Origin of the sequence: Agriterribacter sp., from assembly GCF_035445465.1 — a bacterium.
Lineage (GTDB): Bacteria > Bacteroidota > Bacteroidia > Chitinophagales > Chitinophagaceae > Agriterribacter.
In genome coordinates this window covers 100,554-158,224 of record NZ_DAOMQT010000005.1, presented here as the reverse complement: position 1 = coordinate 158,224, position 57,671 = coordinate 100,554, and the positions used below count along the sequence as shown (strand labels likewise).

At 40.7% G+C, this 57,671-nt stretch carries 52 protein-coding genes, 1 tRNA gene and 1 riboswitch (2 of these 54 cut by a window edge); of the genes, 24 read left to right on the top strand and 29 right to left on the bottom strand.

Features of this window, described 5'->3' with window-relative positions; translation table 11 throughout:
• The 10 genes from PLE34_RS04695 to PLE34_RS04650 form a co-directional block, all read left to right on the top strand.
• On the top strand, positions 1-893 hold the 3' portion of the coding sequence (locus tag PLE34_RS04695; protein WP_324554623.1) for a tyrosine-type recombinase/integrase. Its footprint begins 415 nt before the window's first position; the window shows 893 of its 1,308 coding nt (coding positions 416-1,308); its start codon lies off the left edge, out of view; its stop codon occupies positions 891-893.
• A complete protein-coding gene (locus PLE34_RS04690) occupies positions 890-1,948 on the top strand; it encodes a hypothetical protein (protein ID WP_324554622.1) in 1,059 nt (352 codons plus the stop codon). Before PLE34_RS04695 ends, PLE34_RS04690 begins: the two co-directional genes overlap by 4 nt.
• A gap of 46 nt (positions 1,949-1,994) precedes the next feature.
• Entirely contained in the window at positions 1,995-2,369 is a 375-nt protein-coding gene (locus PLE34_RS04685; protein ID WP_324554621.1) for a helix-turn-helix domain-containing protein, read from the top strand.
• 25 nt (positions 2,370-2,394) lie between these two features.
• Entirely contained in the window at positions 2,395-4,947 is a 2,553-nt protein-coding gene (locus PLE34_RS04680) for a primase-helicase family protein (protein ID WP_324554620.1), read from the top strand.
• Between the two features lie 47 nt (positions 4,948-4,994).
• Positions 4,995-5,993, top strand: a complete 999-nt coding sequence (locus PLE34_RS04675) for a hypothetical protein (RefSeq protein WP_324554619.1) — start codon at positions 4,995-4,997, stop codon at positions 5,991-5,993.
• Between the two features lie 211 nt (positions 5,994-6,204).
• Positions 6,205-6,417 (top strand): hypothetical protein, encoded by a 213-nt coding sequence (locus PLE34_RS04670; RefSeq protein WP_324554618.1) that lies wholly within the window; start codon positions 6,205-6,207, stop codon positions 6,415-6,417.
• 110 nt (positions 6,418-6,527) lie between these two features.
• On the top strand, positions 6,528-6,998 hold the full coding sequence (locus PLE34_RS04665; protein WP_324554617.1) for a hypothetical protein: 471 nt from the start codon (positions 6,528-6,530) through the stop codon (positions 6,996-6,998).
• 5 nt (positions 6,999-7,003) lie between these two features.
• A complete protein-coding gene (locus tag PLE34_RS04660; protein ID WP_324554616.1) occupies positions 7,004-7,297 on the top strand; it encodes a hypothetical protein in 294 nt (97 codons plus the stop codon).
• Between the two features lie 878 nt (positions 7,298-8,175).
• On the top strand, positions 8,176-9,573 hold the full coding sequence (locus PLE34_RS04655; RefSeq protein WP_324554615.1) for a S49 family peptidase: 1,398 nt from the start codon (positions 8,176-8,178) through the stop codon (positions 9,571-9,573).
• 141 nt (positions 9,574-9,714) lie between these two features.
• Positions 9,715-9,921 (top strand): hypothetical protein, encoded by a 207-nt coding sequence (locus tag PLE34_RS04650; RefSeq protein ID WP_324554614.1) that lies wholly within the window; start codon positions 9,715-9,717, stop codon positions 9,919-9,921.
• Here the strand turns inward: PLE34_RS04650 and PLE34_RS04645 are convergent.
• The 7 genes from PLE34_RS04645 to PLE34_RS04615 form a co-directional block, all read right to left on the bottom strand.
• The gene (locus PLE34_RS04645; RefSeq protein WP_324554613.1) at positions 9,918-13,973 is read right to left on the bottom strand and encodes a phage tail tape measure protein; all 4,056 of its coding nucleotides are present in this window, start codon (positions 13,971-13,973) and stop codon (positions 9,918-9,920) included. The two genes, PLE34_RS04650 and PLE34_RS04645, sit on opposite strands and share 4 nt — an antisense overlap.
• A 555-nt stretch (positions 13,974-14,528) precedes the next feature.
• Positions 14,529-14,603, bottom strand: a tRNA-Val gene (locus tag PLE34_RS04640).
• Between the two features lie 127 nt (positions 14,604-14,730).
• Positions 14,731-16,149 (bottom strand): Glu/Leu/Phe/Val family dehydrogenase, encoded by a 1,419-nt coding sequence (locus PLE34_RS04635; protein WP_324554612.1) that lies wholly within the window; start codon positions 16,147-16,149, stop codon positions 14,731-14,733.
• A 63-nt stretch (positions 16,150-16,212) separates the two neighbouring features.
• A complete protein-coding gene (locus PLE34_RS04630) occupies positions 16,213-16,440 on the bottom strand; it encodes a CcmD family protein (protein WP_324554611.1) in 228 nt (75 codons plus the stop codon).
• The gene (gene ccsA, locus PLE34_RS04625; protein WP_324554610.1) at positions 16,433-17,101 is read right to left on the bottom strand and encodes a cytochrome c biogenesis protein CcsA; all 669 of its coding nucleotides are present in this window, start codon (positions 17,099-17,101) and stop codon (positions 16,433-16,435) included. Before ccsA ends, PLE34_RS04630 begins: the two co-directional genes overlap by 8 nt.
• Positions 17,102-17,161: 60 nt before the next feature.
• Positions 17,162-17,818, bottom strand: coding sequence for a heme exporter protein CcmB (locus PLE34_RS04620; protein WP_324554609.1), 657 nt, complete (start codon positions 17,816-17,818; stop codon positions 17,162-17,164).
• Between the two features lie 228 nt (positions 17,819-18,046).
• Positions 18,047-18,616: a thymidine kinase gene (locus PLE34_RS04615; protein ID WP_324554608.1), complete on the bottom strand. Its 570-nt coding sequence runs from the start codon at positions 18,614-18,616 to the stop codon at positions 18,047-18,049.
• 96 nt (positions 18,617-18,712) lie between these two features.
• Here PLE34_RS04615 and PLE34_RS04610 point away from each other — a divergent pair, with 96 nt between their 5' ends.
• Complete coding sequence (locus PLE34_RS04610) at positions 18,713-19,420, top strand: DUF8457 domain-containing protein (protein ID WP_324554607.1); 708 nt, start codon at positions 18,713-18,715, stop codon at positions 19,418-19,420.
• Here the strand turns inward: PLE34_RS04610 and PLE34_RS04605 are convergent.
• Entirely contained in the window at positions 19,393-20,670 is a 1,278-nt protein-coding gene (locus PLE34_RS04605; protein ID WP_324554606.1) for a 3-deoxy-D-manno-octulosonic acid transferase, read from the bottom strand. The genes PLE34_RS04610 and PLE34_RS04605 overlap by 28 nt on opposite strands.
• 97 nt (positions 20,671-20,767) lie before the next feature.
• On the opposite strand from PLE34_RS04605, the gene PLE34_RS04600 reads away from it, so the two are divergent.
• The 7 genes from PLE34_RS04600 to rfbD all read left to right on the top strand — a co-directional run bounded on the left by PLE34_RS04600 (position 20,768) and on the right by rfbD (position 28,123).
• On the top strand, positions 20,768-21,898 hold the full coding sequence (locus PLE34_RS04600; RefSeq protein ID WP_324554605.1) for a DegT/DnrJ/EryC1/StrS family aminotransferase: 1,131 nt from the start codon (positions 20,768-20,770) through the stop codon (positions 21,896-21,898).
• A 12-nt stretch (positions 21,899-21,910) separates the two neighbouring features.
• Positions 21,911-23,266 carry a UDP-glucose dehydrogenase family protein gene (locus PLE34_RS04595; RefSeq protein WP_324554604.1) on the top strand — a complete coding sequence of 452 codons (1,356 nt, stop codon included), beginning with the start codon at positions 21,911-21,913 and terminating at the stop codon, positions 23,264-23,266.
• A 12-nt stretch (positions 23,267-23,278) separates the two neighbouring features.
• A complete protein-coding gene (locus PLE34_RS04590; RefSeq protein ID WP_324554603.1) occupies positions 23,279-24,253 on the top strand; it encodes a UDP-glucuronic acid decarboxylase family protein in 975 nt (324 codons plus the stop codon).
• A 5-nt stretch (positions 24,254-24,258) separates the two neighbouring features.
• The gene (locus PLE34_RS04585; RefSeq protein ID WP_324554602.1) at positions 24,259-25,554 is read left to right on the top strand and encodes a nucleotide sugar dehydrogenase; all 1,296 of its coding nucleotides are present in this window, start codon (positions 24,259-24,261) and stop codon (positions 25,552-25,554) included.
• A complete protein-coding gene (gene rfbB, locus PLE34_RS04580; RefSeq protein ID WP_349770538.1) occupies positions 25,554-26,618 on the top strand; it encodes a dTDP-glucose 4,6-dehydratase in 1,065 nt (354 codons plus the stop codon). The genes PLE34_RS04585 and rfbB overlap by 1 nt, the downstream gene beginning before the upstream one ends.
• Positions 26,619-26,686: 68 nt before the next feature.
• Positions 26,687-27,247: a dTDP-4-dehydrorhamnose 3,5-epimerase gene (rfbC, locus tag PLE34_RS04575; protein ID WP_324554601.1), complete on the top strand. Its 561-nt coding sequence runs from the start codon at positions 26,687-26,689 to the stop codon at positions 27,245-27,247.
• 9 nt (positions 27,248-27,256) lie between these two features.
• Positions 27,257-28,123: a dTDP-4-dehydrorhamnose reductase gene (gene rfbD, locus PLE34_RS04570; RefSeq protein ID WP_324554600.1), complete on the top strand. Its 867-nt coding sequence runs from the start codon at positions 27,257-27,259 to the stop codon at positions 28,121-28,123.
• A 13-nt stretch (positions 28,124-28,136) separates the two neighbouring features.
• On the opposite strand, the gene PLE34_RS04565 is transcribed toward rfbD, so the two are convergent.
• Positions 28,137-29,249, bottom strand: coding sequence for a carboxylate-amine ligase (locus tag PLE34_RS04565; RefSeq protein ID WP_324554599.1), 1,113 nt, complete (start codon positions 29,247-29,249; stop codon positions 28,137-28,139).
• Between the two features lie 41 nt (positions 29,250-29,290).
• On the bottom strand, positions 29,291-30,244 hold the full coding sequence (locus PLE34_RS04560) for an ATP-grasp domain-containing protein (RefSeq protein WP_324554598.1): 954 nt from the start codon (positions 30,242-30,244) through the stop codon (positions 29,291-29,293).
• Positions 30,245-30,371: 127 nt separating this feature from the next.
• On the opposite strand from PLE34_RS04560, the gene PLE34_RS04555 reads away from it, so the two are divergent.
• Both PLE34_RS04555 and PLE34_RS04550 read left to right on the top strand, forming a co-directional pair.
• On the top strand, positions 30,372-31,181 hold the full coding sequence (locus PLE34_RS04555; protein ID WP_324554597.1) for an alpha/beta hydrolase: 810 nt from the start codon (positions 30,372-30,374) through the stop codon (positions 31,179-31,181).
• A gap of 205 nt (positions 31,182-31,386) precedes the next feature.
• A complete protein-coding gene (locus PLE34_RS04550) occupies positions 31,387-32,601 on the top strand; it encodes a bifunctional 3,4-dihydroxy-2-butanone-4-phosphate synthase/GTP cyclohydrolase II (RefSeq protein ID WP_324554596.1) in 1,215 nt (404 codons plus the stop codon).
• A 14-nt stretch (positions 32,602-32,615) separates the two neighbouring features.
• On the opposite strand, the gene PLE34_RS04545 is transcribed toward PLE34_RS04550, so the two are convergent.
• Genes PLE34_RS04545 through PLE34_RS04520 form a run of 6 tightly spaced genes read right to left on the bottom strand, consistent with a single transcriptional unit; the run spans position 32,616 to position 37,911 of the window.
• A complete protein-coding gene (locus tag PLE34_RS04545) occupies positions 32,616-33,068 on the bottom strand; it encodes an RES family NAD+ phosphorylase (protein ID WP_324554595.1) in 453 nt (150 codons plus the stop codon).
• A complete protein-coding gene (locus tag PLE34_RS04540; RefSeq protein WP_324554594.1) occupies positions 33,068-33,661 on the bottom strand; it encodes an Xre family toxin-antitoxin system antitoxin in 594 nt (197 codons plus the stop codon). Before PLE34_RS04540 ends, PLE34_RS04545 begins: the two co-directional genes overlap by 1 nt.
• Positions 33,662-33,664: 3 nt before the next feature.
• Positions 33,665-34,018 (bottom strand): CCC motif membrane protein, encoded by a 354-nt coding sequence (locus PLE34_RS04535; protein WP_324554593.1) that lies wholly within the window; start codon positions 34,016-34,018, stop codon positions 33,665-33,667.
• Positions 34,019-34,351, bottom strand: coding sequence for a DUF2752 domain-containing protein (locus tag PLE34_RS04530; RefSeq protein ID WP_324554592.1), 333 nt, complete (start codon positions 34,349-34,351; stop codon positions 34,019-34,021).
• 57 nt (positions 34,352-34,408) lie between these two features.
• Positions 34,409-35,146, bottom strand: a complete 738-nt coding sequence (locus PLE34_RS04525) for a GLPGLI family protein (RefSeq protein WP_324554591.1) — start codon at positions 35,144-35,146, stop codon at positions 34,409-34,411.
• Between the two features lie 2 nt (positions 35,147-35,148).
• On the bottom strand, positions 35,149-37,911 hold the full coding sequence (locus tag PLE34_RS04520; protein ID WP_324554590.1) for an outer membrane beta-barrel protein: 2,763 nt from the start codon (positions 37,909-37,911) through the stop codon (positions 35,149-35,151).
• A gap of 116 nt (positions 37,912-38,027) precedes the next feature.
• Between PLE34_RS04520 and glgB the strand changes: the two genes are divergently transcribed.
• Positions 38,028-40,115 carry a 1,4-alpha-glucan branching protein GlgB gene (gene glgB, locus PLE34_RS04515; protein ID WP_324554589.1) on the top strand — a complete coding sequence of 696 codons (2,088 nt, stop codon included), beginning with the start codon at positions 38,028-38,030 and terminating at the stop codon, positions 40,113-40,115.
• A gap of 63 nt (positions 40,116-40,178) precedes the next feature.
• Here glgB and PLE34_RS04510 read toward each other — a convergent pair whose 3' ends face one another.
• Positions 40,179-42,548: a TonB-dependent receptor gene (locus PLE34_RS04510; protein WP_324554588.1), complete on the bottom strand. Its 2,370-nt coding sequence runs from the start codon at positions 42,546-42,548 to the stop codon at positions 40,179-40,181.
• Positions 42,549-42,638: 90 nt separating this feature from the next.
• A riboswitch (TPP riboswitch) is annotated at positions 42,639-42,747 on the bottom strand.
• Positions 42,748-42,909: 162 nt separating this feature from the next.
• Between PLE34_RS04510 and PLE34_RS04505 the strand changes: the two genes are divergently transcribed.
• From PLE34_RS04505 to PLE34_RS04495, 3 genes are all read left to right on the top strand, one after another.
• Positions 42,910-43,635: a head GIN domain-containing protein gene (locus PLE34_RS04505; RefSeq protein ID WP_324554587.1), complete on the top strand. Its 726-nt coding sequence runs from the start codon at positions 42,910-42,912 to the stop codon at positions 43,633-43,635.
• 252 nt (positions 43,636-43,887) lie between these two features.
• Positions 43,888-44,577 (top strand): NAD-dependent epimerase/dehydratase family protein, encoded by a 690-nt coding sequence (locus PLE34_RS04500; RefSeq protein ID WP_324554586.1) that lies wholly within the window; start codon positions 43,888-43,890, stop codon positions 44,575-44,577.
• Positions 44,574-45,749: a glycosyltransferase family 4 protein gene (locus PLE34_RS04495; protein ID WP_324554585.1), complete on the top strand. Its 1,176-nt coding sequence runs from the start codon at positions 44,574-44,576 to the stop codon at positions 45,747-45,749. Before PLE34_RS04500 ends, PLE34_RS04495 begins: the two co-directional genes overlap by 4 nt.
• Here the strand turns inward: PLE34_RS04495 and PLE34_RS04490 are convergent.
• The 12 genes from PLE34_RS04490 to PLE34_RS04435 all read right to left on the bottom strand — a co-directional run.
• The gene (locus PLE34_RS04490) at positions 45,746-46,456 is read right to left on the bottom strand and encodes a class I SAM-dependent methyltransferase (protein WP_324554584.1); all 711 of its coding nucleotides are present in this window, start codon (positions 46,454-46,456) and stop codon (positions 45,746-45,748) included. The genes PLE34_RS04495 and PLE34_RS04490 overlap by 4 nt on opposite strands.
• Positions 46,453-47,457: a glycosyltransferase family 2 protein gene (locus PLE34_RS04485; RefSeq protein WP_324554583.1), complete on the bottom strand. Its 1,005-nt coding sequence runs from the start codon at positions 47,455-47,457 to the stop codon at positions 46,453-46,455. Before PLE34_RS04485 ends, PLE34_RS04490 begins: the two co-directional genes overlap by 4 nt.
• A 38-nt stretch (positions 47,458-47,495) precedes the next feature.
• On the bottom strand, positions 47,496-48,236 hold the full coding sequence (locus PLE34_RS04480) for a cephalosporin hydroxylase family protein (protein WP_324554582.1): 741 nt from the start codon (positions 48,234-48,236) through the stop codon (positions 47,496-47,498).
• Entirely contained in the window at positions 48,229-49,080 is an 852-nt protein-coding gene (locus PLE34_RS04475; RefSeq protein ID WP_324554640.1) for an NAD-dependent epimerase/dehydratase family protein, read from the bottom strand. The genes PLE34_RS04480 and PLE34_RS04475 overlap by 8 nt, the downstream gene beginning before the upstream one ends.
• Before the next feature lie 4 nt (positions 49,081-49,084).
• Entirely contained in the window at positions 49,085-50,308 is a 1,224-nt protein-coding gene (locus tag PLE34_RS04470; RefSeq protein WP_324554581.1) for a methyltransferase domain-containing protein, read from the bottom strand.
• Positions 50,309-50,313: 5 nt separating this feature from the next.
• Positions 50,314-50,859 carry a dTDP-4-dehydrorhamnose 3,5-epimerase gene (rfbC, locus tag PLE34_RS04465; RefSeq protein ID WP_324554580.1) on the bottom strand — a complete coding sequence of 182 codons (546 nt, stop codon included), beginning with the start codon at positions 50,857-50,859 and terminating at the stop codon, positions 50,314-50,316.
• The gene (rfbG, locus tag PLE34_RS04460) at positions 50,856-51,962 is read right to left on the bottom strand and encodes a CDP-glucose 4,6-dehydratase (protein ID WP_324554579.1); all 1,107 of its coding nucleotides are present in this window, start codon (positions 51,960-51,962) and stop codon (positions 50,856-50,858) included. Before rfbG ends, rfbC (PLE34_RS04465) begins: the two co-directional genes overlap by 4 nt.
• Complete coding sequence (gene rfbF / locus PLE34_RS04455) at positions 51,926-52,702, bottom strand: glucose-1-phosphate cytidylyltransferase (RefSeq protein ID WP_324554578.1); 777 nt, start codon at positions 52,700-52,702, stop codon at positions 51,926-51,928. Before rfbF ends, rfbG begins: the two co-directional genes overlap by 37 nt.
• 545 nt (positions 52,703-53,247) lie before the next feature.
• Entirely contained in the window at positions 53,248-54,198 is a 951-nt protein-coding gene (locus PLE34_RS04450) for a DNRLRE domain-containing protein (RefSeq protein ID WP_324554577.1), read from the bottom strand.
• Between the two features lie 161 nt (positions 54,199-54,359).
• Entirely contained in the window at positions 54,360-55,127 is a 768-nt protein-coding gene (locus tag PLE34_RS04445; protein ID WP_324554576.1) for a class I SAM-dependent methyltransferase, read from the bottom strand.
• Between the two features lie 44 nt (positions 55,128-55,171).
• Positions 55,172-56,299: a glycosyltransferase family 4 protein gene (locus PLE34_RS04440; protein WP_324554575.1), complete on the bottom strand. Its 1,128-nt coding sequence runs from the start codon at positions 56,297-56,299 to the stop codon at positions 55,172-55,174.
• Positions 56,300-56,315: 16 nt separating this feature from the next.
• Positions 56,316-57,671, bottom strand: partial view of a YfhO family protein gene (locus tag PLE34_RS04435; RefSeq protein ID WP_324554574.1) — the 3' portion only. It continues 1,128 nt past the right edge of the window; 1,356 of the gene's 2,484 nt are visible here — the last part of the coding sequence; the start codon falls outside the window, past its right edge — the gene reads right to left on this strand; it ends in the stop codon at positions 56,316-56,318.

Genomic DNA, 57,671 nt, shown 5'->3' with positions numbered 1-57,671 from the left:
AAATAGGTACAGCAGTTACATATGAATGTGCCCAGGCAAGTTTAAATAACTTTCTACCTGGTGCGAAATTCTCAGATATTACCCCGGATAAGCTGAACGAATATGAAAGGTTTATGCTCGAAAAAAATAATTCTAAAACTACCATCAGCATGTACCTCCGCTCACTTAGAGCCATTTTCAACATCGCTATTTCTAATAAAGACATATTGCCGGCATTGTACCCATTTCGCAGAAATGAAAATGAGAAAAATAAATATCAAATCCCGGAAGGCAGGAACATAAAGAAAGCATTGAAGATTTCTGCTATTGAAAAGGTGTTTGATTATAAAGCCTTGCCTGGAAGTAGCATGGAAATGGCAAAAGATTACTGGATTTTTTTATACCTGGGAAATGGCATGAATGTGAAGGATCTCTGTTTATTGAAGTATAAGGACATTGATAAAAGTATACTGAAATTCAAGAGAGCTAAAACTATAAGGCAAAAAAAAGAAAAAATAATTTATGCTGTGCTGCAGCCGGAAGCCAGAGCCATTATTAAGAAATGGGGTAACAAGAAAAAGGATGGTGATACTTTTATATTTCCGGTTTTAACAGGTAAGGAAACCCCAGAGCGGCAATACCAACTCATTCAACAACTCACACACGTTATTAATGATAACATGAGGGAAATATCTAAGGATCTGAAGATTACTCCCCCACTTACTACGTACACTGCCCGGCACAGTTTTGCAACAGTATTAAAACGCTCAGGCACCAGCATAGATTTAATTAGCGAAATGTTGGGGCATAGTAACCTAAGAACAACGCAGAACTATTTGGACAGTTTTGAAAATGAAACCCTGAGAACACAAGCTAAAGCCTTAACGGCATTTAAAAAAACAAAAGCTAAATGACAAAAAAGGAAATAGATACCCTTTTATTGGATAAAGACATTTGCCCGGCTAATAGCCATGCACCTGGCTTTAAAGATTATTTATTTGCCATTGACCATAAAATAAAAATAGATGAATATTTAATCAGCAGCCAGGTATTTGAAACTTTAAAGAAAATATATGAACGGTACAGAGATCAGATACTATATGGGGACTCCTGGGTACAATCGGACCATGAAGGTTTTGTAGATTCAGTTACGTACCAGTTAAATCATGTGGCAGCAGATCAGGAACACAGGAAAATTATACTTCGGAAATTGATTGATAACTGTTATATGGATCTGCAAGCAGCCTGCCAGGATATAGATCCCATATTTGGTAGTGCTCCTGGGTTTATAGAAAGTATTGAAAGCTATTGGATTTACCCATTAATGAACGATGGTGCCGAGTTGATCCGGTATATTAAATTCGATCTATTGAAAAAGGGAAGTTTTGAAAATTTTTTCTCCCTTTATGAAGAGAGAGAGTCAATCTCTAATTTTATTATTTTGGATAGTTATTTTTTGAGTGATAGTTTGAATCTGGTCTACAAAGCAATTTCGGTTAAAAAAAACATTGAGTATTTGCAAAAATTGATTGATGATCAGTATGCCCCTTCATCCAAGATTATTAATAAAGAAACAAGGTCAAGAAACCCTAAACCTCAACCGGGAGCTTTTGAGGATATCTTTTGTAAACCTGAGTACGCAGAATATGCTATTCAAGCTTTAAGAGCTATTTCGAGACCTATGCCGGTAATAGATATAGATAACAACTATATAGGAAAGGGTAAAGGTATTTTCCGTGTATGGATTGATGCCCTAAAACAATTCCCAGGTGCTCAAATTATAAATCAAGATCTATCTATAAAAGTTGTTGCAAAACTAATAAACACGAAAATAAAAGGTGCTGGATTAGATGGAAGTGAATTTACGCATACCTATAAGAAAATTGAACCTTATAAAAATTCGATTACAAAAAAAATATTAGAAACCTTTTCTCCTCTCCTTAATAATTTAGGAAGAAAAGGGAAATAGGGTTTAATATTTTTTATCCTTTTGCCATATCAAATACAGAATTGATATGGACCAAATTATTTTATCCTCTTTTCCGCTAAAGGACTTAGAAACAGTAATAATAGACTGTGTAAATAACTGCCTCAAAAATAGTAAGCATTATCAACCTACTCCCCCCGACTTACTGGCACCTGATCAGGACGAAATACTAAACATTAAGGAGGCGTCTGCCTACCTTAAACTGGCAGTGCCTACGCTTTATAAATTTTGTGGCGAAAAAACTATTCCCTACATAAAAAAAGGAGGTAAGCTACTTTTTTACAAAAAGGAATTGTTGAAATGGGCTGAAGAAGGTCGGCAAAAAACCAAACGAGAAATCCGGCTGGATGCCGAAACCTGGTTAGGAAAATTAGGACAGAAAAAAGCCATTAACAATAAATAATTCACTCATTAAATTATTAAAGTTAATGGCACACTTAACACTAGGTAACGAAAATAGTGAAAAAAAAGAAAGCCAGGAAAAAAGTTATTTCCAGCAAAGGATGGAAAAATATGGCATCACCAATGAACATAATTGTATTGATGTTTGGGCGAATGAAAATGTGAATGGTGAACACAAAGACAAGTTAATAAGTAAGCCGATTTTTATCCCTACCGAAGACGGATCCATCAAAATAATGGCGATTGATGCAGACCGAAATGAGATTAAGATCAACAAAAAAGGCAGCAGGTTTAAGGAAACGTATTATTCAACACGACATGCAGAACCCAAAAAAATGTCAGACGGCTCATTTGCTAAAATGACATTCCCCCCAGGAGCAACTCCCCCACCTGGTATTTTTAATAAAGTAATTAAAGCCCTTGAAGATAAAACCCACATCGAAGTGCTGTTTATCGTTGAAGGCGATTTTAAAGCCTTTAAGATTTGTATGGCAGGTGGGTATGCCATTGCTATTAAATCGGTAACACTTTACAACGATAAGGAAACCAAAAAAATTCACGGCGATATATTACGCGTCATTAAAACTTGTGAACCTAAAAGGGTGGAAATCCTTGTGGATGGAGACGCATTAAATATTTCATTAAAAGCATTGGAAGAAGGCAAAGACTTGGTTTCCCGCCCGAAGACCTTTTTTAACCTTGCAAATAACCTGAAAAACCAGCTTAAAGATGAAAATGTTGAGGTTACGTTTTCTTATCCAAAAAGCCACGCTCTGGCTGAAAAATTTGGAAAAAGCAAAGATGACTTAAAGGGACCGGATGATATACTGATTGCCTTGCCAGAAAAGCAAAAAGATATTTTAAAATGTTTGGCAAGCCCAAATTCTTCAGACTATTTCGAAAAAATAGATATAACATATGAAGCCAAAAAGCTTTGGCGCCATTTTCGGCTACACGATGTAAATGAATTCGTGCTTTTCCATGCGGAACAATACCCTGAGCTATTGCACAACCAATTTAAATGGCACGGTGGAACATATAAATGGGACGAAAAGGAAGAAAAATGTATCGAGGTTTCGCCTGCTGCAGCAGAAATGTTTATCAGGATTGGCGATGATTATTTCAAAATTATTTTGAAACCCAATAAGTATGGCCACCTTGAAAAAGTACTAATCCGCCTCAATAAAACAACCATTATAGACGACTACGGGAAAAAATTCTTAAAGTCAATTAAGAAATTCGATGCTCCTTGTATTGTGCCTGACAATAAAAACTTTAACCAGGTAATAGGTACTTGTTGGAACTTATATTCCCCTTTAGATTATTTACCGGCTGAACAAACATTCGACCTAATTGATTTGCCTGCAATAAACAAATTTTTGCGCCATATAGCAGCGGAAAGAAAAGCTTTTTATGTTGATCAAAAAACGAAAGCAAAAATTGAGGTTTCAGTTCTTGAGATGTTACTTGATTATTTGCAGATCCTTTATTTAAATCCAGAGCAAAAATTACCTGTTTTCTGTTTGGTGAGTGAAGAAAACAATACCGGAAAATCAACTTTTGCCTTTCTGTTGAGAAAAATTTTCGGCGCAAATGTGGCCATCGTCGGAAATGATGATTTGGCAGGAAATTTCAATTCGCATTGGATATCCAAACTTGTCGTAGTCTGCGACGAAACAATGATTGAGAAACGCATTGTTCTTGAAAAGATAAAGTCATTGAGCACTGCCACTAAAGTTTTCATGAATGCTAAAGGTAGGGACCAAGTAGAGCTGGATTGTTTTATGAAATTCGTTTTAATAACCAACAATGAGGAAAACTTTATCTATGCTTCAAAGGAAGATATACGCTACTGGATACTTAAAGTGCCTGTGCTTAAAGAAGTGGATATTGATATTCTTGCAAGGATGGAAGATGAAATTCCTGGATTCCTTTCCTTTCTAAATAACAGAAAGCTGGTTACAGAACGGAAAAACCGGATGCACTTCCATCCCGACCTGCTTAAAACAGATGCATTAAATCGGGTAATTGAATTCAGCCAGCCTGGTGTGGAAAAGGATATCCGGCATTTCCTGCGCGAAATGTTCCTGGATACCGGCCTTCAAACAATAGAAATGAGTCAAAAAGCAATCCACCAGGAAGCCCTGGGCGGAAAACAGAATGCCAACTATGTAGAAAAAATTCTTAAGAAAAATATGGGTCTCCTACCTTATCATGTATGGTTATTTGCAGGCCGAGAGTATGAAAGTAAGGAGGAGGCCTTTTTCTATGCCAAGGAAAAAAATCCGGGGCTGGCTGATACCGAAATCCTTTCCCTGGTTGAACAAAAATTCAAAACAAAACGGTACAGCTACCCCAAAAATATTGTGGACTATTCTACGGGCAGCGCAACAATGAAACGTATACAGGTTGAGGAAGTCGGCCGCCCATATATTTTCAAGAGATCCGATTTTGTAAAGGAAAATGATGAGGTTGAGCCATCCCCTGAAAATAAATTTTTATCGGAAATTTTCGAGGGAAACAATAGTACACCAACCTACAAAGCGGATGAAGTTCCATTCCCAATTCTGGGACATTAATTAAGTAGCAATCGAACACTTTTTATAAATACAAACACAAAACAATCATGAAAAAAATTACAGGAATTTTCGGCCCGCATGGCAGCGGTAAAACTGCCAGATCCAGACAGGTTATCCCTGCCACTCCCATAGGCAATGTTATTGAAATAGATGTTTGCCAGCATGAAATAAAAAATGCAAAGGATATAGGATGTACCGATGAAACGAAAACTCTTATTTTAAAAAACATTCCGGACCAGGAGGCTTTTGAGCGCTTAGCTGATATTGTTGCACCGTTTCTTTCAGAAGATTCCGGCATTAGTCACATCGTTTTTACGTCGGCTAATGTTAATCCATTTTCCTTGCCAGAAAAAATAAAGGATCAAATGGAAATCATTAAAATTGGTTTTGAAAATGAAAAACAACTGATCTATTCGGATGATGATCTATATAAAGATGAAATCGCCGTTTTGGAGCGCCTGGCAAAATACATCAATGAAATCATTAGGATTTTCGTGTCTTTTTCAGTTGGAACATTTATAAAGGAGGAACTACTTGATCTGATTTTCAATACCAAAAAATTCGTTTCTACAAAACAAATTAATAATGGCGAGGTTGTAGTTAACAATCTAAAATTAAATAAGGAAAAATTAATGGAGCTGGTAGAGCTGCCGGAAGATTTTGGTAAGCTGGAAAAAATAATCAACCTGGCACAAACCCAAATTCAGAATATAATGATTAGCCAGCGCATTGCTTTGCCCAGTGATGTATTCAAGCTTTACATTTTCGATCAGAATGACAATCTTGAGCTTAAAACAAGAGTGTACCAAAAAGTAAAGGAGGAAACTGAAGTTTACATAAACAGTGTCGAGGCAAAAAAAGCATACTTTTTTGCTAAGGAGTTTGTGGGCCTTCTTAAAAAATATAAAATAGAACCGTTTTATCATGAATCTGTGATTGGTGCTTACATTACTGCCGATAAAAAAGGGAAATACGTTGTGAACACGAAGGGCATCAAAAGCCGTGAAATTAATAACATGGGATTTCATAGCTTCTCAAAAAACTGAAAAAATTATTTGTATCTGCAATAAATTTTTATACTTTTGAAGTGCAAGAACTATTTAAAATATCAGTTGCATATGCAAATCCACCAAACTTTTATTAAGTCAACTTTTGGGAACGCCGTACCGGTGAAAGTCCGGCAGTCTTTTTATTGCTATGCAATATATAGTTCTTGCAGCGAGCGTTCCTATTTTTTAACCAATTCAATCTTTTACAATGCAAGAACTAAAAGACGACAAAGTAATTATCATCCAGACCCCAAAAGCCAATCCACATGGCAAAATGAAGTTACCTCCTGATGAGCAAAAATTAGTTTCGCTTATTGCGAAAATCATCGTGGATAAAACGCTCAACGAATCTACCATCCATCCAGGTGTAGATAGTTCACCAGATAAAGAATTTATGCCGGCAGCTCCATTTGCTCCATAGCAAACGGTTGAAATTTCATTTAGAATTATTCTGCATTTATCAGTAATGCATTGCTATAGCCTGCCATGCAGCGCTGTAGCCTATTTTTAAACCAATTCAATAAAACAATCATGAACACAATCCAGGAGTTAGTAAAAATATCAAGATTTATTTCAGATAATTTAAATCTTCTCAGTGTGGAAGAATTAGGACGGCTAATAAGGCAGCAAAGCTTATTAAGCTCAAAAGTCCATGAAGAAGTTGTTTCCCAGGGAACAACTGTACATGGAAAAGCAACACTAAAAAACTCAGTTTATCAAACAACAATATCAGAAGAAGATAACTTAACGGAAAATCAGGAGGAAGTGAGCCGATTACTTTATAACCTGGTTGAAAACTTTAATCACAACCAGAAAGAATACAATGAACTATTATTTGACCTGGTATTTGGTCTTATGGCTGCTGAAGAAACCTCAGACCGAGATGAATGGTATAGGATCCGCATAATGCTCCTTTATAAAGTGATGATGGATTTGGGGCAATGCCTTTTCCCTAATTCATATATTAATAAGCCGATACCGGCAAAACTCAAAGCAATATAATCATTATGGAAGACGAAGAAAATGCAACCAGAGGTAAAGACGGTAATCCGCTTACAGCTGTAAGCACTTTTAAAATGTATCGGAAACTGCTAAGAACAAGGCTTGATACTGATAATGAAATAAAACAGACTTTGTTATCAAACGCATATGTATGGATGGATGAAGTTTTACCTACTATATACAAACACATTAACCTGGCAACCGATACAATTTTTTACATTGACACTATTTTGAGTTTGTCAGACACAGACCAGGCCAAGGTGGTAGAAATTAAAAAACCCCCGGGTAAGAATAACTGAGCATTCCAGCTTATCCACATCGTTAAAGCTTTTCAATGGGCAATTTGCCCGCTGAAAAGCTTTTTTGGCTGCAGCAACTACCGTTTATGCAGCAGGTAGTTGCTGAATTTATTTCTGCAATAATCGGGAATCCCCATCCCCGCTTCAATCTATTCTTTAGGAGTTCTAAAAAGCCTGTTACAACTGTTACAAATTATTATATTTTCCTCTAAAAATAAGTATAGTAAAGGGTTTGAGCATGTAACAGCAATTTTACATAGTCCATTTACTGTTACAATTTGTTACAAGTCGTTACAACTATATATTACTTTGTAACAGTGTTGTAACAATGTGCTGTTACAAGGTTTTGGAGTATAGAAACCAATACCAGCAAGGGTTTTAAAATTTTGTAACAGTGTAACAGTAAAATGGGGAATTAGCAGCAACTTTCTGGTTCTGCACCTGTATTTTCCATCCAGATCATGATTTTAGAGAGGTGCACCTGCATTTTTTTGGGTGATTTCGCCGTTTTCGAGGTGCTTTTTTGCCTCTTTTTTTCATATTTTCATTGATAATCAATGATATAATTTTCAATTTTTCCCAAAACCAAAAAAAATGGCTTAAAAACCGCACCCGCCCTATCAGCCAGAGGTGCGCACTTATGGTCCCGAAAAGGGATATATGGTTGCAATTGCAACCATTTTTTTTAAAAATCCTTTATCCGGAACTAACAGGGCGGGCAGCAATTCAGCCCGGAATATATTTAGGCTAAAGACTTGATGATATAGGCGGTTTGATTTGTCCTGTAAGCTGATGAAAGGGTATCTGCAATTGTTTTCATTTGTCCTTTTCACAGCAATCTATTGTTTAGATTTTTGTAAGGAATAAAAATATTTTATATGCAAATAAATCACACAATTTCAGCCATCTTAAGGGGTAAATGGCTACTGGATAAACAATGGGCCCAAGCACATAGACCGCTGGCTATTCGCCTCATGCAAGGGGAGCCGGTTGATTTTGGCTTTGCCACTGCTGGTAAAAGAATAGATCCGGATGGAAGTTCCGATGCTGTTAAATCTCATCCAGCAGAAAGAATAGCAGCAGCACAGAATGTATTTTCAATAAGTAGACATACAGATTTAAGGGAATTACCCAATGGATCTATTGTCATGGTTGATATTTTCGGACCGCTTTTGAAGCATGGAGATATCTGTAGTTATGGCATGGCTGATTATACCCAACTCATTAACCAATTAGCCATAGCCAGTAACGTTAGCGGTATATTACTAAACATTGATAGCCCTGGTGGACAGGTTGATGGTACTTCTATGTTATCCCAGGCAATAAAGGAAGCAGGCCGTAAGAAACCGATAATAGCAATCATTGATGATGGTATGGCGGCCAGTGCTGCAATGTGGATAGCCAGCGCCGCAAAAGAAATATATGTTACCCAAAAGACGGACCAGGTAGGAAGTGTTGGAGTGTATGTCACTATCGCTGATTGGGATGCACATTACCAGGATTATTTCAAACTCAAAGTAAAGGAGATATATGCACCGCAAAGCACAGATAAGAACCGGGATTATATTGAAGCTTTAAAAGGTAATGAAGATCCATTGAAAGAAGATCTTTCAGTAATTGCTACCCATTTTATTAATACTGTTGCAACCAATAGAGCCGGTATTATTAAGGGGAATGACTGGAAAACGGGTAAGATGTTTTATGCTAAAGATGCAGTAGAAATAGGACTTATTGATGGTATCAAATCGGTAAGCCAGGTTGTAAAAAGAATGGAGTTGCTGATATCTACAAATAAGCAATCGGGTTCAAATACAGTGACTTCTAAAGGTTCCGTTAACGAAGCATCTAAAAGCTTGATCACCACGAAACCCAATGTGGTACAGAATCGAAGTGCAGTAGCTCCAGCAGCCACTATTACCAGTAATTCACCCAATAAATTGCAAAATGAAAAGCCGGGTAGTTTAAAGGATGATGGCAGTAAAGCTTTGGCGGATAAATATGTAAACAGAAAGCAAAATGCAAATCCAGGTGCTGAGCAAACCGGTAAACGTGGCATATACGTGGATGATGGCAGTAAAGCTTTGGCAGGCACTTACAAGCCTGTTGACCATAGCACTAAACCAAGCTGGCTTGTAGACGATGGCAGCAGAGCTTTGGTAGGCACATACAAACCAGTTAACCATAGCACTAAACCAAGCTGGTACCAGGATGATGGCAGTGAAGCCCTGGTTAAAGGAAAAACCAGTGAAAAAAAAGAAAGTGCTGTGCCTTGCTAATAAATAGGTTTCCAACTATAAAAATTAAAACCCGGATGATCTCCGGGTTTTTTTTGGCTGTTGCTATATTAATAAAAACACTGATAAATATACTCCGTTATTTTTGCACCCACAATGCCGTTATATAAATTCACCATATTATTGAGGGATCAGGCAAATCCTGTAAGTGGCGTTCGGGAAATTGCTTCACCTGATATTGATACCGTTTACCGTACTTACAAATTAAAAGCTGAAGCAAAATACTCTGAATATAAAATCAAATCATTTGAAGTAGTCATGATCAGTAAATTATCAGATGATGGTAAAAATTTCCTATCTAAAAAAAGAAAGCCAATTTCGGATTTCTAAAGTGCGCTGGCTCTCTTAGCATCATCATATAGTTTTTCTTGTTCCCGGTATTCTTTAATACTCACCCATGCTTTTGAATTTGTTTTCCAATTAGATACCGCTTCAAGTGTTTCCTGCTGCTTATTGGTTGAGCGTTGCTGTTCTGAAACAATTTGGCCCAAAAGCATTTCGATATTATTAGATCCCGCTGCTGTTGATCTTTGATCCAGAAAGCCGCCGCCTGCCATTATTTTGGGCATTTCTGGATTTATGTTTACCCTGGCACCGGTTGCCCAGCTTGCACCACCGTTTCGTGCATTCAGGAAGCTGGTTATCTGTGCGCCGGTACCGGTAACACTATAACGCTTTTGATCTCTCATAGCTGCAGCACTCATTACCGCCTCATCCCGCTCAATTAAAACCTTTGTGCCTTTACCTGGTTCATTGTGTTTTGGTCCCGATTTTAGCCAGTAACCAGTGCCTAATTCCGGCAAAGGTTCATTCGCAATTGCGGCCACTTGCAGGGCACCGGCTATACCGGTTGCAATTGCCAGGGCTAAACCAACAGGGCCACCATACGCCAAAGATGAAGCAATACCCGCTGCCACATTAATAACTGCGTTAAATAATTTCAACGCCTTCTCTCTTTTTGCCTGTTCACGCTGTATTTCCTTAACTTTTTTATCTAACTCAGCATCAGCTTGTTCTACCTTCCTGTCATACTGAGCTTTGCTTATCAGCTTATTGTCGAGTTGCTTTTTATATTCAATTTTCCTAACATCATTTCTCTGCTTTTCCTCAGCCAGTGCTTTATCTTCTTTGGCTTTTATAAAATCATTAATGGATCCCCAAACATTTTGAATAAGTTGTCCATAGTCTCTAATGTAAGCCGCAATGGTATCCCAGAAACTTGCATTAGCCCCTGCAATTTTCTTATTATAATCATCCATGATTTTTTGAAAAATGGGGCTTTGCTTCAATAATGCTTCCGTAGCCTCAATGCCGGCATCTTCCATTTCCTTTTTAAGTGCTGCAATCCTTTGATCCCTTTCATTCTTTGCCTGCTGGATCTGCTCTTTCCTTTTGCCGCCTGGTCCCTTTGCGTTAAATGTGCTTAATTGCAGTTCCTGCCTGGCTTCTTTTTCCAGTTCAGATAGTTTTTCACGGGCTTTTGCCTGGTTTAGTAATTCATCGGTTAATGATTTTTCAAGTGCAGTTTTATCCTTCACAAGTTCCGCACCTGCTTTATCAACAACATCTGCATACACCTGATGTATGGCTATACGTTTGGCAAGCTCTTTTCTTTCAATGTTGGTCAAAGCTTTAGCATAAGTATCGCCATCAATTAAACCTTGACTGTATTTTTCAAGCTGTGCTCTCCGCTCTTCTTCTGCTTCCCTTTCAATTCGCTCTATATTTTCAGCATACCTTTCTTCATTTATTTTTTTAGTACCTGCGTCCTCATACTTTTTATGGAGTTTTAGAATCTCCTTGTACTTATCTTCTTCTAATTTTATTTCTGTTTCATTAAGCGTTTTTTTACTTATCGCAGTCTTAATATAGAAATCCCGTGCACGCGACATTAGCTCTTCATACTTAGCTGTAACGGCTGCTATCTCTTTTGTTTCGGCATCTTCATCGGCAATTGAAGCCTGTGCACGCATCTTTTGTAAGTCGCGTTGAAATTTTTCAAAATCTTTCTTCAGGTTGTCGTATTCTCTATTAAATTTTTTGTCAGTAACAGTAGTGGTAACGTGCTGTGTATTTGTCCCTCCCTGTTCGACACCTCCATTACCTGCATCCGGTAAATTTTTTACAACCGAATCCTGTATTGATTTTTCAAGCGCTGAAATTTCATCGTTTAGTTTAGCCACATCTTTAAAAATTTGTGGGGCTAAACCAACACCACGGTTAAAGTTTACACTGGTTGTAATTTGATCTTCAGTAAAATTGCTGCGGGCACCTCCATCAATATTTCTTATATCTGCATATCCCTGTTGCCTGGCTTTTCGTTTTTCAACCAGTAAGCTGTATTTGGCTTCAGCTTCAGCACGGGCAGACAACTGCTCTATATATTTTTTAAGCAGGTTTGTACCTTCAGCAGTGTTGAGGTTTTCAAGTGTAAGTTTGCTCAGATATTCCGGAGCAATTGCAATCAATGCTTTCAATGCTTTCTTTCTGTTATCCAAACTTTCATTGTTATCGTTGGCAACCCTGGTAAGCAGCTCAATTTTTGTTTTAGTTTCTTCAGTTGCTTCGCCTACCCTCTTGGAAAGTTCGGCGCCCACGCGCTGAGCTGCTGTTAATTCCTTCGTCTTGCTTAATATTTTATCCAGCGCGAAGCCTACAGCAATTAAGGCTGTTGCAATAAGTCCGATGACATTGGCACTTATTGCACGGTTAAAAAGCGTCCATGCTGCTGCAGCCCTGGTTATATTACCTGTTAGTAAGTTATACCCCGCTGATAAAAGCAATATTGCAATCCTTCGGGCGGCTAAAACACCATCAGCAATCATGGCCGCCTTTTCCAGCGCCCATGCAGCAGCAGTTAATAGTATGTTTTTGGTTAATAAGGCGAAGGATACTGCAAGTGCAATAATGGTGAACTTATAGCGCTCAAAAAGCGCAGGTAAATCTTTTAAGGCCTGTATAAATCTTAAAGTCGCATTTGCTGCTGAAGTAAGCAGGTCTTTAAAAACATTGTTTTCTCTTAGTTTGTCGAACTCTTTTCCAATCTTTTCAAGTGTTGCTGCCAGATCATTGTTTTGTATACCAAATTCTTTTGTTATAGATGTTCCATCCTGGAATGCAGCATTTGACAATTGGATCTGATTGCGCAATATCTGAGTATTATTTGCCAGAGTACCCAAAACGCCAATTACCCGGCCGCCATCCAAACCAAGATCCCCCAAAGAAACAGCCAGTTCATTAATACCGTTTGAATTTTTCTTTACCCCTTCCAGCATCCGGATGAGAGCACTCATAAAATCCTTTTCTAACAATGCTTTGAAGTCGCCAACATTCATGCGGGCATATTTGGCAAACTGCGTTGAATCGGACGCCATTTTTATAAAGAGCTTGCTCAATGCGGTGGAAGAAACTTCAGCCGTTTGTCCAAATTGATCAAGGGTAGCACCCAAACCTAAAATTTGCTGAATATTAATGCCTGCCAATGGAGCAACACCGGCCATTCTTTTACTGAAATCAACCATATAATCAGCACCGGCATTGCTGGCTGCACTCAGTTCATTAATAGCACTCCCAATTTTCAAAAGCCCGTTTTCAGTACCAAATAATTCCTCTGTTTTAAATACCTGGCTTATTTTACCAAGGTTTTTCATTATCTCCTCTGTGCCACCGGAAAGATCATCTCCTAAAGCAACACTCATCTGATCCGCGGCCCGAACAAATTCAAGAATAGCCTGGGGGCCTTCCTTTCCTAATTTACCAGCAGCCACCGCCATTTCCCTGAGTTTTGAGGCGGATGTTCGGGTATCAATTTTCAGTAGTTCATCATTTAATCCCTTTACAGCTTCTTCTGATAAACCGGTAACCTTTCGGATATCCGAAAATTGTCCACTCAGTTTAGAAAGTCCGGATATAACGCTTTTGATCTGGCTGGTAATAAACTGAAATCCCAGGTAACCGACTACAACGGTACCAAAGGATTTAATTTCATCCTTCAGTTTACTGGTAAAAGTAGTGAAGCCCTGCATCCCGGTTTTTACACTATGTAACCGGGTTTCAACCTGTTTTATAGAGGCATCGAGTTTTTTATATTCGTCACTGAAAGGCGTTACGCTGCCCCGTAAGTTCTTTAGGGTGTTAAGTTCCCTTACAAGTTCCTTTTGACTTAATGCTGCCAACCCTATTTGTTTTTTGAGTGCATCCATTGCACCGGTAACCTGACCTAACTCAGCTTTTTTTGAAATATATTCTTTGGTTCCTTTTGTTAAGGCTTGCATCTCAAACTTAATGTCAGCAGCTTTTTTTCTCAGGTTATTGAGTTCGTTTTGTGCCTTATTGCCATTTACGTTAACACTAAGGTTAATGATATCGGTGCGTACACTCATTGTATAATTGTTTGAATGATGATTGCTATTTATTGCCCTTGCAACATGGCAATTGTCATAGCTAAAGTAGTTGAGTGTACAGGCGGGAAAAAGGACAAGTAAAGTTATTTGATAATGCTTTTTTGTAAGCATCCGTGTGCTGCAGCACACGGATGCTTAACCTGAAATAGTATCCCAGGATTAAAATGAACGGGCTATGGTTAATGTAAACGGATCCAGCAAAGGGAATGGTTGGGTAAATTCTACGCTCACAGCTTTCAATATGTTCTGTTAAAGATGATTACGGCTATATGGTCAATGGTCTATAGAGACCATAGTTGCTAAAGGAAGATAGCCAAGATAATTTTTAATGGAGATCTTAAATTTCGGACATAAAAAAACCGGACATACTTATGTATACCCGGCAGGCTCATCTAAATGTCTTCGCACTTCAAATATACGCTTATTATTCAGTCCACTTCATTTTGTATAAAAATGGATATGTATGTCAAATTGTATGCAAATACCAAAAACAAAAAAGGGTCTCATTTTCATGAAACCCTTATCTGTATTGTGTGGGAGCACACGGGTTCGAACCGCGGACCCTCTGCTTGTAAGGCAGATGCTCTGAACCAGCTGAGCTATGCTCCCAATATTTTTTTAGAACTTCTTTTTACCTCTTTTTGTAAAGGGAGTGCAAAGATAAGAGATCAATTGTTTTGACAAAATTTTTTTCCATTTTCGCAATAGTAAAAATAAAATAGTCTTAGCTTTCATTTTACGGAAATATCCCCAGCTCCGCGTAACTGGTTCCTACTTTATTGATGGCTACTACATAGGCTGCAGTACGCATATCCGGAATGTCGGGATTGCTTATCCAGGTTTCTACTATTTCTTTTGTTGCACCCATCATGGTTTCTTCCAAACCGCTATACACCAGGTCCGCTTCATTTGGGCCATGCATAATAATTTCTTTTTCCCTGTCGCTTACTGTTTTTCCTGTCAAACCCTCCATTTGGGCAAGTATGCTGCGGTTTTGATTTTCCGTAAAGCGCTTTTCCATTCTTCCATACCTTACGTGGCTCAGGTTTTTAAGCCATTCAAAATAACTTACGGTAACCCCCCCCGCGTTAAGGTACATGTCGGGCACTACCAGCACTCCTTTTTTTATGAAAATTTCGTCTGCTTCCGGGGTCAGCGGCCCGTTTGCCGCTTCTCCTATTATTTTGGCTTTTATTTGTGAAGCATTGTCGCCGTTAATTACATTTTCCAGGGCGGCGGGTATTAAAATATCGCATTCCAGCTCCAGCGCGTCAGATGAATGCAGGATATTGGTAGCGCCCGGGAAATTTAGGATAGTACCTTCTTTCTTCCGGTGCTCCCGCACTTCCTCTTCATTTAACCCTCCGGCATTAAAAATGGCGCCTTCGTATTCTGCCAGTGCAATTATTTTTGCTCCGCCTTCACGAAAGAATTTAGCGGCATGATAACCTACATTACCCAATCCCTGTACCACTACTTTTTTTCCTTCAATGCCCACAGGCAGTCCTGCTTTTTCCATCAGGCCGGGCATTGAGCATATTTCTCTGATACCGTAAAAAACACCCAAGCCCGTTGCTTCTCTTCTGCCCCGCACACCACCCTGCGAAACAGGCTTCCCGGTTACACAGCCCAAAGCATCAATTTCACCGGGTTTCATACTGGTATACGTATCTAATATCCACGACATTTCCCTTTCCCCGGTTCCATAATCCGGTGCGGGAACATCCGTTCCCGGTCCTATAAAATTTTTCTTGATCAGCTCATGCGTATAGCGGCGGGTGATCTTTTCCAGTTCATACGGCGTGTATTTTTTAGGATCAATATTAATACCGCCCTTCGCACCCCCGAATGGAACGTTTACAATAGCACATTTATAGGTCATTAAAGCGGCCAGGGCCATTACCTCATCGAGGTTTACGGTGGTGGCAAACCTTATGCCTCCTTTACAGGGTGTTTTATGATGGGAATGTTGTACGCGGTAAGCTTTTATTACTTCAATCTTATCACCTATTTTAACCGGGAAATGCATACGGTAAACCGAATTGCACAGCTTGATCTGTTCTAATATTCCGGGATCCCAGTTGGTGAATTTTGCTGCTTTATCAAAGCTTGCTAAAACAGCATCAAAGAAACTATACTCCTCGTGAGCAGTCATATCGCAATATTTTTAAAATACCAGTCGTGGGTGAATAATAACCAGGCTGAAAACTTATGGTTTTTATGGTTTCTGATTTTCCTTTTCCAGCCTGCTTACTTTCCGGTCTATGTTAATGAGGAAGATGAACAATCCTATGAAAATGATCGCAAGTACGGCTACCACTACGTAAATTTTACCGTTACTGCGTAATCCGTCTGCCATTTCCACTTTTTCCTGGGCGTAGATAAATGGTGCTGCAACAAATAATAATACAGCTAACAGGAGCTTTTTTACGGGTGAACTAAGCATGTAAGAGATTTTTATCTTCTATTTTACGAAAACGAATAATGATAGAACTGAGCCAGATACCCAAAAGAATAAAACCAGGTACAGCGCCAAACCAAAAGATGATCAGCATACGTGCATCCATGTCTCTCGGGTCTGCACCAGGATTGCCTGCGCCTCCGGGATGTAGGGATTCTACAAGCCGGGGCACTATCCAAAGTGCAGGAAAAAGCATAGCGAACGCGAAAATATTATATACGGCACCAACCCTTGCCCGCTTATCAATGTCAATCATGGAATTTCTCAACACAAAATAAGCGGCGTAAACAAGCAATGCCATAGCAGCGCCAAGTTGTTTAATATCATTGCTCCATGCTTTGCCCCAGGTGTAGTTTGCCCATATAGCACCGGTTACCAATCCTAATATGCCAAACAGCATACCTGTGCGGGCATAGGCCGTGGCGTATATGTCGTACAGCAGATCGGGCTTGCGCAAATACTTAACAGAGTAAACAACAGAGCAGGTAAATAATACCATCATACCAAACCACATGGGCACATGGAAATAAATGTTGCGGATGGTTTCGTTGAGGATTTTTTTATGAGGCACTTCTAATAACAATCCGCCAACGAGGGTATATAAAAGCAAAATAATACAGAGTATCTTCCACCAGGATTTTTTCATCCTTTGATTTATTATTTAATTAGAGCAAACGTACATCAATTTAATGAATGGACAATGAGTTTAGTCTTTCCACAAAAAGGGGAAGAGGATAACAGCCATAACCATAACCAGCGCGTCTAACCCCAGGAGCAGCCAAACCATATCCGACAGGGCGCCCGCCTGGAACGCCTCGCCCATTCCCGCTTTGGAAATGCGCATCAGCAACAGCAATTGCGGAATAATGATCGGGAAACCCATTATGGCCATCAGCGACGCCTGCTGCTGCGCTTTTGCGGCAATAGCGGCCAGCATGGTAAACACAAGGCTTAGGCTTACCGAACCAATGCATACAATACCGGTAAACTGCCAGAAGTGCAACAAAGGGTTGCCCAGCAGTACGCGAAAAAGCAGGAGGCTGATCAGGCTCATCAGCAGCATAATAAAAGTATTATACAATAACTTGGCAATGATAAATTGCTGGGGCCCAGCAATCACATAAAAATAGAGCATCCGCCCTTTCGTTTCCTGCAAAAAGCTTTTAGCTACAGCGTTTACGCAAATAAACAACTGGATCATCCAGAACAGGCCGTTCCAAACGGTGCTTTCGGGCTGTTGTATGGCTAAGTATAATACAAATATGGAAGAGGCAACATACAGCAACACACCGTAAAACGTATATTGTTGCCTGAGTTCCAGCAGCAGGTCTTTTTTTAAAAGCGTTATGATGTGTCTGTACATGCGGCAAAGTTAGGGGATAGAGCGGAATGCGGAAGGGGTGGGGTTGTTACAGGTTACAGGTTTCAGGGAGAGAGACGGAGACGGGAAACGATAAACGGGAAAGGTGAAAGATTTATTCTCTCACTTCTCACGTTTTACTTCTCACCATAAGTTTGCAGGTTGCACAGTACATTTTTTGCTATCAACCCCCGAATCAGAAATCAAAAAATCAGCAATCATAAACCCCAATTATTCTTTCAGGTTATAGCAATAGCGGCACCTGGGCTCATAAATATCGCTTTGGCCTATTACTACCTGTGCATCATTAGGTGTTTTGCGGTAAGAATAATTAGCGATGTTGCCACAGCGTACACATATGGCGTGAAGCTTGGTAATGTATTCGGCCGTAGCGAGCAAACCGGGCATCTGTCCAAACGGCTTGCCCGAATAATCCATGTCCAGTCCGGCAACAATTACTCTCATACCCTGCAAAGCCAGGTGATTACAAACAGCCGGGAGGTCATCATCAAAAAACTGTGCTTCATCAATGCCAATTACATCCACTCCATGCGAAAAAGACAAAATGACTCCGGCATTTTCAACAGGCGTGGATAAAATAGCGTTCTCATCGTGGGAAACGATTTGTGTTTCATGGTATCGCCTGTCAATGGCGGGTTTAAATATTTCCACTTTCATGTTAGCGATCTTCGCCCGTTTTAATCTCCGGATTAGTTCTTCCGTTTTTCCGCTGAACATGGAACCGCAAATCACTTCTATCCATCCTTTTCTTTCTCCTTTTATATGCGGTTCAGTAAACATTTGTGATTATTTTATGGCAAGGTGTTTGTAACTTCACCGAAATTTATGTATAATATATTCTTAAATTAAACAAACGCTCAAAAATACCATATTCGAATGGAACGTATCGGCGTTTTAATAAACAAATTACAGGAGCTCTATCAGCAAAATGCCCCCGCTGAGCAAATCATCCATATAGTGCAGATGTTACAAACGGAGCTGTTCCTGCTCAAACAGCAGCAACATACACCCGAACGTAAAAAAATTGCAGTAATGATGCCGGGTGGCGTACCTGCTGCAGCGGAACAAGCTTCCGGTAGAGTGAACAACAATACCTCAAAGGAAAGTGACGGATTGGATATCGGAGCTGAAGGAGATATACCGGCAATTGCACTGCCAGCAAAAAACGGATCAAATCATAAGGAAACCATAGCCACCCCCCGGTTTAACGTACTGGAGGAAGTGCCTACCCTGGCTCACCAGCCACAGGTAAAAGAATTGAATGAAGTAATAGGAAGAGGGGAACCCTCTATTAATGAAAGGTTATTTGAACGAAGAACGGAGTTGGGCGAAAAGCTAAAAGAAGAGCCGCTGAAGGATATAAAAAAAGCAGTGGGAGTAAATGACCGCTTTATTTTCATCAGTGAACTTTTTCGCGGCGATGAAGACATGTATGAACGGTCGCTTAAAACTATTAACCGTTTTACCATTTATCCTGAAGCCGAGTTTTGGATATTGCGTGAGCTGAAGCTTAAATTAGGATGGAACGAGGAACACCCGGCGGTAAAGCAATTTGATCAGTTGGTTAAAAGGAGGTTCCTGTAAATATAATCCAGTATATGACCGGTGGCGCCGGCATTAGCATACACATATTGTTTCGCGGCATCTCCTCTTTCTTTCAGTAAAGTCTCATCATTCCACAGCTTATTGAGCTCATTTTCTAATTCCAGTGCATTTTCGATGCTAATGGCTCCGCCCGCTTCTTCCATTTCCACCGCTTCAAAGTGCCGCTGGTATACCGGGCCAAAGAAAACCGGTTTGCCGTACACCGCGGCTTCCAGGATATTATGAAGCCCCGAATCGCCAAACCCGCCGCCTACATAGGTAATGTCGGCATATTGATATAAACGGGAAAGCATGCCTATATTGTCAATAATCAGGGTATTGATCACCGTTGATTCATCAATTATATCATCGTTAAAAGAGTTGGCCTGCAATGCCGAAAAAAGCACCGAATGGGGAAATTCCTTTTGCAGGTCTTTTATATTTTCTTCGTCCACTTCGTGGGGAGCTATTATAAATCGTATATCCGGGTTCACTTTAACGTAGTGTATCAGCTCTTCTTCATCTTCTGTCCAGGTGCTTCCGGCAACCAGTACCCTGTGTCCCCCGCAAAATGCTTCTACCTTGGCAATGGGTTCAAATGCCTGCGCAATTTCAATTACCCTGTCGAAGCGGGTATCGCCCGCCACCGTTACATTTTGTTCAAAGCCTTCGGTCTTTAAATATTGAGCGGATAATTGGGTTTGTACAAAAAGATGCGTGAAGCAGCTAAAGAGCTTTCTGCGGTATACCCTGTAAAATGGGCTGCTTTTTAGTACGGTGCCCGACAACAGCAGGAGTGGAATTTCTTTTCTTTTTAATTCTTCCAGATAATGCAGCCAGAATTCGTATCTCACCCAGAGTACTAAAGTTGGATTAATGTATTGCACGAATTTCCGGGCATTGGAGGGCGTATCAAAGGGCAGGTACCATACCGCGTCTGCACCTTTATAGTTTTTCCTGATCTCATATCCCGAAGGAGAAAAAAAAGTAACGATCACTTTCGACTGAGGATGCAGGAGCTTAATTTTTTCCAAAACCGGTCTTCCCTGCTCAAATTCACCTAAAGAGGCACAATGCATCCATATTACAGGGCGGTTATCATGTGGTAAATTTTCCAGCGTTTGCTGCAATTTTTCAAATAGCCCTTTTCGCCCGTTGACCCATTGCTTCGCCTTGGGATTCCATTGCGAAGCCAGTTTCATGGCAAAGCCATATAGCGCAATAAACAAATTGTAAAATGTTGTAACCACTTTTATAATGATTAAAATATGTTACAAAACTAATACCTATTGTTTATCCTCTGTATATTTTACTATTTTTGCACCCATTTATAAAAAAGAAGAATATATGCGGCCTATTCAAATGGTAGATCTTAAGCAACAGTACGAGCACATCAAGCCTGATGTGGATGCGGCTATCCATAGCGTGCTCGACAGTTGTGCTTTTATTAATGGAAAGCCCGTTCAGGATTTCGCAAAGCACCTGTCTGCTTATTCAGGTTCAAAGCATATAATACCCTGCGCTAATGGTACCGATGCCCTCCAGATTGCTTTAATGGCGCTGGGGCTTCAGCCGGGAGATGAAGTAATTACGCCTTCCTTTACGTATATTGCCACCACCGAGGTAATTGCTTTGCTGCAGTTAAAGCCCGTTTTTGTTGAGGTGGATACACAAACCTTTTGTATTTCGCCGGAAGCTATTGAAAAAGCCATTACTCCAAAAACCAGGGCAATAGTACCGGTTCATTTGTACGGGCAATCCGCCAACATGGAAGCGATCATGCAGATAGCTGAAAAGCACAACCTGTATGTAATAGAAGATAATGCGCAGGCAATAGGCTGTGATTATACCTTTAGCAATGGTGTAAAAAAGAAAACAGGCACTATAGGCACTATTGGCTGTACTTCATTTTTCCCTTCCAAAAATCTGGGTTGTTATGGAGATGGAGGCGCTATATTTACCGATGACGACCGGTTGTCTGAACAGTTAAAAATGATCGCTAATCACGGACAAAAGATAAAATACTATCATGAAGTAGTGGGCTGCAATTCAAGACTTGATACCTTACAGGCTGCCATATTGGATATTAAGCTTAAAAAGTTAGATGCATATATTGCTGCCAGGCAAAAGGCTGCTGCTTATTATGATAAGGCATTTGCAGGGCATCCAAAAATTACAACTCCCTATATAGCATCCTATACGAATCATGTTTTTCATCAGTATACATTGATTTTAAATGATGTAAACAGGGACGGGCTTAGTAAATACCTGGCAGAACACCAGGTTCCTTCCATGATTTATTACCCTGTGCCTGCCCACCGGCAAAAAATGTTTGAAGCATTTGGGGGGGGAGCTTACCAGTTACCTCAAACGGACTGGCTAACGGAAAGGGTTATTTCTCTGCCCATCCATACGGAATTAGAGGAAAACCAGCTTGCTTTCATTACACAAAAAGTAATAGCGTACATTAATAAATAAATTCGTACTTCAATGAAAATTGCTGTAGTAGGAACGGGATATGTTGGATTAGTTACAGGAACCTGTTTCGCCGAAACCGGTAATGCCGTAACCTGTATAGATATTGACAAAACCAAAGTGGAAAAATTATCCGCCGGGGAAATTACCATATATGAACCCGGGCTTGAGAAGATATTTCTCCGGAACCTTAAAGAAGAACGTTTACATTTTACTACCAACCTGTCTGAAGGAGTAGAAGATGCTGAAGTTGTTTTTTTAGCATTGCCCACACCTCCCGGTGAAGACGGTTCGGCCGATTTGAAATACATACTGGGTGTTGCAAAAGAACTGGGCAAAATCATTAAGCCCGGTCAATACAAGGTTATTGTAGACAAAAGCACGGTTCCCGTTGGAACTGCCGGGAAGGTAGAGCAGGCTATAATTGAAAGTGCCGGTGGCGTAATTACCAGTGGGGAGAAGGACACAATAGCAGGTGCTTTTGATGTAGTGTCTAATCCTGAATTTTTGAGGGAAGGAGTGGCTGTTGATGATTTTATGAAGCCCGACAGGGTGGTCATAGGCACCTCATCCGAAAAGGCCAAAAAGAAAATGACTGATTTATATGCTCCTTTTGTGCGTCAGGGTAACCCGGTTATCTTTATGGATAAACGCTCTGCTGAGCTCACTAAATATGCTGCCAATTCGTTTCTCGCCACTAAAATATCTTTTATGAATGAAATAGCCCAGTTGTGTGAAAAGCTGGGTGCGGATGTTGATATGGTTCGGCGTGGTATAGGAAGTGATGACAGGATCGGCAAACGGTTTTTATTTCCAGGCATCGGGTATGGCGGAAGCTGTTTTCCAAAGGATGTGCAGGCACTGGTAAAAAGCGCTGAAGACGTTAGCTACGACTTTAAAATACTCAATGCCGTAATGGAGGTAAACGGAAAGCAAAAATTACATTTGGTATCTAAAATAAAAAAGTATTTTAATAATGACCTGAAAGGAAAAAGAATTGCATTATGGGGATTGGCCTTTAAACCCAATACCGATGATATCAGGGAAGCGCCGGCACTGGAAATTATTGATGCGTTGCTGAAGGAAGGCGTAACGGTTGCGGCGTATGATCCGGAAGCCATGAATAACGTGAAGCAATTGGTAGGCGACAAAATTATCTTTTCCGGCAATCAGTATGATTGTTTAAAAGATGCTGATGCACTGGTAATTGCCACAGAATGGAATGAGTTCAGAACGCCGGATTTCCTGAAGATCGTATCTAATCTGAAACGGAAAGTGATCTTTGACGGCAGGAACCTGTTTGACGTGAATGCCATCAGAGAGCTGGGTTTCTATTATGAGAGCATAGGACGCCCGGTAGTTGCTCAATAACCAAATATAAAAATGAGAAAAAGAATAGTAATAACAGGTGCTGCAGGTTTTTTAGGGTCACATCTTTGCTACAGGTTCATCAATGACGGCTATCATGTTATTGGCATGGATAACCTCATTACCGGCGACCTGAAGAACATTGAATCCTTATTTGCATTGGAGCAGTTTGAGTTTTATCACCATGATATCTCAAAGTTCATTCACGTTTCCGGACCTGTAGATTATATTCTACATTTTGCATCCCCGGCAAGCCCTATTGATTATCTTAAAATTCCCATTCAAACCTTAAAGGTAGGCTCGCTGGGCACGCATAACTGCCTTGGACTGGCTAAAGCAAAAAGGGCAAGAATATTAGTGGCTTCCACTTCTGAAGTATATGGTGACCCGTTAGTACATCCGCAAACGGAAGATTACTGGGGAAATGTAAATCCTGTTGGGCCGCGCGGCGTATACGATGAAGCCAAACGGTTCCAGGAAGCCATAACAATGGCTTATCATACTTTTCACAATGTTGAAACCAGGATCGTTCGCATTTTTAATACTTACGGGCCGCGCATGCGCCTCAACGACGGGAGAGCCTTGCCGGCATTCATTGGACAGGCTTTGCGGGGTGAAGACCTTACCGTATTTGGAGATGGTTCCCAAAGCCGTTCTTTCTGCTATGTGGATGATCTTATTGAAGGCATTTGCCGGCTGCTGCACAGCAACTATGTTTATCCTGTAAATATTGGAAATCCTGATGAGATCAGTTTAAAGGCGTTTGCCGAAGAAATAATTAAACTTACGGCAACGCATCAGAAAATTGTATATAAACCGTTACCTACAGACGATCCTAAACAGCGGCGTCCTGATATAACCCGCGCAAAAGAAATATTGAGCTGGGAACCTAACGTGAATCGTGCGGAAGGGTTGAAAATTACATACGAATACTTTAAGTCTTTACCCAGGGAAGAATTATATAAGCTACCCAAAGAATTTAGAAAATAACTTTTATGTTGATCTACCAGGATATTATTGATAAAAAGGCAAAATTGGCCGTAATAGGATTAGGTTATGTAGGATTACCTATTGCACTTGAATTTGCAAAAAAAGTGAGCGTCATTGGTTTTGATATCAATGCCAAACGCATTGACATGATGAAACAGTCTGTTGACCCGAGTAATGAACTGGATGCTTCCGCTTTTGAAGGGTGTGATATTGAGTTTACCAATTCGTTGGAGGTATTAAGGGAAGCCAGGTTCTTTATTGTTGCCGTTCCTACGCCGGTTGATGATCACAATGTGCCCGATCTTTTACCGGTAAAAAAAGCTTCCGAAACAATTGGTAAAGTAATAAAAACGGGAGATTATGTGGTATATGAGTCTACCGTATACCCGGGCTGTACAGAAGAAGACTGTCTTCCTATTATTGAAGAGCTGAGTGGTTTGAAATTGAATGTTGATTTTAAATTAGGCTATTCTCCCGAACGCATTAACCCGGGGGATAAAGAGCATACCCTTTCCCGGATCATTAAAGTAGTGTCGGGTTCAGACGCGGAATCGCTGGAAGAAATTGCCAAAACATATGAAATAGTGGTTAAGGCGGGGGTGCATAAGGCCTCTTCCATAAAAGTTGCAGAAGCGGCAAAGATCATCGAAAATACACAGCGTGATCTGAACATCGCTTTAATGAATGAACTGTCTATTATTTTTGATATGGTAGGCATCAATACCTACGAAGTGCTGGAAGCGGCAGGCACCAAATGGAATTTCTTGAAATTCCAGCCGGGATTGGTAGGCGGGCATTGCATTGGTGTGGATCCGTATTATCTTACCTACAAATCCAGTGAGCTCGGCTATGAATCGCGGGTAATATTGGCCGGGCGGGTAATTAATGATGAAATGCCATTGTACGTGGCTAAAAAAATAGTGCAGCATATTATTAAACATGCTAAAGAAGCTACAGGGGCAAGGGTACTGATCATGGGCGCAACATTTAAAGAAAATGTAAGTGATATACGGAACTCCAAGATCATTGATATGATAAAAGAGCTGAGGGCATTTTCATTAAATGTTGATATTGTTGATCCGTATGCAGATAACGCAGAACTGCAGCACGAATATGGTTTTCCGCTTTCGCCCGCTATAGGCAAGAATTATGATGCTGTTATACTGGGCGTTCCGCATAACGAATATAAAAACTTAACGGAAGAATACCTGCTTGGTATAACCAACCCTGACGCTATTTTTGCAGACCTTAAAGGCTTATACAGGAATAAATTTAAGAATATCAAATACTGGAGTTTGTAATGGCGGAATATATTAAAACCATTGCCATAACAGGGGGCGCCGGTTTTATAGGTTCCCATGTTATCAGGTTATTTGTAAAAAAATATCCGGCGTACAGGATAGTAAATGTTGATGCGCTTACCTATGCCGGTAACCTGGAAAACCTGAAGGATATTGATCAGTTGCCGAACTATTCTTTTGAACACGCTGATATTTGTGATGAACAAAAAATGGATGCGTTATTCGGGAAGTATAATTTTGACGGTATAATACATCTGGCCGCTGAAAGTCATGTTGACCGTTCTATAATGGATCCGCTCGGGTTTGTAAGAACGAATGTACTGGGCACCGCGGTATTATTAAATACCTGTCGTAAATACTGGAATAACAATTATAGCAATAAGCTGTTCTATCACGTTTCTACGGATGAAGTATATGGCTCGTTGGGAGAAACCGGCTTCTTTACTGAGGAAACACCCTATGATCCCCGTTCACCTTATTCCGCTTCCAAAGCGGCTTCCGATCATATGGTAATGGCCTATTATCATACCTATAACCTGCCGGTGGTTATATCTAACTGTTCTAATAATTACGGATCGCATCACTTCCCTGAAAAGCTTATTCCATTAATGATCAATAATATTAAGCATAATAAACCTCTTCCGGTGTATGGAAAAGGCGAAAACGTGAGAGACTGGCTATGGGTGGAAGATCATGCCAGAGCTATAGATACTATTTTTCATAAAGGCAGAACCGGCGAAACATATAATATTGGAGGTTATAACGAATGGAAAAATATAGACCTTGTTAAGTTGCTGTGTGCTATAATGGATACAAAGTTAGGCCGGCCCAAAGGCCAATCTGAGCAACTGATTACCTATGTAAAAGACCGTTCCGGCCACGACCTGCGTTATGCTATTGATGCTACGAAGCTGAATAAGGAATTAGGATGGAAGCCCTCGCTTCAGTTTGAAGAAGGATTGGAAAAAACAGTAGACTGGTACCTGCATAATGACGAATGGGTCAATCATGTTACGTCCGGTCAATACCAGCAGTTTTATGCAGAGCAGTATGTAAAACGATAAAAGAACATTCGTATCTTCATAGGTATTTAGCAGCGTATAGTCTGCTGCGATAATACAATTAAGTTTTAATGCCATTTATAAAAACCGAATTTCCCGGCCTTATTATTTTTCAGCCTGTTGTATTTGAGGATGCAAGAGGATACTTTTTTGAAAGTTATAATCAAAACATTTTTCAGGCAGAAGGGTTGGACTATCAGTGGATACAGGATAACCAGTCTTATTCGCGCTACGGCGTGATCAGGGGGTTGCATTTTCAAAATCCTCCCAAAGCACAAACAAAGCTTGTGCGCACACTGCAGGGAAGAATATTGGATATTGCGGTGGATATACGAAAAGGATCGCCTACCTATGGTAAAGCATATAGCATAGAGCTTTCCGATGAAAATAAGCTGCAATTGCTCATTCCTGCCGGTTTCGCCCATGGCTTTTCCGTGCTGAGCGAACATGCTACCGTGCTTTACAAGTGCGATAATCTCTACGACAAAGCGGCGGAAGGAAGCATTGCTTATAATGACCCTTCTTTACATATTGACTGGAAAATTCCGCCTGATAAAATCATTTTGTCTGAGAAAGACCTTGCTCATCCCCCGTTTAAGATTTGTAACAATCATTTTGTATTCGAAGGATAATAACTATCCATGCCAAAGCCTAAAATACTTGTAACCGGCGCCGGCGGACAACTGGCTAAATCAATTGCGGATGTGGCGCCTGTTTATTCCGGGCTTGAATTTGTTTTTCTAACAAAAGCAGATATGCCTATTGATGATCATGCTAAAGTGGAAGCTGTTTTTGAAGCTGTTCAACCGCAGTTTTGTATTAACTGCGCGGCGTATACGGCTGTTGATAAAGCCGAATCAGATAAAGAAAGCGCTTTTCTTATCAATGCGGAGTCCGTTAAGGCACTTGCAAAAACCTGCGCAGGCAGGCAGTCGAAACTTTTACATATTTCAACCGATTATGTTTTTAACGGATCCTCTGCTGTGCCTTATAAAGAAAGCGATCCGGTTGACCCTGTAAACATATATGGCGCTTCCAAAGCAAAAGGTGAGGTGTGGGCAATAGCGTATGATCCTGAAACCATAATTATACGAACAGCCTGGGTTTATAGTGAGCATGGCAACAATTTTGTAAAAACCATGATTCGTCTCATGAAAGAAAAAGAGCAGTTGAATATAGTTGATGACCAGGTAGGTGCTCCTACCTATGCGCCTGATCTCGCCCATGCCATTATGAAAATGATAAGCAGCGTACACTGGCTGCCCGGTATCTATCATTACTGCAATGAAGGCAGGATCAGCTGGTACGATTTTGCGCTGACTATAAAAGAGTTAACAGGGGCTAACTGCCTGCTTCACCCGGTACCCACTACTGCATATCCCACACCTGCTAAACGGCCTGCTTATTCATTGCTGGATACCTCAAAGATCAGGGAAAAGTATGGGGTAAATATACCATTGTGGAAAGAGAGTCTTAAAAAGTGCATACACAATCTGCAGCAGGGGTAGGCCATGGGGTTTATCATAAATCCGCCAGGAACTGCGAATGGATATACGCGGCTACGGCTGTCATGCTTTTTGTGTTTTCATGAACAGCCAGTTGCCGGTCGGCTCCCGTACCCGTTTCAATAATTTTTTGCACCATGGCGAGCCGGTGTCTTGATCCCAGGTGATCTACCATATCATCCACGAAATCGAGTAATTCATAGATCAGTACCCGGGTATTTACTTCTTCTTCTTTGCCAAAGTCAATCAGGTGCCCGTCTAACCCGTAGCGGCTGGCACGCCATTTATTTTCGTTTACTAATGCCCGTGAGTACTGAATGAAATTCATGTTTTCCATCCGGAGCTTATACAGTTTAGCGCAGATGGCCTGGAACAAAGCGGCAATAGCTATGGTTTCATCTGCAGTTAACGGCACATCACAAATACGGAATTCAACGGTGTTAAAGAAAGGATGAACCCGTAAGTCCCACCATATTTTTTTGGCATTGTCAATACAATTGGTTTTGATGAGCAGGTTTACATAATTGTCATAGGCTTCAATGCTTTCAAAATAGTCGGGTATGCCCGTGCGTGGAAATTTGTCGAACACTTTTGTCCGGTACGATTTAAAACCGGTATACCTTCCTTCCCAAAAGGGAGAGTTGGTGCTGAGCGCAAACACATGTGGTAAAAAATACCTGGCCGAATTGGCGATATGTATGGCCATCCTCCGGCTTTCCATACCTACGTGCACATGCAGCCCAAAGATCAGGTTGCTCCGGGCGGCATCCTGCATTTCATTTACAATTTGATGGTAACGGATATTATCCGTAATTAACTGTCGCTCCCATAAGCTAAAGGGATGTGTTCCCGAAGCACCCATTCCAAAACCGAGTTCATTGGCAATACCAGCTATGGTTTTGCGTAAAAGCGTTACGTCATTATACGCAGCATCTATATCTTCACACACATCTGTACCTACCTCTACCACCGCCTGGTGCATTTCCGCCTTTACTTTGTCTTTTATGATCTTTTGTCCTTCAGATACGATTTTTTGCTCGTGGCTTTTTAATTCAAAAGTTTCAGGGTCAATTACCATGTACTCTTCTTCAACGCCCAGCGTAAATTGCTTATAATTCGGATTAGCCATATGGTCGGTTTATCGTTTAATGAGATCGGGGGTATCCACCTTTATACCAACGGCTGTTTTTCTATACTCCGCTTCACATATTCTCCCCACGTAAGGTTATCCTTTGTTTCATCGTTGTTTTGCGCACGCTCTATAGCATAATGAGCAGATGTTTCCACAACCCATTCAAAATTTTCTTCGCCCACGCTGGTTACTTCCGCATCGGGAGCCGGGTTACAAAAATCAATGGCATAAGGAATACCGTTACGGATAGCTAACTCCACAGTATTAAAATCATAGCCAAGATATTTGTTAATACGTAAAACAATATCTTCCATAAGCTGGTATCGCTCCGGTGAAGGTTTAAAATCGCTCCTGTACCGGAGATGATGCGGGTTCCGGGGTTCATAAGGCATGATGCGTACATGTTTTCCGCCGATGCAGTAACACCGGTAATATTCATCAAATACAATTTCTTCCTGCAATAGCATTACCAGTTCTCCGGTTTCACCGTGCTTGTCAAAAAAATCTTCCATATTCTCTAACCGGTATACGTTTTTCCAGCCGCCTCCTGCAAAAGGCTTCATATAAGCCGGAAATCCAACATAATTAAAGATACCTTCCCAGTCCAAAGGAAAAGTAAGATTAGCGAACGATTCGTTTGATGTATCGGCCGGCAAATCTCTTGAAGGCAGGATAACTGTTTTAGGCACGGGCACATCTATCTTTGTAGCCAGTGCATTGTTAAAAAATTTCTCATCAGCACTCCACCAGAATGGGTTATTAATAACAGCGGTGCCGCTGATAGCTGCATTTTTGAGAAAAGCGCGGTAAAAAGGAACATCCTGCGATATGCGGTCAATGATTACTGTATAGCCGCTTGACTCGCCCTGTACTACTTTATTGATAGATACAGATTCGGCAATAATACCGTCAGGCTTTTTACTGTTGACCCGCTCTACAAAAGCATTGGGAAAGGACCTTTCTTTACCATGCAGGATTCCGATTTTTTTCATACTGTTTTTTTTCTCCGTGCAGTATTGCCCGGGTATTTATAATAGCTTTTTAAGTGCTTGTAAGATAGCTAAAAACTATTTTACCAGATCAAATTATCTTTAAATCTTTCCGTTATATTTGGTGTTGATGCCGCTTGTAAATCAAACAATAGTAACTGTAAAAAATCACTCCCTTCCGTCCAGGTTTCTCCGCCGCGATGTGCGTATTGATTGCTTTACACCATCCATGCCTGTGAAGCAGGATGAGATGAGCCTGTTGCTTATTAACGATGGGCAGGATATGGAAGAGCTGGGACTGGCGGATTTGCTTACGGGATTGTACCGGCAAAATAATATCCGGCCTGTACTTTGTGTGGGCATATATTGCGGGGAAGACCGGAGAAATGAGTATGGAACAGCAGCCGTAAGAGACTATAAAGGAAGAGGCGCCAAAGCGGGATTATATACACGGTTTGTTTTGGAAGAATTACTTCCTTTTATCCGCGCCGAAAGTGGTATATCTGAATTTAAAGAAAAATCGTTCGCTGGTTTTTCGCTGGGTGGCTTATCGGCCCTGGATATTGTATGGAATCACCCGGAAGTATTTGTAAAAGCCGGCGTTTTCAGCGGATCATTCTGGTGGAGAACAAAGGGGCTTGATGAAGGATATATAGAAGATACAGATCGTATCATGCATGCGCAGATACGAAAAGGAGATTATTATCCCGGGCTTAAATTCTTTTTCGAAACCGGAACACTCGATGAAACGGAAGATCGTAATAAGAATGGCATCATTGATTCTATTGACGATACCATTGGACTGATAGAAGAGCTGGAACATAAAGGCTATAACAGGCATGCCGATATTAAATACCTTGAACTCAAAGATGGCAGGCATAATGTAGCCACCTGGGCTAAGGCCATGCCGGAGTTTTTGAAATGGGGGTGGGGAAGATAATTTGAAAATGTGGAGATTTGAAAACCTGCCCCGTCCGACTGGATCTTCCGGGCGGCCAGCCGGCAGGCTGGTGTGGAAATGAAGAATGTACGGTATAACCCGGAAAAGTGTAATGGTAATTATTACGATTTGTTACAAAACCGCCTGCAAAATTGTAAATGCGTAATCGAATTGCCGAATTCGTAACTTTGCCAAAATTTTGCAGATGTTCAATACTATTGAAAGTGCGATTGAAGATATAAAGAATGGTAAGCTGGTAATAGTGGTGGATGATGAAGATCGTGAAAATGAAGGAGACTTCATTACCGCCGCGGCGAATGCTACTCCTGAGATCATTAATTTTATGACCAAATACGGACGGGGACTGGTTTGTGCACCATTAACCGAAGAGCGTTGCATGGAACTGAACCTCGATTTAATGGTGCTTAGTAATACTTCCCTGCATGAAACACCTTTTACCGTTTCGGTTGATCTTTTGGGACATGGGTGTACAACGGGTATTTCTGCGCATGATCGTTCTAAAACGATCAGGGCCCTGATTAATCCTAAAACAAAACCGTCCGAATTAGGCCGCCCGGGACACGTATTTCCTTTAAAAGCTAAAGCGGGTGGCGTTTTAAGACGTGCAGGTCATACCGAAGCAACCCTTGACCTGGCGCGCCTGGCAGGGTTTGATGCCCCTTATGGCGGAGTATTGGTAGAGATTATGAATGATGACGGTTCTATGGCAAGGCTGCCGGAATTGCAGGAGATAGCAAAAAAGTTTGATCTTAAGCTGATTACAATTAAAGACCTGATAGAATACCGGTTAAAAGCCGACTCGCTCATTGAAGAAATTGTTAGGGTAGATATGCCCACTAAGTATGGTTACTTTAAGCTTATCATTTTCAGGGAAAGGAACAATCCTTCCAGTGGAGAACATATGGCTTTGGTAAAAGGCGAATGGCAAAAAGAAGAACCTGTGCTGGTTCGTGTGCACTCTTCCTGTTTTACCGGTGATATATTGGGTTCCATGCGTTGCGATTGTGGTGAACAATTGCACGAAGCCATGAAAATGGTAGAGAAAGAGGGGAAAGGAGTGGTGTTATATATGAACCAGGAAGGCCGTGGAATAGGGCTGGTAAACAAATTGAAAGCATACAAATTGCAGGAAGAGGGAATGGATACAGTAGAGGCCAACCTGCACCTTGGATTTAAAATGGACGAAAGAGATTATGGAGTGGGCGCTCAAATTCTGCGTTATCTGGGTATCAATAAAATGAGGCTCATAAGCAACAACCCGCGTAAAAGAGTGGGCTTGGTAGGTTATGGGTTGGATATTGTTGAAAATGTTCCTTTGCAAATTCACCCTAATCCGCATAATGAGAAATACCTTAGAACCAAAAGAGATAAATTAGGACATGAGATATTGGGTGAATAAATAATAAGCTGGTATTAAAGCAGCCGTTTATCTATAGGGATAATCCGCTTATATGCTATCTTAATTTTTTCGAAATCTTTGTGATTGGGGTTGATAAGCAGGTTGCTGTCCTCTGGCATAATAGCCGAAGGCAGTTGTAACGCAAGGTATTGATTTCTTTGAATAAAATGATCTCCGATAGCCGCCAGGGAACCGGGCGGCGGATTTACATACCAGGTTTCAGGAAGATCCTTAATCGCTATAGTAAGAATATTGTTATCCGGAATTTCGAGGCAAAGCATGCAATAATCTTCTATGGGTATGCCCGAAAGATGCACTACGCTTTCTAATAATGCTAATGAAGGCGTTGCGGCGGTATATAAAATATAAGTCCCCTTGCTGTGCCACCGCCCGGAATAGCTGGCTGCACCAGTGCCTTTCAAATCGTCTATATACATGCATTTACTGATGCGATATACGCTTCTCATCAGGCAAATATTCCATGTTCAATTCTTCCTATTTCATTCATTAGTAAGTCTATACCTAAGGAAGTATCTAAAAATTCTTTAGGTTTTTTATTGCCTAATGCCATTATGCTGCTATTCATCCATTGTTTAAAATTATCCATATTGCCAAAAGCCGTTTCTCCGCGGCTGTATAACTTAGCCAGTTCTATAATTCTTTCCGATTGCTCAGGATTGAGCTTTTGCTTTGCCGTATATCTCCTGAGCGTTCTGTCTGAAGTTCTGATAATGGTGGATATTTCAGCCACCGTAAGACCGGTATTTTCCATAAGGTGATCAAGGGCTTTTCGGGGAACGCCTTCCCGGATAATACCGATAAAATCTGTATTGTTTCGGATAGGGGAATGTATTGTTTGCCCTGATATACCCAACAGGTGCAGAACTCCCTTAACCAGACTAAGAAAAGGGCTGGAAGGAGCCATCGCAGTATAGGCTACTACAGGATCCTCTAATATGTTTAAAGGTTGTTCTTCTTCTATGCTGTACTTTTTGACCATTCCTGTTATTTGTCCCAAATATACGGTCATTTGTCCGTATTTCAAATTTTTTTTCCCCATTTTTTATATCCTGTTAAAAATATCCTGGGGGTTGGTAAAAATGCCAAACCCGGCAGTAAGCATGATAAATATCCAGAACACAAGAAAGAGTATGGAGGGGATGAGTCCAATAATGGCGCACAATCTTCCTGTACGCAAATTGCTGTACGATGAAGCAGTGTACCACTCCGGATTGGATTGGTACAATTGTGCGTCTTTACTGTACAGGATCAGTGCCACTATGGAACATACTACCCCGGGAATGCCATAGCAGCAGCAGCCGATAATGGAAATAATACCAAGCGCCAGCACGGCGGATGCGTTGGGCAGTGAACGCTGTGATTGAGGGGCAAATATGGAACTGTCCTGTGCTGTCATTTAAAGAAATATTTGATGTGTATAAATTTTGTAAATGTAATGTGCCGTAATGATACTTACAACAACCACCTGCATTACGATAATATTTTTGGCGCCGCCCGTAAATTTGTATTTCAGGTGAAGCAGGGCATAGGCGATCAGGATTATCAGCGGCAATAAGGCCGGATACAATAGGAGAGAGGACAAAAAATCTCCTTTAAGCAAAGCAATCAGGCTGCGCTGCATGCCACAGCCGGGGCATATCATACCCCAGTATTTTACCGATGGGCAGATAAGCATATGCGCTTCCAGCCATTGTACCCAAATATGCAATGCGATCAGGTGTGTTATCATTGCGGCTCTTCTAAAAATGTTCTGGATAAAGCCTTCATATTGTTTTGTTTATCAGCCTTATATCATAATCTGCCATATATATTTGGTACCCCATTTGCCCCAGCGCTTAAGGCTATCCTGTATCGTTTTCTCCATTCCGGAATAATTGGTGGTTTTTCCCTTTTTGGGTGGAGCAATGGCAGTTTCTTTTATTTCTTCAAGCTGTATTTTGGTAGCATACCAGTTGGTATACAGTCGGGGTATAACCACACCGAGGATCATTCCGGGCAACCCCTGGAAAGATTCCGGACCACCCGGTGGAACAATTTCATCGGTGTAAAAAGCTACTACGAATACCGAGTCCATAATAACTGTAAAGGCTCTCCTGCATTGAAAGCCGGCTATCTTACGGGTATCTTTTGTAAGATGCCACTGGTACTTACGTAAGCTATCCTGTATAAGAAACGACTCATCAAATACCTGTTTGGCGGCTACGGTACTTTGATTTGCAAAATCGCTATATACCATATTAGATGAGGCAGGGCCTTCACCAAAAGGACCGGACTTTTCATTGCTTTCGCGCCCGGGTGCATACAATGTCTTGTCTCCGGCAAATACCAGGTTGAAATAGGTGTGCTTAAATTCGGGTGTTTGCTTTTTAAGGGTCGTAGCCCAGCCGTCATCGCCCAGGTCCATCTGCTTATGGATATTAACGGTTTTTTCAAACTCAATCTTTCCTTTCAGGATAAACTGTGCGTTTGATATTTGTACTATGCCCAGTAATATGGATAAAATGATGATGCTGCTTCGTTTCATGACTATGGATTTTGCGTTTGTGCATTGTTTTGAGAAAAATTCCAGGTAAAGCTTACCAACCAAAACCGTCTTAATGTAGCATATGTATTCTCTGTAATGAAATTGCTTTGTATATCCCGCCTGAACCCGATGTTCTGGTCGAGGATATCATTGATGGAGAATTTCAAAGAGCAGGTTTCTTTAAACAAACGCTTGCTCAGCGAGGCATTCCATATAATGGTATTACGGTTCTGATCGAATACATTTGTTTTTTGCCTGAAATTAAAATCGGCATTGCTGGAGAAGTCAAATTTGTAAGGAAGTGCAAAATAAGTGTCAATATTATAGCCATATACCCAATACTTTGTTTGAACAGCTTCATTGATCGAGCTTAAAGATGTATTGTAAGATACATTTGTCCGGAGATTGATACCCATTTTGTTTTCCTTTGAAAAGTAACCTCCAACACTTGCGGCGTAAGTATTGTTGTGCGTGATGTTTTTTTCAAGGTTAACGAAGTTGATCCCCTTACCTCCATAGGTATTAATATTGGCGAAGAACCTGGTTTTGATAGAAGGCACTTCCATATTGTAGCCGATATAGGAGGAATAATTGTATGTACCGCTGGTATTTACAGACTGGTATATGCGTTTGCCAAACTTATCTATCGTATTGCTTGTGGTAATGGCATTATTGGTAAGGTTAAAGCTTGCATTGGCGAAGATGCCCCTTTGCTTGAGCACTTTATAGTCGTTGAAGAAAATATTGAAGCGGTGATTAAATGCGGGCTCAAGATCAGGGTTACCGGTAAAAATATTAAGGGGGTCATTGTTTTCCTGCACCGGTTGTATCTGCTGGATGGTAGGCTGCTGCGTACTTCCGTTGTAACTTAAGTTAAGCCTTGTTTGTGGTTTAAAGCTATAGGAAAAATTGGCTTTAGGGAAGAGGTTCAGCCTGTTGTAATGAAAGGATGAATCTTTAAGATTATCTTTTTGTGTATAGGCCTGCGAAGCCAGGTCGCTGCCGAAAGAAAGGTTATATTTCTTTTTGGCTATGCGATAATCAATACCGCCGGCATTAGTGGTAACAAGAAAATCATAATCATTAGTTAGAAGTGGGTTAAGCACATCGTATTTGCCATCGTTATAATCGTAGGTAGACCGGTCGGCGCTGCTGGTAGTATTGGAAATACCATAGTTCAGTATCACATAATTATTATTCCCTATAGGTTCGGTATAGGTTGCTTTCCCGTTAAAAGTAAACAGTTTACTATGATTGTATTTGCGCTGGTTAATCGTATCATTCTGGAAAATTTCTCCAGCTTCTCCGTAGTAGTTATTAACTGCGCCAAGGTATCCCTGGGAATCATTATCCGTATACTTTTGTTCCATCGTAGCCGTGATGGTTCTCCCCGTCTTTTTAAATTTTTTCCTGTAAATGATGTTGGTATTCAGGGAAGATTCCTCGTTTTTATTAGAGGTTTTTCTGTTGCTGGTATTTACCGGTCCCGAATCTTCATTTAGCGCTTCGGAGTAAAAGATACTGCTGGTTTCAGTGCGGCCTTTATATCCGCTGAACACAAACTTCAGTGAAGAAGATGAATCAAGCTGTATTTCATATTTGCCGTTCAGGGTGTTGCGGTCGCGCTGCGAAAAACTGGTATTGCGCTGATTGATATAATAAAGCGTATCGGGAAGGATATATTGGGTTCGGGTTTCTCCATCACCTGCCACATCTAATTTCTTATACATATAGCTGGCGTTGAAATTATGTTTATCCTCATTCCATTTGTTTGAAAAGTGAAGCCCGCCGGTCCATGCTTTCGGCAATCCGTTACCGTTAAACTCGAAAGCATCATTTTGAGCAAACGAGTAAAAGAAACCACTGTTCTCATCGTACTCAAAATTGTCTTCACTAACTCCGTATTTTCGGCTATCCTGCCAGTTGAGCCCTGTTTGACCGGTATTTGACATGGTACCGAAAGCAGCGATTTTCCTTTTGCCTTTAAAGAAGTTAATCATCGCTTCATTATTGAACTTATCTTTTAAGCCGCCACCTGCTGAAGCTTTACCGAAATAGCCGTTTTTCTTGTCTTCTTTTAATTTAAGATTGATGGTTTTGGTTTTTTCGCCATCATCAATTCCGGTAAATGCTGCCTGGTCGCTTTTTTTATCAAATACCTGCACTTTATCCACCGCATCGGCTCTTATGTTCCTTGTAGCCACGGTAGGGTCATCGCTAAAAAACTCCTCCCCGTCTACCAGTACTTTCTGCACCTCCTGCCCCTGGGCAATAATTTTTCCGTCTTTGTCAACCTGTATACCCGGCATCGCCTTTAATAACTCTTCTGCGTTTGCGTTAGCGCTCACCTTAAAACTATCAGCAGCGTATTCCAGCGTATCACCTTTCATACGCATGGCATTGTTCTGCCTGATGATGATCTCTTCCATCAAAACACTTTTATTGGTGAGGCTGATCGTTCCCAGGTTGGCAACAGCGCCGGGCTGCAGTTGTACTTCATCCACGTAGTCTGCAAAAGAAGGGTAGGAGATCATAACGGAAAACTTTCCGGGAGAGAGCCTGGGCAAAATAAAATTTCCGTCTTTATCAGTTCTTGTAAAAGCAATTATAGACGAATCGGCCGGGTTAAGCAGTGTAACTACTGCATATTGCAGTTTCTTCTGGCTGGCGGTGTCAAAAACAGACCCGGTAATGGATGCTTGCTGACTGTATGTTTTTGATGCAATACACAGGATAGCAATAAAACAGGTGATCAATTGACGCATAAGCTTATTTATTGGAATTAGAGGTGAAGTATAAAAAATCTATTATTTATGTTTAAATTCATAAGCCGTACTTTTAATCTGACTTGAAATAGCTTTTCACACATAAACACAGCAAGATGCCAAAACCTGAAAAATCAATAAATAAAAAAATAAACCCGCAAAAAAAAGTCTCCAAAACAGGTTCAGTAAAAGAAGTACCCAAAAAAACGAAACAATCGGCAACCAAATATAAAAATGTGATGAACCCCCATAATAGTGTGACAGGCGTTAAATACGAGGATATTCATTTTGTTGACAGTACCAAAACGGTATGGAACTATTCTTTATTTACCGATGAAGATATCAGTAATTTTCAGCGGGGCACGCACTATAGCTTGTATACGTTATTTGGATCAAGACCTGCAAGGGTACTGGATACCGACGGCTATTACTTTGCGGTATGGGCGCCCAACGCGTCTTATATATCTGTTAAAGGTAATTTTAATAACTGGAATAATGAAACACATCCTTTATTTGTACGGCTCGACAATTCGGGTATTTGGGAAGGCTTTATTCCGCATTTACAAAAGGGTGAAGTATATAAGTATCACATTCATGGATATGAAGGAAGCAGGCAGGATAAAGGAGATCCTTTTGCCTGGTATTGGGAAAAGAGACCGGCTACAGCGTCAGTTACCTGGACGTTGGATTACAACTGGAATGATGCGGCATGGATGAAAGACAGAAAGCGGAACAATTCACTGGATGCACCATGGAGTGTGTATGAGGTACACCTGGCGAGCTGGATGCGGCCCGACAGGAATGACGAAGAAAGTTATAACACCTATGCGCAAATAAAGGAACGCCTGGTGCCGTATGTAAAAGAAATGGGATTTACGCATGTAGAGTTCATGCCTGTAATGGAGCATCCTTTCGATGGCTCATGGGGCTACCAGGGAGCAGGGTATTTTGCACCCACTTCCCGCTTTGGTAATCCGCAGGGATTCATGGAGTTGGTGGATGCCTTGCACAGGGAAGGAATAGGCGTACTGTTGGATTGGGTGCCCTCGCATTTTCCTTATGATGCGCATGGCTTATTCATGTTTGATGGCACGCATACCTACGAATATGCAGATATGCGCAAAGGCTTTCATCCCGACTGGAACAGTTATATATTCAATTATAAAAGGGGAGAGGTAAAGTCGTTCCTGATCAGCAGTGCCCGCTATTGGCTCGATAAATATCATGCCGATGGCATTCGCGTAGATGCAGTGAGTTCCATGCTTAAATTAAATTACTCCCGCACAACCGGGCAATGGGAACCCAATGAGCATGGTGGCGATGGCAACCTTGAAGCCATCGCTTTTATAAAAGATTTGAATGAAACTATCTTTCGTGATTTTCCCGACGTGCAAACCATTGCCGAGGAAGCAACAGATTGGCCGGGTGTTAGCAAGCCCACTTTTGAAGGTGGCCTGGGCTTTGGAATGAAATGGATGATGGGCTGGATGCATGATACGCTGGATTATTTTAAATTAGACCCCATTCACCGGCCGCATCACCAGGACAAGTTCTCTTTTAGTATGATATACTACTACGATGAGAATTTTATGCTCCCCCTGAGCCATGATGAAGTGGTGCATGGCAAAAGCCCTATGATATATAAAATGCCCGGAGACGACTGGCAGAAATTCGCAAACCTGCGGCTGTTGTACACTTATATGTTCACACACCCCGGTGGCAAGCTGTTGTTTATGGGGGATGAGTTTGGACAAACCAGTGAATGGAATTATAAATCGGAGCTTGACTGGTTCTTATTGCAGCACGATAGTCACAGGCTATTAAAAGATTGCGTAAGAGACCTGAATGCCCTGCTGCGTAGTGAGCCGGCTTTATATGAAAACCAGTTTAATATTTTTGGATTTGAATGGATTGATCTGAACCACAGGGCAGAAAGTGTAATCGTATACCGTAGAAAAGGAAAGCAGCCCAAAGATGATTTGCTTGTTGTTTTAAACCTGACGCCTGTAGTGCGCCGCGACTGGAAAATACAGGTAAAAGATAAAACAGAATGGAAAGAAGTTTTTAATAGTGATGCTAAAAAGTATTGGGGAACCGGTGATGTATTTAATCCCGATGTTAAAACGGTTGAGGTTGACAAAAAAGATAATATTTTTGAAATCAATGTTCATCTCCCGCCTTTAGGAGCACTGGTATTTAAATGATAAGGTTAATCCCTTACGGTGGGTACGCATAGCGTCAAACCGTAAGGGATATGCGGGCGAACCTTATAATTTCACATTCACTCCCACCATAAAATTTCTACCTGCCATGGGGAAATAATAGTTTTCGTTTACTAACGCTCCGCCGGAAATATAGCTGTACGTATAGCCATTGGGCTCGTACTTTTTATTAAAAAGATTATTCACCTGCAATACCAGGTTGATTTCGCTGAACAGCAATTTATTGAGCGTATAGATGGTTCTGAAATCCTGCACGTAAAAAGCATCTAATTTTCTGGCTTCATTGCTGGTATTATCCAAATATTGTTTACCAGCATATTTACCCAAAAAACTGATCTCCCAGTTTTGTAAAGGTATAAAGCTGATAATGGCGCCACCTGTCACAGAAGGAGAAAAGGAAATGTCACTTTCCGTATATGTTTCAGATTTCTGGCTGCCATCATCGTAATTATCGTACCAGGCTACAAAATTTTTTACTTTATTGCGGCTGAAAGCAATATTGCCTGAAGCATTGAACCATTGAGCGGGCTGCCATTTGGCCTGCAATTCAATACCCATCCTGTAGCTGTCGGGGATATTGGTGCGAACGTATGCACCCACATCGTTTACCTTTCCCGTTAGTACTAGCTGGTTATGGTATTTCATATAGTAAAAAGAAGCACCCCAGTTGAATGTATAATTTTTCTGTTCAATCCCCAGCTCAAGGTCATGCAGGGTTTCATGTTGGGGCTGTTGTTCGGCGCCTGCCTCAAAATCATCGCGGTTGGGTTCTTTATTGGCTAAAGCGTAAGAAATATAGCCCGACCAGCTTTGATTCGTATAGCTTATTCCCGCTTTAGGATTAATAAAATGATACATATTATTCACGAACAATGCAGGGTTATCCCTGAAGCCATCTAATTGATACTTCACATGCCTGTATTGGATATCTCCAAACAATTCTATGTGGGAAGTTAGTTTTTGCTGAAGCTTCGTGTAGATATTAAAATCGGTTTTAAAAGCATCCAAGTCATACCATTTATGATCCTTAGGTATACCCGCCTGCGCCCAGATTAGTTTGCCATAGTGGCCGCCGTCATAACGGTTCCATCCTCCGCCTGTTATCCATTGTGTTCCCTTGTTTTTATATTGCAGGGAAAAAATTCCGCCGTAGTAGTAATTGTCGAGCCATAATTGCCGCACCACATCTGTACGGCTTATTACCGAATCGCCAATATTAAGGTCGGGTAACCCAAAATCGCTAAACTTCCGGGAGGCTTTGTATTGCTCATAATATCCCTTGCCTCGACTTAAAAACGCTGCTACATTAAAGCTAAAACGGTTGTTTACATCCTGGTTGTAAAACAACTGGTAATGATCCTGCTGGTAATTGTCCGTTTCATTTTCATAGGGCTCGCCGGGCTTTTCCGTTCCTGCCGAATTATAGGTGCGGTTTGTTTTTAACATACTTTCTGGTACACCATTCCACGCCTGGTAAGTTTTTTCTTTGCCCGAAAAAACATTTAGCCTCACCGCAGCTTTACCGGAGAAGTAAGCAGTAGACAAATAAAATGATTTCAGGTCGCTGCCCGCACGGTCTATATAGCCGTCGCTTTTTAATGAGGAGAGCCTGGCATCCACGGTAAAATGCCCGTTAATTAAACCGGTACCTGCTTTTAAAGTATTTTTCCAGGTATTGAAAGACCCGTAGCTGTTATTGCTTTCGGCATAAGCTTCTTCAATAAACTCGTTGGTAGTCATGTTAATGGTGGCGCCAAAAGCACCTGCGCCATTACTGCTGGTGCCAACACCCCGCTGTACCTGTATGCTGTTAACCGATGAAACAAAATCCGGCAGGTCAACAAAAAAGCTGCCCTGCGATTCCGCGTCATTATAGGGGATGCCATTAAGTGTTACGTTAATCCTGGTGGCGTCTGTGCCCCGTATGCGTATCCCCGTATAGCCCACTCCATTGCCGGCATCGGAGCTTACAATAACGGAAGGAAGCTGGTTAAGCACAAAAGGAAGGTCCTGCCCCATATTTACTTTTTCAATTTCCTTTTTCGACAGGTTGCTCTTCGTAAAAGGCGCTCTTTCACCTGCTCTCACGCCCTTTATTTCTATGGGTTGCAGCATCAGGTCAATCCGTTCTAACGCAATGCTTACAGGCGAAGCGGATGGAACCTCTATGGTTTCTTTAGCCGTTTTAAAGCCAATAGAGCTTATCGTTACCGTATAGCTTCCTTTTTTTAAATTCCTGAAATGGAAATCCCCTTTTTCATCAGAAATCGTGTTCAGGTTTTCAGATAGCGCAACGGTTGCATTGGCAAGGGGCTGCCGTGAGCCTTTTTCAATAATTTTTCCATGGAAGGGGTGCTGTGCGAAAGCTGCAATACCAACTGCCAGCATCATCAATAGTAAACATGTTTTTTTCATTTCTGTTTTTGTTATCAGCTTCAGACGTGCATCTTGTTTTTATTGCACTCACTTGTCTTTAGCCGGGTTTACAAAAACAGGAAAGGAGAGATGTGAAGACTCGTCCTTCCCTGCGCAGGCATTACCCTGATCAGGTTCTACGGGTTTGATCTCAGTCCTGTTCCGCTGCAAGCGAAACAAAACACCCCGGGAATCACTGAGGTTAAAATAAACTTTAACCACGGTTGTTTGTGATGCAAAGATAACGGACTTTTAAAATATTATCCAAATGGTGTAACTTTTAAGCATCCTTATCGTATTACTGGGGATAACTGAAGATAATTATTCATTATTTGAGCAATACATCCATAAATAGCTTCACATGAAAAGAATATTACTACTCGCATTATGCGGTATCATTGGCTTTGCAGCTAACGCACAGGACGAAAAAGTGTTTGTGAATGATAGAAATGCCCAGCCAAGGAATGTAGCGGGCTCTTTTTCCGCCATTTCTGTTGCGGGTTCCATTGATTTATATTTGTCTCAAAGCGATGAAGAAGTGGTTGTGGTAAGCGCGGCTGAAACCAAATACCGCGACAGGATCGTGACCGAAGTTATAAATGGCGAGCTTAAAATTTATTACAACGATAAAGGACTGCAATGGAGCAGCGGCAATAAGAAATTAAAAGCCTATGTATCGTTTAAAACAATACAAAAATTAACGGCTTCAGGCGCTTCTGATGTCTATGTAAACGGTGTAGTTAAAGCCGATGCGCTGAAAATAAACCTTTCAGGCTCCAGTGATTTTAAAGGCGCGGTAGACGTTAACCACTTAAGCCTTGACCAGAGCGGCAGCTCCGATTCCCGCATCAGCGGCAGAACAGCCAACCTGAAAATTGAAGTGAGCGGGGCGAGTGATGTAAAGGGGTATGATCTGGCAGCAGACTATTGCGAAGCCAGCGCCAGCGGCGCCAGCGATATACAAATTACGGTTACCAAGGAGCTTACTGCAACTGCCAGTGGCGCCAGCGATATCTATTACAAAGGACAGGGCATCACCCGCAATATTAAAAGCAGCGGTGCCAGTTCGGTAGCGAGGAGAGATTGATGCTACAGAATTACTTTTAGATATTATTTTTAGAATTACTATATCCCCTTCGGCCAACTCCGTAATTTTTTGTGTAATAGTTGCTGATAGAGGCAAGGATGGCAAAACGGCGGAGTTTGCAGCAAGCTATAGGTATCGCATAGCTATGCATTACCATAAAATTTGAAATTTTTTATAGTATGAGTTATTGAGCAATCCCTGTTTATGGACAAAAATATCCTAACTTCAGCGCCTTATATTAAAGGTATTTGAATGATAACAGGGGATGGGTTTTTAGCACGGGCTTTTAAGGAATTCCATGACAGCAGTGAGATACATATTTTTGCTTCTGGCGTTTCTGATTCAGGAAATATTTCCCAAAAAGAATTCGGAAGAGAACGCTCACTTCTTGAAGATGTGCTTGAAAAAAAACAGGGTACGTTGGTTTATTTCAGTACTTGCAGCATATACGATGAATCCCTGAAGGGCTCTCTTTATATAAACCATAAATTGCTGATGGAGGAGGTTGTCCGGTTGTCCGGTAATCCCTATCTTATTTTTCGGCTTTCTAATCCTGTTGGGAAAACAGATAACCCGCATACGCTGATAAATTTTTTCGTAAACCGTATTGAATCCGGAAAGAAGTTTGATTTATGGAAAGGGTCCTTCCGGAATATACTCGATATTGAAGATGTTGTTGCGCTATGCAGCTATTTCATTTCGAAAAATAAGTATGTGAACAGAATCATTAATGTTGCTAATCCTCTCAACTATTCCGTGGGGGATATTGTTTGCGCTCTGGAAAAAGTATTGAATAAAAAGGCCGACTATAATCTGACGATTAAAAAAAGTATTCCCCAAATAAAAACAACGGAAGTTATACAGGCTGCGGACGAGCTTCAGTTACGTTTTGACGAAAACTATCTTAATTTAGTATTGGCCAAATATTTTGGTGGCAGATGACATACAAACAGGCAAAAACAAAATTTTTCCTTGAAAAGCTGGCCACGCTGCCTTTTGTTTGGTTGGGACAATTTTTTGGAGGTCTCTTACCCCTTAAAGAGAATACCGGGATATTTTTGTTTTTCTCCAGTGCGGATATCGGTGGTGCACCGAGGGTTAACATTGATATTGCCAGATGTATTAAGAATAGAAAACCAATCATTATTTTCTCAAAGAAACCCAAAAACAATTTATTTATTGAAGAGTTTCGAGGCCTCAATGCCATTATTATTGACCTCTCTCCTTATATAGACAATAAGCTGTTCCATTTTGTAAATTTTTTCTTCAGAGGAGTAATTGCAGCCTGGATCAATAAAAATAAAAGTCCGGTGGTTTTTGGTGGAGAGTGTTTGTTTTTTTACAAAATCCTTCAGCATGTAAAAAAAGAAACAAAACGTGTTGAGCTATGTCACCTGCCAACCTGGATTGGATATACCATAGGACATATTGACAGAATAGATATGCGGATTTTCAGCGTACTGAGTCTTAAAAAGGAAGTGGAAGCGCAGTACCAGGAGAACCATCTTCCGGGGCGTTACTATGACCGGCTTTATTTTATTGATAACGCAATAGATATTCCTCCTTATTCGGAACGGTATAATCAAAGGATAGAAGTAGTCTTTATTGGGAGAGGGGCGCCACAGAAAAGAGTGCACCTGGCAGCAGCCATTGCTGAAAAGCTACACCGGCAAAACGCCAATGTGCATTTTACTTTTGTTGGAGATGTAGAAGAAGTTGTTTTCCCGGACAAATATCCTTATTGCACTTTCCGTGGGAATATCAAAGATCAGCAGGAAATGGAAGCCATATATGCAACATCTGATGTATTGCTTCTCACATCTGCTTATGAGGGACTTCCGGTAGTAGTCATGAAAATGATGGCCTATGGCAAAGTTGTCATTTCAACAGCAGTCAATGGAATCCCTGATTATATTCTCCATGAAAACAATGGCTTGCTCATCCATAGAACCGATGAAGCAGGTATTGTAGAAGAAGGCGTTCAGCTAATTCAACAGCTAATAGGAAATAAGAAGAAACTAACGCTTTTGGGTAAAAGAAGTTATGAGATAGCAAAAGAAAAGTTCAGTCGGACAACATTCTGCAGATTTTATAGCAATGCGCTTTTAGTCTAAAACCTCTTTCGTGCCAGTATCACATTATTATGGAATAATTCTTTTCTTCTCAATTTTCCAAATAATACGGCATTTGTCAAAACACCGGAAACAATAAGTGGTAGTATGAATATCTGGTGCAAAATAAGATATAATATTCGGGGCTTTTTAGGTAATAATACAAAAATGTAAAAGATCATCTGTTGTAAAATAACCTCTGCAAAATGCCCTGTTTTAACCCGTTGTATTATTTCAAAGCCATTTTTTTCAAGCAGGTGTGTTATGCCAAAGCTTGAATAGCGTGCATAGTCATACGGCACTTCATGCTCCGGCCAAACAAATGGACAGGTAAGCAGTAATTTCCCCCCGCGTTTCAGCACCCTGTTTATTTCGCGCAATGATTCTTCGGGGTTAAAAACATGTTCTATCACTTCAGAACAGAATACATTGTCAAAATAGTTATCGTTAAAAGGAATGTTTTTACCATCGTAAAATACGTCTATCTTTTCATTAATATGGGAGTGGCCGGACACTTCAATATCCAGTCCGGTATAAGACGTTGCATTTACAAAAAGGGTTTCATAAGGTTTTGAACCGCATCCAAAATCAAGCACATCCCCTTTTAATTCCGGAAGATATTGTTTGAAGGCCTGAAAAAGCCTCAGCCTTACGAAATAAAAAGGATTGCGGAAGATATCGGTCCGGCTTATAATAAATGAGGTTTTCAAATTGTTTTTCTTTTAGAAATATTTCGCAGTATAAGATACACATTGCTGAGCATTACTGATTTGTCTATCAACACAGCCAGTTTTGTTAACCGGGAAGCAGATAACGTGCCGGAGAACTTTTGAGCCCATTCTCTGCATGCTGAAACAAACGAATCTACTGTTTTGTTATCCCGTTTGGCAAAAGGTGTCTTCAACAGCCTGAGCGAAAGAGACTGACAGTAAAAGCGAATAAATCCCGGGGCAGTTTCCAGGATGGCTGATTTTATCCCATCATCTTTCCCGGATTGCATTTGCAAAAACTGCAGGAAATCGAACAGTGCGTCAATGTATCGGCTCGCCGGTGTTGTTTTGGATGTGCTCAGATGAATGCGATAAGAAAACAACCTGCCGGGGTGAACAACAGCAGAGGAAACAGAAGCCAAACTTATCCAAAGTGCGTAATCGGCAAAAAGCAAATTGGGATAAGGAGGTATGCCTCCCGCCTTATCATAGTCGGATGATCTTACAACAGCACCTATCGGCTCTATTTTTAGTTCCAATATTGCCTTTGTGAATTCGGCGGGAGAATAATGACCCTTTAACGGCTTACATGGGGTAAGTGCTTTTCCATTTTGATCAATAAAGCTGTAATGTGAAAGATAAAGGCTCGCAGCAGGAAAACGTTCAATCAAACCGCTCATCTCCTCTAAAAAATGTTCATCCATTACATCATCATGTCCGATTAAAGTAATAAATTCATTTTTAGGAATGTCTTTTATTCTGCTCCAGTTTTCTTCTATCGACATCGGATATTCGGAAGGTAAAATTATCACCCTGTTATCAGTAATCGTTTTCAGCCATTCAAAAGTGCCGTCCGTGCTTTTATTTTCTAAAATCAGGAGGTTAAAATTCTGATATGATTGAGCCAGAATGCTGGCTACACAGTTTTTAATTAAATGTCCACCATTTCTAACAGGTAAAATAATACTGAACTTTTGCGAAACCTTATTGCTTTTCTCCATGTGTGATACCTAATCAATGCTAGTAACTAATTGTAAACTCATTTTACTCTTCTTAAATAGCCACCGGGCGCAACACTGATCAGTAATTTATTGTCTATTGCACTATCCACGACAAAAGAATCATTCTTTTCCAAAAAGCTTATTATGGAAGTATGTGGATTGTTCCCTACCCCCCATGGTCTTTTTCTGCCAGAGAGATAGTCATCGGGCAGGTGCTCAACAATAGTGTCAAAAACAACAACATAAGAGTCTGGTGTGACAAGCGGAGCATACAGGTTTAACTCCTGTAAAACGTGCTCATGTGTATGATTGGAATCAAGACAAACTAAAATCGTGTTACAACCCTTTGCTTCTACTTTAACCTGCTCTAAAACTTCCGGGCTTACCGAGGATCCCTGGATCATCTTAATACGCTTGTACATCGGATGAACTTCTATCTCCTTCCGGTTATGCTCCCGGATATCTATATCTATGCCTAATACGCGCCCCTTACCAACCAGTTCCAGAATTGATGCATAGAAGATCAATGATCCTCCGTGAGCAATTCCTGTTTCTATAATTAAGTCTGGTTTTATATCCCATATTATTTCCTGCATTGCCACCATATCTTGCGGGTATTGAATGATGGGGCGTCCCATCCAGGAGAAATTATAGGAGTAGAAGGTTTTATTCGATTCGGTATTGAACGACTTTGCCGCGGCCAATAAGTCCTCATTCTTTCCATTGTTGGCTATTCTTTCTATCCGCTCGTTATTAAAATCATGAACAGGACTATTCATACAGAATTGTTTTTAGTTTGGTTTTATCTCCCCAAAAGTGCATGGGCTCATAATCGGGGTAGTCGTAAAAGCCTGTATTTAATTTTATTGATCGGTTTTTTTCAATCATATAATTTTCTACAAACTGCTTCACAGTAACAGGTTCTCCGCTACAACAGTTAATAATTCCGGTTACTTTTTGCTGCAGGGCGATTGCAATTGCATATTCTGCTACTTTTTCTACGGGTAAATAATCCCTGCTCTGATCACCCCGGCTCATGTTAAACGCTTCCTCGTGGTTATCCAATGCCATCTGCAACTGCGAAAGTAAGGATTTTGGGTTTTGCCCTTCCCCATACATATAAAAAAGACGGATCCACTTCACATGTACCGGGTAAATACTTTGTAACTCCAACAAAAAATTCCATAGTTCACTTTTAGCTATACCATAGGAGGTTGTTGGTTTAACGGGAAGGTCTTCATGCAACGCTCCTTCCTGCATGCCATATTCAAGACATGTACCCGTTACCGAAAGGTTCCTTAACCCGTTACAAATCATGTTCTGAAGGAATGCTTTATGTCGTGGAAGATTAATATCTACATGAAATGCCCCCTTAAAATCCGGTAGCCCTTCCCATGCAAGATGGATCATGATATCGGGGCGAAAAAAGAAGTCAAAATAGTTTATGTCATCGTTATAATCCGAGAGATTGAGATTTATATAGGTCACATCTCTGAACCAGCTTTTCGCTTTGGCTTTTTCCGGATTGGAAGAACTTGCTATAACGTAATGCCCCAACCGAAGTAACTGCTTCACAACATAATTGCCGATAAATCCACTGGCGCCTGTAACCAATACCTTCATCACACTACATTATTTTTAAAGAGGGGATCGGAATAACAAATTTTCCGTTCCAATCTTTAATATATGACAATTGTTCCATAATCTCTTTTTCCAGATTCCAGGGTAAAATTAACACATAATCCGGTTTATCTTCTTTTAATTGCACTTCAGACAGCACAGGGATATGGCTGGCCGGGAGCCACTTACCCTGCTTATTTGGATTGGCGTCTACCACATAGCTAATAAGATCATTTTTGATGCCACAATAATTCAGTAGCGTATTACCTTTAGCCGCGGCTCCGTATGCTGCTACTTTTTTTCCTTTCTTTTTACTTTCAATAAGAAAGCTGGTCAATTCCAGTTTAACAATTAATGCCTTGGATTGAAACCCTTCATAATACAGCAATTCGTTTATTCCTTTCCGAATTTCCTTCTCCAGTAACAATGCTACATTCTCTGTAACAGTATGTATACCTCCTTTGTGCTTTGCATAGATGCGCAGTGATCCTCCATGTGTGGGTAGCTCATCAACATCAAAAAGCTCCAGTGCTGCCGATTCAAATATTTGTTTAACAGTAAAAAATGATAAGTAAGAGAAGTGTTCGTGATATATGGTGTCAAATTGGTTATTGTCCACCAATTGCATAAGATGGGGAAACTCCATGGTTATAATACCTGTGTCTTTGAGCAGCAGTTTCATTCCCTTTACAAAATCCACTATATCGGGTACATGGGCCAGTACATTGTTGCCCAGGAGCAGATCGGCATATATCTTTTTATCGGCAAGTTGTTGGGCTAATCGCGTTCCAAAAAAATCTATAGTGGTATCAATACCTTTTGATATTGCCACTTCCGCAGTATTAGCTGTTGGTTCTATACCTAAAACAGGTATGTGGTTTTGATGAAAATATTGCAGGAGGTAGCCATCATTGGAAGCTATTTCTGTAACCCTGGACCTTTCATCTAAATGAAATCGTTCAATCATTAATTCCGTATATGCCTTTGCATGTTGCAGCCAGCTTTTTGAATACGAGGAAAAGTAAACATATTCATTATTGAAAATAGCATCTGACTTTTTGTATTCATCTACCTGCACTAAAAAACACTGGTGACAGGTATATACTTTTAGTGGATAAAAAACCTCCGGCTCATTCAGTTGTTCTTTCGTAAGAAAGGAGTTGGATGCAGGGGCGTTTACCAAATCTATAAATGTATGTTTCAAATCTGTTTTACAAAATCTGCATTGCATAAAATCTACAATCCTTTAAAGTTTTTATCAATGTAAGGGTGCCCCGTGTCTCTTTCAGAAATGGATCCTGCCGGTAATGGCCATTGTATATTTATTCCCGGGTCATTATATCGTATGCCTGATTCGGCTTCAGGAGTAAAGTATTCAGTGTGATGGTAAATCAGCTCACAGTTATCGGTAAGTGACTGAAATCCGTGTGCGAACCCCCCGGGGATGTACAGCATTTTTTTGTTTTTAGCGGAAAGTTCAATGCCGAACCATTGTAAAAAAGTAGGCGAGGCTTTCCGAAGGTCAATGATCACGTCAAAAATTCTTCCTGCTATACAACGCACCAGCTTAATTTCGGCGTAGGGATGCACCTGAAAATGCATTCCGCGTATGGTTGCCTGCTGAGCAGTAAAGGAATGATTCATTTGTACCCATTCTTTTTCATGTCCGATTTGCTGAAACTCTTTTTTACAATAAAATCGTGCAAACCATCCCCGCTCATCCGTAAACGGCTCAAGGTCAATTAGATAACTGTCTGGTAATGGAGTGGGGGAGAAGATCATAGAGCAAGATAAGCTTTGATTTGTTGAAATGTAAACGCTGCTCTTTCCGGCAAAGGTTGCTTATACCAGTTAATCGTCCATTCTATTGCTGCAGAAGCGTCAAGTTTAGGAAGCCACTGAAGTTCATTGATTGCTCTGTTGATATCTAACATTAATAATCCGGCTTCGTGAGGTTGACCAGGAGTAGAAATATCCTTCCATTCGCCGCTGCCCCAAACCTTAATCGCCTTCTCAGCTAATGATTTTACTGGCAAATGATCATTGGGCAAAGGTCCAAAATTATATGGCATAGAAAAAGCCTCATAATTTTTACTCAATAATCCCCCCAATAATAGGTATCCGGTCAGGGGTTCCATTACATATTGCCAGGGGCGAATAGCATTAGGGTTTCGGAGTTCTATAGGTTTTTGCTTCTTAAGTGCACGTACGATATCCGGAATAATTCTGTCTGCGCTCCAATCGCCGCCACCAATCACATTACCTGCTCTGGCAGTTGCAATAGCTTTTTGGTGTGTTTCAAATTTGCCGGGATTAAAGAAAGAATGCCGGAAAGAACTGGTTACGATCTCAGCACAGGCTTTGCTGCCGCTATAAGGATCATATCCCCCCAGCCTGTCATCTTCTTTATATAAAATATCCTGTTCTTTGTTTTCATATACTTTATCTGTTGTAATTACAACTATAGTGCAGGGGTGCGAAAGCCGGCTTACTGCTTCAAGCAGGTTGGCCGTGCCTGTAACATTTATTTCAAATGTTTCGGCGGGAATGCTGTAGGAAAGACGTACGAGTGGTTGTGCTGCTAAATGAAAAACATAATCTGGCTGAAATGCTTGTAGTTCATGGAAAAGCTGGTCTTTATTGCGAATATCCGCAATCACATTTTCACCCAAACCAAGCGGGGCGATAAGATCAAACAAGCCGTCCTTATACCGGGGTGCAAGCGCATATCCTTTTACGATGGCACCCAGTTCCTTAAGTAAACACATCAGCCATGCACCCTTGAAACCCGTATGCCCGGTAATAAAAACTCTTTTTTGTTTATAATATCCGGAGAGTGTTGCCCGTGTTACCATTTTTTCCATTTTGCCTGGTTGCTTTTCCATAATGCCTCTAATTCCAGCTTATCACGCATGGCATCCATACACTTCCAAAATCCTGTATGTTTAAATGCTACCAGTTCGTTATTTGCCGCAAGCTGTTCCAGCGGCTCATCTTCCCACATCATATCATTCATATCAGCATCTAGGTATTGGAATACTGCCGGCTTTAATACAAAGAAGCCAGCATTAATCCATTTGCTTTCATCCTTTGCTTTTTCACGAAACGATACAACTTCGCCATTCGTGCCAATATCCATGCCACCAAAGCGGGCATCCAACTGAACTGCAGTTACCGTAGCAATTTTGTTATGTGAATGATGGAACTGAAGAAGTTCATTTAGATTGATATTGCCTACACCATCGCCATAAGTTAGCATAAAGTCCTCATCACCCACATATTTCTGTACTTGTTTAAGTCGGCCTGCTGTTTTGGTATGTAGGCCGGTGTCCAGCAGCGTAACTTTAAACGCTTCACTTTTGCTTCCGAGCACCTGCATCGAATTATTGCCGAGGTCAATTGAAATATCGGAATTATGCAGAAAATAATTCATGAAATACTCCTTGATCACATAGCCTTTATAGCCAAGGCAAATAATAAAATCATTAAATCCATAATGACTGTATATCTTCATGATATGCCACAGAATAGGCTTCCCGCCAATTTCTACCATTGGTTTTGGACGCGTATCGGTTTCTTCAGCCAACCTTGTGCCAAGTCCACCTGCAAATATTATAACTTTCATATAATTATAAGATTGCGCAAAGTTAAATATTTATACGTATTACCTATAGCCAATTTAGAATTGTACAAAAAGAGAGTTAAGTTAATAAGACTGAATTTTGGAAATAGTTTATTGAATACGCCTACGGCTGAAAACCTAGGGAACTTCGGGGTACCGGAACTTACACTAATGAAACAGGAATTACTTATGCTACTAAATGGGAGTTTACCTCTGCAGATCAGCACAATATGAAACTTCTTGTAATAGCAGTACACCTCAGATTTTTATCTGGAATATGGTAGAAATATCGGAAACTTCTTTTCAAAGTATAACAGCGCTCGATAAACTCAGTATTTTACAGTCTACACGTTATACACCTGTACCTTAAAAGATTTTAAAGGGTTAGAGAAAGAAGAAAATCGTAATAATCCATAACTTCTGGTTTTCAGAAGTATAAGAGGCTATTAAGAAAAAGGCAGTTTCAATTGTGATAACTGCCTTTTTTTAGTTTTTTAGATAAAATTAAAAATGCAAAAGGCTGATTAAGAGTTCAATATTTTGATAGATCAGTTTTTATAGGTCACTATAAGTTTTGGATGCTTCTCCGCTGTTGTATAAAAGCTTGAGCAAAATACCCTGGAATTATATATGACTTCATTTTGTAAACGTATCATAAACCCATTATTGGTATTTGTTCCTGTCATATCTTTTATTAATTCTGTAACATCAATATCAATTAAATCAAGAAAAGTTGCCGAGGTGTGTGGAACAATAACCTGGTGCGAAGTTGTTGAAGCAGGCTGATCATTCCACGTAACAGTACCCGCCGTCCATGGTGTTGTTATGCGTTGTATAAGCATTGCATTATTACTACCGGAATTTGCGCTCAGTTCATCGGGATGATGTCCGTTGATAGGGGTCGGGTTGGAATATAACGATAATTTCGCATCTGTAATAGTTGCTGTCGATGGGATGCTGCTTAAATCAAATTTAAAAGCTGCTCTCATTCCAATAGTATTGCCTTGATACGTCCATGAAACTGCGCCAATTTCAGGTTGTCCGGGTCCTGATCCGTTTGAGGATGAATTTCCCCAAATATGTACCTCATTGGGATTATTAGAGGGCTGTTGAGTGAGCGTAAGAAACACCGGGCCTTTTACAGTTAAAGAAACAGTATCAACGCCGGTTGCCCCATCATCATCTATCACCATTAACTGATAAGTATAAATTCCGGTAATAAGTTTCCGCACTTCAGTTGAAGCAGCCCCTTCATTCACTATTTCCGAAGCATTGGGCCCCGATACCTGGCTCCATAAATAAGCTACTACATTTCCGTCAGCATCTGCACCGGTTCCTGTGAGGGTCGCCCAGCCTTCACTCTCTTGTAATTCAATAATTCGACTTTCTCCTGCTTCAGCTATTGGAATTTTATTATTTATAATCTCTTCTTTTGTGCAATTGGTAAAGAGCAATAAGCTTAATGAGAGAATAATTAAGGAAGGGTTTTTAAAATTCATAGTTTAGGTGTTTGATTTTAATATATCAAAAATAAAAGAAAAATAATTGAAATAAAGATTTTATATGATGTTTATTCGATCAATTATGCCTTTCAATGGATTTAAAATATCTTAGAATCGGCTCAACCTATGGTTGAACGAAATAAGAAATGACATTATTATTATTTCCTCTTCCGCGCAATTACCAATATAGCTGTTGATTTAAAAGGGAATCGGGTCGTATCATTTTTGAAGAAATGTTTTACAAGGAAATTTTTCAGCTTACCTTCTTTTAAAACGTCCATGGGTGCGGTAATATAGCTGCTGTGCAACACTTCAAACCCGTTGCGTTCAAGCAATCGTGTAATCCTTCCTTTGGTATAAATGCGGGCATTGGCCCAGCGCTCGTGCAAAAAGCGGGGTAACCACGAAAAGAAAGGGACCCTGTTCCACGGTAACAGGGGCAGCTTTGCGCCATGCGTTTCAAATATCCACCATTTATTGGGAACAGAGATTGCCATCAGTCCGTCATCTTTTAAAAGCTCCCGGTAAATGGATACACTGTTCTCATCGTGCAAATGCTCTATCACTTCAAAACTGGTAATGCGGTCAAATTGTTGCTGCAAGGGTGAAATATCCTTTTCAATATCCACGCACTGAAAACTGCAATTGCTGATATTGTTTTTTTTGAGATAGTCCTTAATGTCCTGCTCGTAATCATTTACAATATCAATTCCCAGGCATGATCTCATTTTTTGCGACAACAGGAACATAGATGCGCCGTTGCCACACCCTATATCAAGATGTGTGTATTGCTTTCCGGTAAACCCGGGATATTGTTCCAACAGATTGATGCGGCGCCTGACGATCTTATCCGTTATATCGGCCGGCCGGCCGAGGTAATGCTCCCCGGAAAATAATTCGTCCGGAACCCTTTCTTTATATTGCATGAAATAATCCTTTGGAATATCAAAAGTAAACATTGCATTGCTGATCAGGCTATCGAAAGTATATGCTGATATGCCTTTTGTACGATATTACCCCAGTAAAAATGTTCGTAAAAATCTGTTGAAATATCTTCTTTCAGCAATGCAACAGACTGTCGTATGGCTTCAAAGAGTGCTGTGCTGTCTCCATCGGGCACAACGATCAGTTTTCCACCTGTTAGTTCTGCCGGAACGCCAAAGGCGCCGCTGGCAAAGGATACAGCCGAGCTATTGCCAGCCAGGGCTTCCACTAATTTTGTTTTGATCCCTCCTCCTTCACTGATAGGGTTCATAAAAATATCCGCCGCTTTAAAATAAGTATCAATATCGTTTACAAAACCGGCGTAAATGATGTTTTTATTTTTATATGCCTCAAGATTGTTGTAGCGTTCCGGCAGGTGATTGCCGCAGATCAATATTGTATATGTAATTCCGTTTTGTTGCAGCAGGGGATTGATCTTATCCAAGATAATATCCAAACCCTTTAAATTGGGCTGATAATATAAAGTGCCGGTATAAAACAACAGCAGGTCTGTAGGATCAATATGGTGCGCAGTGCAGACGGTTGTACGGGCAATTGTTTTTGCCTGCGGGGTAGGAGGGGTGTTGAAGTTTATGCCATAAGTAATAACAGTGCATTTTTTTTGCTCTAATTTAAAATGAGCAATGGCATAATCCATGTCTTCCCGGGTAATGAAGAAGTTCATATCCGCGCGACGATGCACTGCTTTTTCATACAGCCATAACAGGCGCCACCACCATTTTCCAAAGCTTTTAAACCGCAAAGCTTCAATATTATGCGAATGTATGATCAGTTTTACACCGAGCCATTTTTGCAAAGCAATGCCCAGCCAGCCATAATAAGGATGTTCTAAAATAATATAATTGACTTTTTTTTGCCGGATGATTTTTCTCAGAGTGAAAAAATAAAAGGGATTAATATAGCGAAGAATGCTGTTTGACAATAACGGAAGTATTTCATACCCCGACTTATAGGGTACTTCCACTTTTTTTACAGTAATGCAGCTAAGGTTCACCAGGCCTGAAAGATAATTATTAAATATGCTGATATTCTTTTCGCCGCCCATTAAGGCTGGTAAAAAGCGATACGACACAATACTTAGTACATTTATCATTCAATTCTTTGCTAAATTATACAGTGAACTTTTCCCTGTTTTTCCATAAAGAAAAAATACCTCCTGCCAGTGCAAGAAAGAACAGGCTGTTGCCCAAATAAATCAGTTTCTGTCCTTTGGAATAAGAGGCCGGTTCAAACTTAAACACGATCTCATGTTTACCCGCGGGTATGGGCATTCCTCTTAAAACATAATTCACTTTCGCATAATCCGTTTTCCTGCCATCTATATAAGCGTTCCATCCCGCAGGGTAATATATTTCGCTGAACACAGCAAACTGGTTGGTAGCGGATTGCGTGGCATATTTTATTTCATCATTATCATAGCTTGTTAGTTGTATAGTAGCAGAAGAATCGGGTACAGGATCAGCGCCGGTTATTGGTTTGAAGCTGCTATCAACAATCACCGTATCCTTTGGTCCAAACTGGTCCAGCGCTTTTATTTCTTCTACAGGACCGTTTACATATTTAACATGCTTAATGAACCATGCCGCTCCCAGTGCTTCATCATTTTTATGCACTGCAGGCGCCTGCTGCTGTTGGGATGGAACAATAAAATAACGGGTATCCAGCATGTTCAGCACATCCATGTTCAATGATTCTTTCGACAACTGCGTTTCAATGAGATCCTGGTATATACGCAGCTTGGCCGCGTGGTACCCGCCAATGGAACGGTGAAAATAGGCAGTGATGGCATCGCTGAACCTGTCGCCCGATAAATGGTATACCCTGTAATGCGGGTCTTTGTCCTGCAAAATCTGCGTATCGGCTGCTGTTGGTGTAAAATTTTCCGACAGGTAACTGTCTTTATCCATATAATGGTCGGCATTCAGGTATTTGCTGTCTACCACCAGCAGGTCAATCATATTGATCACGGTAAAAACAATAACAGCCGCCAATGGTTTAATGATGTTCTTCAGGTATAAATACAATAGTCCGACCACCAGACCGGCAAATAACAGCGCACGGAAAATACCACTACTGAACATACTCTTTCGTTCCGCTTTTAAAGCAGTCACTATCATGCGGCCTATTTCTGTATTACCATCCTGCGGATTGGTGTAGGCCTGCACAATACGGGCATCGAAAGCGCTGCTGAAATCGTTAAAGAAATAAATCAGTAATGTAACGCCGAACACAGCGCCTAATGAATATAATATAGTTTTAAAAGACGCTTTCAACTGGTCCTTGCCGTTAACCGTAAAAAAAATACGCTGCAAACCCCAAACAGCCAGCAAGGGCAACAGCATTTGGGGAATAACCAATGCCATATTGGGTGAACGGAATTTGTTATACAACGGGAAATAATCCAGCAAAAATGAATTGAAGGTCGAAAAATTTCTTCCCCAGGCCATGAAAATGGTAAAAACAGT

Coding starts and splice junctions, on each gene's coding strand:
- PLE34_RS04610 (WP_324554607.1), top strand. CDS start 18,713: ATGGAACGTATCGGCGTTTTAATAAACAAATTACAGGAGCTCTATCAG.
- PLE34_RS04445 (WP_324554576.1), bottom strand. CDS start 55,127: ATGCAATATAAAGAAAGGGTTCCGGACGAATTATTTTCCGGGGAGCAT.
- PLE34_RS04485 (WP_324554583.1), bottom strand. CDS start 47,457: ATGGAGAAAAGCAATAAGGTTTCGCAAAAGTTCAGTATTATTTTACCT.
- PLE34_RS04680 (WP_324554620.1), top strand. CDS start 2,395: ATGGCACACTTAACACTAGGTAACGAAAATAGTGAAAAAAAAGAAAGC.
- PLE34_RS04440 (WP_324554575.1), bottom strand. CDS start 56,299: ATGATAAATGTACTAAGTATTGTGTCGTATCGCTTTTTACCAGCCTTA.
- rfbG (WP_324554579.1), bottom strand. CDS start 51,962: ATGGAAAAGCAACCAGGCAAAATGGAAAAAATGGTAACACGGGCAACA.
- PLE34_RS04470 (WP_324554581.1), bottom strand. CDS start 50,308: ATGCAATGCAGATTTTGTAAAACAGATTTGAAACATACATTTATAGAT.
- PLE34_RS04670 (WP_324554618.1), top strand. CDS start 6,205: ATGCAAGAACTAAAAGACGACAAAGTAATTATCATCCAGACCCCAAAA.
- ccsA (WP_324554610.1), bottom strand. CDS start 17,101: ATGAAAAAATCCTGGTGGAAGATACTCTGTATTATTTTGCTTTTATAT.
- PLE34_RS04635 (WP_324554612.1), bottom strand. CDS start 16,149: ATGACTGCTCACGAGGAGTATAGTTTCTTTGATGCTGTTTTAGCAAGC.
- glgB (WP_324554589.1), top strand. CDS start 38,028: ATGCCAAAACCTGAAAAATCAATAAATAAAAAAATAAACCCGCAAAAA.
- PLE34_RS04660 (WP_324554616.1), top strand. CDS start 7,004: ATGGAAGACGAAGAAAATGCAACCAGAGGTAAAGACGGTAATCCGCTT.
- PLE34_RS04540 (WP_324554594.1), bottom strand. CDS start 33,661: ATGGGGAAAAAAAATTTGAAATACGGACAAATGACCGTATATTTGGGA.
- PLE34_RS04505 (WP_324554587.1), top strand. CDS start 42,910: ATGAAAAGAATATTACTACTCGCATTATGCGGTATCATTGGCTTTGCA.
- rfbC (WP_324554601.1), top strand. CDS start 26,687: ATGCCATTTATAAAAACCGAATTTCCCGGCCTTATTATTTTTCAGCCT.
- PLE34_RS04525 (WP_324554591.1), bottom strand. CDS start 35,146: ATGAAACGAAGCAGCATCATCATTTTATCCATATTACTGGGCATAGTA.
- PLE34_RS04595 (WP_324554604.1), top strand. CDS start 21,911: ATGAAAATTGCTGTAGTAGGAACGGGATATGTTGGATTAGTTACAGGA.
- PLE34_RS04590 (WP_324554603.1), top strand. CDS start 23,279: ATGAGAAAAAGAATAGTAATAACAGGTGCTGCAGGTTTTTTAGGGTCA.
- rfbD (WP_324554600.1), top strand. CDS start 27,257: ATGCCAAAGCCTAAAATACTTGTAACCGGCGCCGGCGGACAACTGGCT.
- PLE34_RS04480 (WP_324554582.1), bottom strand. CDS start 48,236: ATGAATAGTCCTGTTCATGATTTTAATAACGAGCGGATAGAAAGAATA.
- PLE34_RS04665 (WP_324554617.1), top strand. CDS start 6,528: ATGAACACAATCCAGGAGTTAGTAAAAATATCAAGATTTATTTCAGAT.
- PLE34_RS04615 (WP_324554608.1), bottom strand. CDS start 18,616: ATGTTTACTGAACCGCATATAAAAGGAGAAAGAAAAGGATGGATAGAA.
- rfbC (WP_324554580.1), bottom strand. CDS start 50,859: ATGATCTTCTCCCCCACTCCATTACCAGACAGTTATCTAATTGACCTT.
- PLE34_RS04530 (WP_324554592.1), bottom strand. CDS start 34,351: ATGATAACACACCTGATCGCATTGCATATTTGGGTACAATGGCTGGAA.
- PLE34_RS04620 (WP_324554609.1), bottom strand. CDS start 17,818: ATGTACAGACACATCATAACGCTTTTAAAAAAAGACCTGCTGCTGGAA.
- PLE34_RS04545 (WP_324554595.1), bottom strand. CDS start 33,068: ATGAGAAGCGTATATCGCATCAGTAAATGCATGTATATAGACGATTTG.
- PLE34_RS04675 (WP_324554619.1), top strand. CDS start 4,995: ATGAAAAAAATTACAGGAATTTTCGGCCCGCATGGCAGCGGTAAAACT.
- PLE34_RS04560 (WP_324554598.1), bottom strand. CDS start 30,244: ATGAAAAAAATCGGAATCCTGCATGGTAAAGAAAGGTCCTTTCCCAAT.
- PLE34_RS04600 (WP_324554605.1), top strand. CDS start 20,768: ATGCGGCCTATTCAAATGGTAGATCTTAAGCAACAGTACGAGCACATC.
- PLE34_RS04510 (WP_324554588.1), bottom strand. CDS start 42,548: ATGAAAAAAACATGTTTACTATTGATGATGCTGGCAGTTGGTATTGCA.
- PLE34_RS04645 (WP_324554613.1), bottom strand. CDS start 13,973: ATGAGTGTACGCACCGATATCATTAACCTTAGTGTTAACGTAAATGGC.
- PLE34_RS04450 (WP_324554577.1), bottom strand. CDS start 54,198: ATGAATTTTAAAAACCCTTCCTTAATTATTCTCTCATTAAGCTTATTG.
- PLE34_RS04555 (WP_324554597.1), top strand. CDS start 30,372: ATGCCGCTTGTAAATCAAACAATAGTAACTGTAAAAAATCACTCCCTT.
- PLE34_RS04520 (WP_324554590.1), bottom strand. CDS start 37,911: ATGCGTCAATTGATCACCTGTTTTATTGCTATCCTGTGTATTGCATCA.
- PLE34_RS04585 (WP_324554602.1), top strand. CDS start 24,259: ATGTTGATCTACCAGGATATTATTGATAAAAAGGCAAAATTGGCCGTA.
- PLE34_RS04655 (WP_324554615.1), top strand. CDS start 8,176: ATGCAAATAAATCACACAATTTCAGCCATCTTAAGGGGTAAATGGCTA.
- PLE34_RS04495 (WP_324554585.1), top strand. CDS start 44,574: ATGACATACAAACAGGCAAAAACAAAATTTTTCCTTGAAAAGCTGGCC.
- PLE34_RS04500 (WP_324554586.1), top strand. CDS start 43,888: ATGATAACAGGGGATGGGTTTTTAGCACGGGCTTTTAAGGAATTCCAT.
- PLE34_RS04690 (WP_324554622.1), top strand. CDS start 890: ATGACAAAAAAGGAAATAGATACCCTTTTATTGGATAAAGACATTTGC.
- rfbB (WP_349770538.1), top strand. CDS start 25,554: ATGGCGGAATATATTAAAACCATTGCCATAACAGGGGGCGCCGGTTTT.
- rfbF (WP_324554578.1), bottom strand. CDS start 52,702: ATGAAAGTTATAATATTTGCAGGTGGACTTGGCACAAGGTTGGCTGAA.
- PLE34_RS04535 (WP_324554593.1), bottom strand. CDS start 34,018: ATGACAGCACAGGACAGTTCCATATTTGCCCCTCAATCACAGCGTTCA.
- PLE34_RS04630 (WP_324554611.1), bottom strand. CDS start 16,440: ATGCTTAGTTCACCCGTAAAAAAGCTCCTGTTAGCTGTATTATTATTT.
- PLE34_RS04565 (WP_324554599.1), bottom strand. CDS start 29,249: ATGGCTAATCCGAATTATAAGCAATTTACGCTGGGCGTTGAAGAAGAG.
- PLE34_RS04685 (WP_324554621.1), top strand. CDS start 1,995: ATGGACCAAATTATTTTATCCTCTTTTCCGCTAAAGGACTTAGAAACA.
- PLE34_RS04550 (WP_324554596.1), top strand. CDS start 31,387: ATGTTCAATACTATTGAAAGTGCGATTGAAGATATAAAGAATGGTAAG.
- PLE34_RS04475 (WP_324554640.1), bottom strand. CDS start 49,080: ATGAAGGTATTGGTTACAGGCGCCAGTGGATTTATCGGCAATTATGTT.